This is a genomic window from Rahnella bruchi (assembly GCF_003614975.1).
Taxonomy (GTDB): Bacteria; Pseudomonadota; Gammaproteobacteria; order Enterobacterales; family Enterobacteriaceae; genus Rahnella; species Rahnella bruchi.
Genome location: NZ_QZWI01000005.1, coordinates 1 through 57,671, shown reverse-complemented (window position 1 = coordinate 57,671; position 57,671 = coordinate 1). Strand labels below are relative to the sequence as shown.

General features: G+C 52.5%; 51 protein-coding genes and 2 pseudogenes (1 of these 53 running past the window's edge). 29 read left to right on the top strand and 24 right to left on the bottom strand.

Features of this window, described 5'->3' with window-relative positions; translation table 11 throughout:
• Positions 1-132, bottom strand: the 5' end (the start) of a protein-coding gene (locus D5398_RS11485; RefSeq protein ID WP_120132855.1) for a 23S rRNA (adenine(2030)-N(6))-methyltransferase RlmJ. Its footprint begins 711 nt before the window's first position; only the first 132 of its 843 coding nucleotides appear in the window; its start codon is at positions 130-132; the stop codon falls past the left edge of the window.
• A 180-nt stretch (positions 133-312) separates the two neighbouring features.
• Here D5398_RS11485 and prlC point away from each other — a divergent pair, with 180 nt between their 5' ends.
• Together prlC and rsmJ are read left to right on the top strand one after the other, a co-directional pair.
• Positions 313-2,373, top strand: a complete 2,061-nt coding sequence (prlC, locus tag D5398_RS11480) for an oligopeptidase A (RefSeq protein WP_120507759.1) — start codon at positions 313-315, stop codon at positions 2,371-2,373.
• A gap of 9 nt (positions 2,374-2,382) precedes the next feature.
• The gene (rsmJ, locus tag D5398_RS11475; RefSeq protein ID WP_120507758.1) at positions 2,383-3,129 is read left to right on the top strand and encodes a 16S rRNA (guanine(1516)-N(2))-methyltransferase RsmJ; all 747 of its coding nucleotides are present in this window, start codon (positions 2,383-2,385) and stop codon (positions 3,127-3,129) included.
• A gap of 100 nt (positions 3,130-3,229) precedes the next feature.
• Here rsmJ and uspA read toward each other — a convergent pair whose 3' ends face one another.
• Positions 3,230-3,673 carry a universal stress protein UspA gene (gene uspA, locus D5398_RS11470; RefSeq protein WP_120507757.1) on the bottom strand — a complete coding sequence of 148 codons (444 nt, stop codon included), beginning with the start codon at positions 3,671-3,673 and terminating at the stop codon, positions 3,230-3,232.
• Positions 3,674-4,011: 338 nt separating this feature from the next.
• Here uspA and uspB point away from each other — a divergent pair, with 338 nt between their 5' ends.
• Positions 4,012-4,347: a universal stress protein UspB gene (uspB, locus tag D5398_RS11465; RefSeq protein WP_120132859.1), complete on the top strand. Its 336-nt coding sequence runs from the start codon at positions 4,012-4,014 to the stop codon at positions 4,345-4,347.
• Positions 4,348-4,443: 96 nt separating this feature from the next.
• On the opposite strand, the gene pitA is transcribed toward uspB, so the two are convergent.
• Positions 4,444-5,949 (bottom strand): inorganic phosphate transporter PitA, encoded by a 1,506-nt coding sequence (gene pitA / locus D5398_RS11460; protein WP_120507756.1) that lies wholly within the window; start codon positions 5,947-5,949, stop codon positions 4,444-4,446.
• Positions 5,950-6,270: 321 nt separating this feature from the next.
• Here pitA and D5398_RS11455 point away from each other — a divergent pair, with 321 nt between their 5' ends.
• The 3 genes from D5398_RS11455 (at position 6,271) to D5398_RS11445 (ending at position 10,221) form a co-directional block, all read left to right on the top strand.
• Positions 6,271-7,470 (top strand): BaiN/RdsA family NAD(P)/FAD-dependent oxidoreductase, encoded by a 1,200-nt coding sequence (locus tag D5398_RS11455; protein ID WP_120507755.1) that lies wholly within the window; start codon positions 6,271-6,273, stop codon positions 7,468-7,470.
• Positions 7,471-7,811: 341 nt separating this feature from the next.
• The gene (locus D5398_RS11450; protein WP_120507754.1) at positions 7,812-9,026 is read left to right on the top strand and encodes a serine hydrolase domain-containing protein; all 1,215 of its coding nucleotides are present in this window, start codon (positions 7,812-7,814) and stop codon (positions 9,024-9,026) included.
• Between the two features lie 211 nt (positions 9,027-9,237).
• Positions 9,238-10,221 carry an FKBP-type peptidyl-prolyl cis-trans isomerase N-terminal domain-containing protein gene (locus tag D5398_RS11445; RefSeq protein WP_120507753.1) on the top strand — a complete coding sequence of 328 codons (984 nt, stop codon included), beginning with the start codon at positions 9,238-9,240 and terminating at the stop codon, positions 10,219-10,221.
• Between the two features lie 51 nt (positions 10,222-10,272).
• On the opposite strand, the gene D5398_RS11440 is transcribed toward D5398_RS11445, so the two are convergent.
• The 6 genes from D5398_RS11440 to D5398_RS11415 all read right to left on the bottom strand — a co-directional run bounded on the left by D5398_RS11440 (position 10,273) and on the right by D5398_RS11415 (position 16,144).
• Complete coding sequence (locus D5398_RS11440) at positions 10,273-11,517, bottom strand: ATP-grasp domain-containing protein (RefSeq protein ID WP_120507752.1); 1,245 nt, start codon at positions 11,515-11,517, stop codon at positions 10,273-10,275.
• Entirely contained in the window at positions 11,514-12,677 is a 1,164-nt protein-coding gene (locus tag D5398_RS11435; protein ID WP_120507751.1) for an ATP-grasp domain-containing protein, read from the bottom strand. Before D5398_RS11435 ends, D5398_RS11440 begins: the two co-directional genes overlap by 4 nt.
• Positions 12,674-13,921 (bottom strand): ATP-grasp domain-containing protein, encoded by a 1,248-nt coding sequence (locus tag D5398_RS11430; RefSeq protein ID WP_120507750.1) that lies wholly within the window; start codon positions 13,919-13,921, stop codon positions 12,674-12,676. The genes D5398_RS11435 and D5398_RS11430 overlap by 4 nt, the downstream gene beginning before the upstream one ends.
• An 85-nt stretch (positions 13,922-14,006) precedes the next feature.
• A complete protein-coding gene (locus tag D5398_RS11425) occupies positions 14,007-14,741 on the bottom strand; it encodes an iron-containing redox enzyme family protein (RefSeq protein WP_120507749.1) in 735 nt (244 codons plus the stop codon).
• Between the two features lie 4 nt (positions 14,742-14,745).
• Positions 14,746-15,024, bottom strand: coding sequence for a 2Fe-2S iron-sulfur cluster-binding protein (locus tag D5398_RS11420; protein WP_120507748.1), 279 nt, complete (start codon positions 15,022-15,024; stop codon positions 14,746-14,748).
• Positions 14,996-16,144, bottom strand: coding sequence for a hypothetical protein (locus D5398_RS11415; RefSeq protein WP_120507747.1), 1,149 nt, complete (start codon positions 16,142-16,144; stop codon positions 14,996-14,998). Before D5398_RS11415 ends, D5398_RS11420 begins: the two co-directional genes overlap by 29 nt.
• Before the next feature lie 175 nt (positions 16,145-16,319).
• Here D5398_RS11415 and D5398_RS11410 point away from each other — a divergent pair, with 175 nt between their 5' ends.
• Positions 16,320-17,699 (top strand): aminotransferase-like domain-containing protein, encoded by a 1,380-nt coding sequence (locus D5398_RS11410; RefSeq protein ID WP_120507746.1) that lies wholly within the window; start codon positions 16,320-16,322, stop codon positions 17,697-17,699.
• On the opposite strand, the gene olsF is transcribed toward D5398_RS11410, so the two are convergent.
• Complete coding sequence (gene olsF, locus D5398_RS11405) at positions 17,693-19,393, bottom strand: bifunctional ornithine lipid synthase OlsF (RefSeq protein WP_120507745.1); 1,701 nt, start codon at positions 19,391-19,393, stop codon at positions 17,693-17,695. The genes D5398_RS11410 and olsF overlap by 7 nt on opposite strands.
• Positions 19,394-19,590: 197 nt before the next feature.
• On the opposite strand from olsF, the gene D5398_RS11400 reads away from it, so the two are divergent.
• Complete coding sequence (locus D5398_RS11400; RefSeq protein ID WP_120507744.1) at positions 19,591-20,817, top strand: MFS transporter; 1,227 nt, start codon at positions 19,591-19,593, stop codon at positions 20,815-20,817.
• Here the strand turns inward: D5398_RS11400 and D5398_RS11395 are convergent.
• Positions 20,814-21,323, bottom strand: a complete 510-nt coding sequence (locus tag D5398_RS11395) for a GNAT family N-acetyltransferase (protein ID WP_120507743.1) — start codon at positions 21,321-21,323, stop codon at positions 20,814-20,816. The two genes, D5398_RS11400 and D5398_RS11395, sit on opposite strands and share 4 nt — an antisense overlap.
• A gap of 466 nt (positions 21,324-21,789) precedes the next feature.
• Between D5398_RS11395 and D5398_RS11390 the strand changes: the two genes are divergently transcribed.
• The 6 genes from D5398_RS11390 to gntR all read left to right on the top strand — a co-directional run bounded on the left by D5398_RS11390 (position 21,790) and on the right by gntR (position 27,864).
• Complete coding sequence (locus tag D5398_RS11390) at positions 21,790-22,485, top strand: pirin family protein (protein ID WP_120507742.1); 696 nt, start codon at positions 21,790-21,792, stop codon at positions 22,483-22,485.
• 271 nt (positions 22,486-22,756) lie between these two features.
• Entirely contained in the window at positions 22,757-23,080 is a 324-nt protein-coding gene (locus tag D5398_RS11385; protein ID WP_120507741.1) for a PTS sugar transporter subunit IIB, read from the top strand.
• Positions 23,077-24,405: a PTS sugar transporter subunit IIC gene (locus tag D5398_RS11380; RefSeq protein ID WP_120507740.1), complete on the top strand. Its 1,329-nt coding sequence runs from the start codon at positions 23,077-23,079 to the stop codon at positions 24,403-24,405. Before D5398_RS11385 ends, D5398_RS11380 begins: the two co-directional genes overlap by 4 nt.
• 43 nt (positions 24,406-24,448) lie before the next feature.
• Complete coding sequence (locus tag D5398_RS11375; protein WP_120507739.1) at positions 24,449-25,831, top strand: glycoside hydrolase family 1 protein; 1,383 nt, start codon at positions 24,449-24,451, stop codon at positions 25,829-25,831.
• Between the two features lie 13 nt (positions 25,832-25,844).
• Entirely contained in the window at positions 25,845-26,762 is a 918-nt protein-coding gene (locus D5398_RS11370) for a LacI family DNA-binding transcriptional regulator (RefSeq protein WP_120507738.1), read from the top strand.
• A gap of 106 nt (positions 26,763-26,868) precedes the next feature.
• Complete coding sequence (gene gntR / locus D5398_RS11365; protein WP_120507936.1) at positions 26,869-27,864, top strand: gluconate operon transcriptional repressor GntR; 996 nt, start codon at positions 26,869-26,871, stop codon at positions 27,862-27,864.
• Between the two features lie 120 nt (positions 27,865-27,984).
• Here the strand turns inward: gntR and D5398_RS11360 are convergent, their stop codons facing one another.
• A complete protein-coding gene (locus D5398_RS11360) occupies positions 27,985-28,500 on the bottom strand; it encodes a gluconokinase (protein WP_120507737.1) in 516 nt (171 codons plus the stop codon).
• Between the two features lie 246 nt (positions 28,501-28,746).
• Here D5398_RS11360 and gntT point away from each other — a divergent pair, with 246 nt between their 5' ends.
• The 3 genes from gntT (at position 28,747) to nadS (ending at position 30,823) form a co-directional block, all read left to right on the top strand.
• Complete coding sequence (gene gntT, locus D5398_RS11355; RefSeq protein WP_120507736.1) at positions 28,747-30,063, top strand: gluconate transporter; 1,317 nt, start codon at positions 28,747-28,749, stop codon at positions 30,061-30,063.
• A gap of 130 nt (positions 30,064-30,193) precedes the next feature.
• On the top strand, positions 30,194-30,517 hold the full coding sequence (locus D5398_RS11350) for a type II toxin-antitoxin system RelE/ParE family toxin (protein WP_120507735.1): 324 nt from the start codon (positions 30,194-30,196) through the stop codon (positions 30,515-30,517).
• Between the two features lie 15 nt (positions 30,518-30,532).
• Complete coding sequence (gene nadS / locus D5398_RS11345) at positions 30,533-30,823, top strand: NadS family protein (protein ID WP_120507734.1); 291 nt, start codon at positions 30,533-30,535, stop codon at positions 30,821-30,823.
• Positions 30,824-30,877: 54 nt separating this feature from the next.
• On the opposite strand, the gene D5398_RS11340 is transcribed toward nadS, so the two are convergent.
• Positions 30,878-31,471, bottom strand: a complete 594-nt coding sequence (locus tag D5398_RS11340) for a YhgN family NAAT transporter (RefSeq protein WP_095923864.1) — start codon at positions 31,469-31,471, stop codon at positions 30,878-30,880.
• Positions 31,472-31,683: 212 nt separating this feature from the next.
• Between D5398_RS11340 and asd the strand changes: the two genes are divergently transcribed.
• From asd to glgP, 6 genes are all read left to right on the top strand, one after another.
• Positions 31,684-32,787, top strand: a complete 1,104-nt coding sequence (asd, locus tag D5398_RS11335; protein WP_120507733.1) for an aspartate-semialdehyde dehydrogenase — start codon at positions 31,684-31,686, stop codon at positions 32,785-32,787.
• Positions 32,788-33,199: 412 nt separating this feature from the next.
• A complete protein-coding gene (glgB, locus tag D5398_RS11330) occupies positions 33,200-35,383 on the top strand; it encodes a 1,4-alpha-glucan branching protein GlgB (protein WP_120507732.1) in 2,184 nt (727 codons plus the stop codon).
• Complete coding sequence (gene glgX / locus D5398_RS11325; protein ID WP_120507731.1) at positions 35,383-37,407, top strand: glycogen debranching protein GlgX; 2,025 nt, start codon at positions 35,383-35,385, stop codon at positions 37,405-37,407. The genes glgB and glgX overlap by 1 nt, the downstream gene beginning before the upstream one ends.
• A gap of 17 nt (positions 37,408-37,424) precedes the next feature.
• Positions 37,425-38,702, top strand: a complete 1,278-nt coding sequence (gene glgC, locus D5398_RS11320) for a glucose-1-phosphate adenylyltransferase (RefSeq protein ID WP_120507730.1) — start codon at positions 37,425-37,427, stop codon at positions 38,700-38,702.
• 72 nt (positions 38,703-38,774) lie between these two features.
• Positions 38,775-40,211 (top strand): glycogen synthase GlgA, encoded by a 1,437-nt coding sequence (glgA, locus tag D5398_RS11315; protein ID WP_120507729.1) that lies wholly within the window; start codon positions 38,775-38,777, stop codon positions 40,209-40,211.
• 39 nt (positions 40,212-40,250) lie between these two features.
• Complete coding sequence (gene glgP / locus D5398_RS11310) at positions 40,251-42,698, top strand: glycogen phosphorylase (protein WP_120507728.1); 2,448 nt, start codon at positions 40,251-40,253, stop codon at positions 42,696-42,698.
• Between the two features lie 56 nt (positions 42,699-42,754).
• Here glgP and D5398_RS25450 read toward each other — a convergent pair whose 3' ends face one another.
• From D5398_RS25450 to ulaG, 11 genes and pseudogenes are all read right to left on the bottom strand, one after another.
• The gene (locus D5398_RS25450; RefSeq protein ID WP_162940753.1) at positions 42,755-42,997 is read right to left on the bottom strand and encodes a hypothetical protein; all 243 of its coding nucleotides are present in this window, start codon (positions 42,995-42,997) and stop codon (positions 42,755-42,757) included.
• A gap of 79 nt (positions 42,998-43,076) precedes the next feature.
• Positions 43,077-43,586, bottom strand: a pseudogene (locus D5398_RS11305) (RHS repeat-associated core domain-containing protein); the annotation flags it as partial.
• 38 nt (positions 43,587-43,624) lie between these two features.
• Positions 43,625-44,236, bottom strand: coding sequence for a hypothetical protein (locus D5398_RS11300; protein WP_120507726.1), 612 nt, complete (start codon positions 44,234-44,236; stop codon positions 43,625-43,627).
• Between the two features lie 401 nt (positions 44,237-44,637).
• A pseudogene (locus tag D5398_RS25895) lies at positions 44,638-44,955 on the bottom strand (RHS repeat-associated core domain-containing protein); the annotation flags it as partial.
• 526 nt (positions 44,956-45,481) lie between these two features.
• Positions 45,482-46,993: a glycerol-3-phosphate dehydrogenase gene (gene glpD, locus D5398_RS11285; protein WP_120507725.1), complete on the bottom strand. Its 1,512-nt coding sequence runs from the start codon at positions 46,991-46,993 to the stop codon at positions 45,482-45,484.
• A 277-nt stretch (positions 46,994-47,270) separates the two neighbouring features.
• Positions 47,271-48,029 carry a DeoR/GlpR family transcriptional regulator gene (locus D5398_RS11280; RefSeq protein WP_120132894.1) on the bottom strand — a complete coding sequence of 253 codons (759 nt, stop codon included), beginning with the start codon at positions 48,027-48,029 and terminating at the stop codon, positions 47,271-47,273.
• Between the two features lie 13 nt (positions 48,030-48,042).
• Positions 48,043-48,873: a rhomboid family intramembrane serine protease GlpG gene (gene glpG / locus D5398_RS11275; protein WP_120507724.1), complete on the bottom strand. Its 831-nt coding sequence runs from the start codon at positions 48,871-48,873 to the stop codon at positions 48,043-48,045.
• Positions 48,874-49,093: 220 nt separating this feature from the next.
• Complete coding sequence (locus D5398_RS11270) at positions 49,094-50,284, bottom strand: trans-sulfuration enzyme family protein (RefSeq protein WP_120507723.1); 1,191 nt, start codon at positions 50,282-50,284, stop codon at positions 49,094-49,096.
• 143 nt (positions 50,285-50,427) lie between these two features.
• Entirely contained in the window at positions 50,428-50,748 is a 321-nt protein-coding gene (glpE, locus tag D5398_RS11265; RefSeq protein WP_120507722.1) for a thiosulfate sulfurtransferase GlpE, read from the bottom strand.
• A gap of 84 nt (positions 50,749-50,832) precedes the next feature.
• Positions 50,833-51,588 carry an HTH-type transcriptional regulator UlaR gene (ulaR, locus tag D5398_RS11260; protein WP_120507721.1) on the bottom strand — a complete coding sequence of 252 codons (756 nt, stop codon included), beginning with the start codon at positions 51,586-51,588 and terminating at the stop codon, positions 50,833-50,835.
• Between the two features lie 117 nt (positions 51,589-51,705).
• Entirely contained in the window at positions 51,706-52,770 is a 1,065-nt protein-coding gene (ulaG, locus tag D5398_RS11255; protein WP_120507720.1) for an L-ascorbate 6-phosphate lactonase, read from the bottom strand.
• 403 nt (positions 52,771-53,173) lie between these two features.
• Between ulaG and ulaA the strand changes: the two genes are divergently transcribed.
• The 6 genes from ulaA to D5398_RS11225 are packed head-to-tail and all read left to right on the top strand — an operon-like array spanning position 53,174 to position 57,634.
• Positions 53,174-54,577, top strand: a complete 1,404-nt coding sequence (gene ulaA / locus D5398_RS11250) for a PTS ascorbate transporter subunit IIC (protein WP_120507719.1) — start codon at positions 53,174-53,176, stop codon at positions 54,575-54,577.
• Positions 54,578-54,605: 28 nt separating this feature from the next.
• Positions 54,606-54,914, top strand: a complete 309-nt coding sequence (gene ulaB / locus D5398_RS11245; protein ID WP_120507718.1) for a PTS ascorbate transporter subunit IIB — start codon at positions 54,606-54,608, stop codon at positions 54,912-54,914.
• A gap of 10 nt (positions 54,915-54,924) precedes the next feature.
• Complete coding sequence (gene ulaC, locus D5398_RS11240) at positions 54,925-55,395, top strand: PTS ascorbate transporter subunit IIA (protein WP_120507717.1); 471 nt, start codon at positions 54,925-54,927, stop codon at positions 55,393-55,395.
• A gap of 25 nt (positions 55,396-55,420) precedes the next feature.
• A complete protein-coding gene (locus D5398_RS11235) occupies positions 55,421-56,077 on the top strand; it encodes a 3-keto-L-gulonate-6-phosphate decarboxylase UlaD (RefSeq protein WP_120507716.1) in 657 nt (218 codons plus the stop codon).
• A 10-nt stretch (positions 56,078-56,087) separates the two neighbouring features.
• On the top strand, positions 56,088-56,948 hold the full coding sequence (locus D5398_RS11230) for an L-ribulose-5-phosphate 3-epimerase (RefSeq protein WP_120507715.1): 861 nt from the start codon (positions 56,088-56,090) through the stop codon (positions 56,946-56,948).
• Positions 56,945-57,634 (top strand): L-ribulose-5-phosphate 4-epimerase, encoded by a 690-nt coding sequence (locus D5398_RS11225; RefSeq protein ID WP_120507714.1) that lies wholly within the window; start codon positions 56,945-56,947, stop codon positions 57,632-57,634. Before D5398_RS11230 ends, D5398_RS11225 begins: the two co-directional genes overlap by 4 nt.
• Positions 57,635-57,671 lie beyond the last annotated feature (37 nt).

Genomic DNA, 57,671 nt, shown 5'->3' with positions numbered 1-57,671 from the left:
ACCCGCGTGGGTGTCGAGATAAAGGAAGGGCTTTTCTTTTTCTTTCAGAGATTCAATGATCAGGCTCTGAACGGTGTGTTTCAGTACGTCGGCATGGTTGCCTGCGTGAAAACTGTGGCGGTAACTCAACATGTGCGGCTCTCCTGCGGCTTCGCGGCATTATCCATTAAAGACTATCCCGCCGCCACCCATTGATTTCCCCATAACTTGACCGCATGTTAGAAGTTACGTCATCTTTAAGACGACCCGAATTCACGGCGTGGTGCGCCACAGGCGCATCAGCCCCAAACGCTATTACGAAGGACTGGCCCTATGACTGAACAGCAAAACGCGTCGAATCCGCTCTTAAAACCGTTCTCCCTGCCTCCTTTCTCTGCGATCAAGCCTGAACATATTGTCCCTGCGATGAAATCCGCGATCGAAGAAAGCCGTCAGACCATTGAACGCGTCGTCGCGCAGGGGGCGCCTTACACGTGGGAAAACCTGTGTCAGAAGCTTGCCGAAAGTGACGATCGCCTGAGCCGTATCTGGTCGCCGGTCGGTCATCTCAATGCAGTGAAAAACAGCCCGGAATTGCGCGAAGCTTACGAGCAATGCCTGCCAATTCTGTCTGAATTCAGTACCTGGACTGGGCAGCACGCCGGTTTGTATCAGGCGTACCGCGATTTAAAAGACAGCGAACATTTCAGCACGCTTTCCGTGGCACAGAAAAAAGCCATTGATAATGCGCTGCGTGATTTCGAGCTTTCCGGCATTGGTTTGCCGATGGACAAGCAAAAACGCTATGGCGAAATTTCTGCGCGTCTGTCCGAACTCGGCTCGACCTACAGCAACAACGTGCTCGATGCCACGATGGGATGGAGCAAACTCATCACCGATGAGAATGACCTGAAAGGTTTGCCGGAAAGCGCTCTGGCGGCGGCGAAAGCGCTGGCGGAATCGAAAGAGCAGGAAGGCTGGCTTTTAACGCTGGATATTCCAAGCTATCTGCCGGTGATCACATACGGTGAAAACCGTGAGCTGCGCGAAGAAATGTACCGTGCGTTTGCGACACGTGCGTCCGATCAGGGCCCGAATGCCGGTAAGTGGGATAACAGCGAAGTGATGGCGGAAGAACTGGCGCTGCGCCACGAACTGGCTCAGTTATTAGGTTTTGATTCCTTCGCGGATATGTCGCTTGCCACCAAAATGGCTGAAAACCCGAAACAGGTGATCGACTTCCTGAGTGGTCTGGCAACACGTGCCCGTCCGCAGGGTGAACAGGAACTGGCGCAGCTGCGCGCCTTCGCCAAAGAACATTTCGGCGTGGATGAAATGGAAGCCTGGGATTTGCCGTTCTACGGTGAAAAACAGAAACAGCATCTGTTCTCCATCAACGACGAACAACTTCGTCCTTACTTCCCTGAACAGCGCGCGCTGGAAGGGCTGTTCGAAGTGGTGAAACGCATTTACGGTATCACTGCTAAAGAACGTAAAGACGTGGAAACCTGGCACAAAGACGTGCGTTTCTTCGATTTGTTCGATGAAACCGGTGACTTGCGCGGCAGCTTCTACCTGGATCTGTATGCCCGCGAGCACAAACGCGGTGGCGCATGGATGAACGACTGCGTCGGCAGCATGCGTAAAGCGGACGGCGAACTGCAAAAACCCGTCGCGTATCTGACCTGTAACTTCAACGGCCCGGTCGGCAACAAACCGGCGCTGTTCACGCACAACGAAGTCACCACGCTGTTCCATGAGTTCGGTCACGGTCTGCATCATATGCTGACCCGCATCGACACTCCGGGAGTTGCTGGTATTGCCGGTGTGCCGTGGGATGCCGTCGAATTACCAAGTCAGTTTATGGAAAACTGGTGCTGGGAGCCGGACGCACTGGCGTTTATCTCCGGTCATTACGAAACCGGCGAACCGCTGCCGAAAGAGATGCTGGATAAAATGCTGGCGGCGAAAAACTACCAGGCCGCGCTGTTTATTCTGCGTCAGCTGGAGTTCGGTCTGTTCGATTTCCGTATGCATGCGGAATATGACCCGGCCAAAGGCGCGCAAATCCTGCAAACGCTGGCAGAAATTAAGAAACAAGTTGCCGTGGTGCCGTCACCGTCATGGGGACGTTTCCCGCACGCCTTCAGCCACATCTTTGCAGGCGGTTATGCAGCCGGTTACTACAGCTATCTGTGGGCGGAAGTGCTGTCTGCCGATGCGTATTCACGCTTCGAGGAAGAAGGTATTTTCAACCGCGACACCGGTCAGTCATTCCTGGATAACATTCTGTCGCGCGGCGGTTCCGAAGAGCCAATGGAGTTGTTCAAACGCTTCCGCGGGCGTGAGCCGCAGCTGGATGCTATGCTGCGCCACTACGGAATCAAAGGATAACCTCTGCCTGTGAGTGTGTGTTTACTGTGTGAAGAAGGCGCCGATGAAGGCGCCTTATCTGTTCTGGCGCAGCGCTGGAGCCTGACGTCTGATCCGGATGCCGTTATGGCACTGGTGCTGACGCCTGAACGGCTGGAATTACGCAAACGCGACGAGCCAAAACTCGGCGCGATTTTTGTCGATTTTGTCGGTGGCACGATGGCGCATCGTCGCAAATTTGGTGGCGGACGTGGAGAAGCGGTCGCTAAAGCTGTCGGCATCAAAGGCAGCTATCTGCCGGATATCGTTGATGCTACCGCAGGACTGGGCCGCGATGCGTTTGTACTGGCGTCTCTGGGCTGCAAAGTGCGGATGCTGGAGCGTAATCCGGTCGTCGCGGCATTGCTCGATGACGGGCTGGCGCGTGGCTATCGGGATGCGGAGATCGGTCCGTGGCTGCGTGAGCGCATGACGCTGCTGCACGCCTCTAGCCTGACGGCGCTTTCTGAGCTTTCGCCAAAGCCGGAAGTGGTGTATCTCGACCCGATGTATCCGCACAAACAAAAAAGTGCGCTGGTGAAGAAAGAGATGCGGGTGTTTCAGGGATTGGTCGGCCCGGACGAAGATGCCGATGGCCTGCTGGAACCGGCGCGTCGTTTAGCGACCAAGCGCATTGTGGTGAAACGCCCGGACTACGCCCCGCCAATGGCCGATATCGCCGCACAGGCCGCTGTCGTGACCAAGAGTCACAGGTTTGATATTTATACGCCGCTGTAACGCGCTGCCGTTTTAGCTCGTTCCATTATCGTCATAAAAAAATGCCCGCCGGTTTCCGCCTGCGGGCATTTTTATGTCAGCGTTTACGCAATAATGCGTTTTACGCTTCTTCTTCTTCTTCATCGCGCAAAGGCACGATCAGCATGTCGATGTGAACGGTGTTGATCAGCTGACGCGCAGAGGACATCAGTTTGCTCCAGAAATCCTGATGATGACCGCAGAGCACTAAATCCACGCCGTACTTGTTAATCGCATCCACCAGCACCTGCGCTAAATCACCGCTGCCGCTCAGAGTTTCTGAAATCGGGTAACCGGCGTTTTGCGACAGTTCGTTCAACGCGTGGTGAGTTTCTTCGGAAATACGTTTCTGCATGTCGCCCAGATTGACGTCGATAAGGCCGGTATACAGGTCGGAATAGTTCACATCAACGTGGATCAGGGACACCTTGGCGTTGTAAGGACGCGCCATGGAAACCGCTTTCTCGACTAAAACTTTGCTCTCAGGTGAGAGGTCAACAGCAATAAGTATGTGTTTGTAAGCCATAAGAAAACTCCTTCCATAAGTCGGTTAATAGCAATATCAGCATCATGCGAATGTCATGACTTTAGTATAGCGCCAAAATGGTGAGAGAAATCAAGCATACAGATCCCATTTCCAAATCCGGGCATCTATAGATACAAATAATATGAACAGTTCGGGATTCGTTTCCTACACTCAATAATGCAGGCTTCTCCTGCTTTAGCAATCTTCTGTGGTACGAAAAGAGGGCGGGCGTAGTTTGCCCAAGGTGTGAAATTGCGGAAAGGCAGGGCGAAACGTCGGGTATGCATCGCTATTTTACCGGTGCATTGCGCGGTGTCAGTTCGCCTTGAGGGGGAATCATGATCAGTCCCGTTGCGCTGTTTTGGGCTTTATGTTTTGTGTGTGTAGTAAACATGCTGCGCTATTACTCTTCTTTGCGCGCATTGCTGGTGGTACTGCGTGGGTGCGATCCGCTGCTGTATCAGTACGTCGATGGCGGAGGTTTTTTCACGTCGCACGGTCAGCCCAGCAAGCAAATAAGGCTGGTGCGCTATATTTATGCTCAGCGCTATGTTGAACATCACGATCCTGAGTTTATCCGCCGTTGTGAAAGGGTCCGCGGTCAGTTTGTGCTTACGACTGCGCTGGTCGGCCTGATATTGATGAGCATGATTGCAATGCTCATCTGGTATTAAAAACTGAAACAAACATGAGGGAGGATGTGTGGAAAAGGAAACAAAAAAGGCGACCTGCTGAGCATGGTCGCCTTTTTAATGCCGGTCAGAAAGCTGTCAGATAAGTTTCAGTGCAAGCCAGTACAGCACGCCGGAAAGGACAATCGACACAGGCAGGGTTAAAATCCATGCCATTGCGATGTTTTTCACGGTCTTCGACTGCACACCGCCGCCATCCACAATCATGGTTCCTGCAACCGCAGAAGACAGCACGTGTGTGGTGGAAACAGGCATGCCGGTGTAGCTGGCAACGCCGATGGAAACGGCCGCCGTTACCTGTGCAGACAAGCCTTGTGCGTACGTCATCCCCTTCTTGCCAATCTTCTCACCGATGGTGGTGGCTACGCGTTTCCAGCCAATCATCGTACCCAGTGCCAGCGCCAGAGCGACAGCAATGATTATCCAGATTGGAGCATATTCAACGGTTTGCAGAATGTCTGTTTTCAGGTCGCCGAGGAAACGTTTGTCCGCTGCAGAAGTTTCCGGCAGCTTGGCCACTTTATCCGCGGTATCAGAAACACACATCAGCAGGCGACGCATATGGCTGCGTTCTTCCGGTGACAGGTCACTGTAAGACTGAAGATTGGTCAGCAGTGTTTGCGCGCGGCCAATAGCGTCAAGTGCGTGGCTGCTGTCGCAGTGGAACACTTTAGGCTCGTCGGTGGGGGCAATATTGACGTCCGGTGCAGGCACCAGTGGCGTCTGAGCAATCACGTGCGGCACGGCATCAACATGTTGCTGATAATACTGACCGAGGTGAGTTACAGCGTCGCGGGTACGGGTAATGTCGTAGCCCGTCGCGCTCATATTCACCACAAAACCGGCTGGCGCCACACCAATCAGAACCAGCATGATCAGGCCAATCCCTTTCTGCCCATCATTAGCGCCGTGAGAGAAACTCACGCCGATAGCCGACAAAATCAGGCCGGTACGTGTCCAGAATGGCGGCTTTTTCTTGCCGTCTTTCTTCTCACGTTCCGCCGGTGTCAGGTGGATACGGGCATGTTTCTTATTGCCACTCCAGTAACGGCGCAGCAGGAAAATCATGGTACCGGCGATAATCATCCCGACCAGCGGAGAGATAATCAGCGAAGCAAAAATACCAATCATTTTAGGGATATTTAACGCATCGACCACAGACGTGTGAGTCATTAATGCATTGGTCAGCCCTACGCCAATAATGGCGCCGATAAGGGTGTGGGAGCTGGACGCAGGCAAACCAAAATACCAGGTGCCGAGGTTCCAGATGATCGCCGCGAGTAACATAGAGAACACCATGGCAAGGCCATGTGCGGAACCTACGTTGAGCAGCAAATCGGTTGGGAGTAAATGGACAATGGCATAGGCCACGCTCAAACCACCGAGCAGGACGCCAAAGAAGTTAAATACCCCTGCCATCACGACCGCTAATTGCGAACGCATTGCCCGGGTATAGATGACGGTTGCTACTGCGTTGGCCGTATCATGGAAGCCGTTAATCGCTTCGTAGAACAGAACAAACAGTAACGCGAGAATCAATAACGAACCGGTATGAAAATCCAACCCGGCAAATAGATGCAGCATAATTGTTACGCCAGTTAGTGGTCATGAACGCCGCGCATTATCTGCGAGAACAGGGTAAGGGGAAAAGGAAAATATGACATTTTTTTGACTAAAAACAGTCCAATAATCACCCAGGTTTCAATTAATTTTCTATTTATCAAAATGTTATTCCTTCTTTACCGGCTGAAACATTTACTTACGACGTTCAGAAAGCAAGCTGTCTCGCTGGTTTAAGACGCGTCAGTCCCTTACAATTCGCGCCACTCAGGGGGCAACGCGCCCGCTCAGAAGGGGGAAACCCTATCTAAAACGTAGTCGAATTTTCGTAAAGAGAGGCCAAAAGTGGAACAGGTTGATGTGGTAGTCATTGGTGCAGGTGCGGCAGGAATGTTCTGTGCGGCACAGGCCGGACAGGGTGGCTGCCGGGTTCTGCTGCTGGATAATGGCAAAAAAACCGGACGTAAAATTTTGATGTCAGGTGGCGGACGCTGCAACTTCACTAACCTTTACGCCGAACCGGCGGCCTATCTTTGTGAAAACCCGCATTTCTGTAAATCGGCACTGGCGCGTTACACCCAGTGGGATTTCATCGATATGGTCAATCGTTACGACATCGCCTGGCACGAGAAAACCCTCGGCCAGCTTTTTTGTGATGATTCCGCGCAGCAGATTGTGGCGCTGCTGGATAAAGAGTGCGAACTGGGAAATGTCGATGTGCGTCTGAGAAGTGAAATCACTGACGTTCAGAAAACGGAAGAAGGCTTTATTATCAAAGTGAATGGCTCAATCGTGAGTACTCACTCACTTGTAGTAGCCAGCGGCGGACTTTCTATGCCGGGTCTGGGAGCCACACCGTTTGGCTACCGTCTGGCGGAGCAGTTTGGCCTGAAAGTGTTGCCGACCCGCGCCGGTCTGGTGCCGTTTACCCTGCATAAACCGCTGCTCGAGCATTTACAGACGCTTTCCGGTGTTTCGGTGCCTGCGGTGCTGACTGCTGAAGACGGTACCGTTTTTCGGGAAAGCATTCTGTTTACTCATCGCGGCATGTCAGGACCGGCCGTTTTACAGCTTTCGAGCTACTGGCAGCCTGGCGAGTTTGTGAGCGTTAACTTACTGCCTGATGTAGACCTGGCGACGTTTCTTAATACGCAGCGGCAGGATCACCCGAACCAGAGCCTGAAAAATACGCTGGCGATGCAATTGCCGAAGCGTCTGGTCGAATGTTTGCAAACTCTGGGACAACTGCCGGATGTGACGCTTAAACAGCTGAACGTCCCGCAACAGGCCGAACTGGTGGAGCAACTGCAAAACTGGCAGGTGCAGCCCAATGGCACCGAAGGTTACCGCACGGCGGAAGTCACGCTCGGCGGCGTCGATACCAATGAGTTGTCTTCTAAAACGATGGCCGCGGCGAAAGTCCCCGGTTTGTATTTCATCGGCGAAGTGGTGGACGTGACCGGCTGGCTCGGCGGCTACAATTTCCAGTGGGCCTGGAGTTCTGCCTGGGCGTGTGCGCAGGATCTGGTGGCTGCCCGTAGATAATCCGTAGATAAAAAGCGTTGTTGGTCGCCACGCATCGTCTTGCGCTTTTACAGCTGGCGGATCGCATCATCGTCATGGATAACGGGCCTATTTCCCCCGATGGCAGCCAAGATGAAATCCTGAGTAAGCATTTCAGGCCGAAAGGTCAGACATCCGGCAGTTGTCATTGATATTTACTGCACTATAGAATGCGCTCATCTTATTGAGCTGCACATGATTTCGCTGGGGCATTCCCCGTCAATATTCCTGATGTGTAAGCATTATTTTTAAAATGGCCTTGAGTATAAAACGGTGACTCATCCGTTTTTCTCCAGCCAAAAGCGGAAAAAATAAAAAGCATCATGAGCAAGCCTCACCGCTTTATCGTCCTTCTCCCTCTGTTTCTTAGTGCGTGCGGAACGTTATCCGACATGCATGTTGATGAAAATCCTCAGGATGTGAAAGAACTCGCCTGTACCGGTGACATTAACGGCATGGTCAATGATGTCGTGGAGAAGTATCAGCGCAGGGAAAAGGCCAGTGGTTTGGCGATTGGCATCATCAGAAATGACGGCGTCGCCCGCACCTGGGGCTTCGGCTATACCAACGCAGTGAACGGCTACAAAATTGACGGCCAAACCTTGTTTGCGCTGGGATCGGTCAGCAAAGGCGTGACCGGTGAAGTGGTGGCCGGACTGGTGGAAAAAGGGCAGCTGAAGTGGGATGACAAACTGTCCGATTTGCTGCCGGAAAATATTGTGCTGAGTGAGGATGCAAAAAATATCACGCTGCTCCAGCTGGCGACGCATACCTCCGGCCTGCCGCGTCAGAACATGACTAAAGATATGCTGGAGAGTTTCCTGAAATATCTTTATACCGGCGATAATTTCTATCATGAGCTGGACAGCGACGACGTTCTCAACGATCTGTCTTCATTTAAAAAACCGCAGGTTCTGGTGCCGCAGTATTCCAATCTGGGTTACGCCTTGCTGGGGTATATTCTTAAATTAAAAACCGGCGAAGATATCCAGCAGCTGGCTTATGACTTCATTTTCGATTCATTAAAAATGGGGAACACCAGTTTTTACGGCTCAAAACTTAAAGCTTATCCGTACCGCGCCATTGGTCACGCGGGTGATCAGCCCAAGTTTATACGTCGCGGAGAAGTGGTGCCGGACTGGTCTTTCAATAAGAATATGGTGGCTGCCGCCAGTCTCTACAGCAATGTCGATGACTTACTGAAGTACCTCCGGGCACATATTGATGACTCACAGGCAGGTGATCTCAGTGCTGCAATCCAGGTAACGGAAAAGGTGTATTTTCAGCGGAAAATCGAAGCGGCCAATATAGCCTGGGTGACGGATACCAAAAATAATCAAAAGATTACCTATCAGGTCGGCTATATCGGCGGTTATTCCAGTTATATTGGTTTTGATAAGAAACATAAAAATGCGGTCGTCGTTTTACAAAATACTTTCAACTGGAGCAACTACATTGGTCATGATCTGCTGCTGAAAATGGCGTTGGCTGATGATTATCAGGGGAAATGCGCTGGAAGAGAAAATTCCTATAAATAAAGTCTCAATACTATTAGTTAAAGATATTTTTATAGATGAATCATAAAGTTGATATATAGTTCAAAAATAAACAATAAACTCTTCACCTTTGCAGTGCAGGATATAAAATCTCACCTCATAATTATGACACATCTGATCCAGATGATTTTTGCATAACGAATAACATGCAACATCATCAGGGTAATAATACTTAACTCTTTCAAGGAATAAGATGCCTATCTCCCGCAAAAACGGAATTTACCTGTTTGGTGCCCTGATGATGTCAGGGATGACACTTTCCGCCAGCGCAGCTGAACCTGCCGCGGCGCCTGTTATTCCATCTGCGACGGCACCGGTTGCGGCTTCCGCTGCCCCCGTTCCAGCGCCCGCACCGGCAATGACGGCAGAAAAAACACCGGAAGCAGTACCGGCAGAAACGCCAGTAAAAGCACCGGTTGCGGCTCCTGCACCAGAACAGACGCCTGTGGCACCGGCAAAGCAGGAACCGGCAAAAAATGTTATCCCGGAAGACGTCACCGACGAAAGTATTAAGGCCGCCGGAATAGCCCCTGCACCGGCGCAGATGCTGGACAGTGAAGAGCAGAAACGCGCGTATGCCAGCGGTGTCATGCTGGCGCACTTTATCGAAGAGCAGCTCGCTAACCAGAAAAGCCTGCACATCACCCTGAACAAGAACATCCTGCTGGCGGGGATTGCCGATACGTTCGCCCATCAGGTGAAAATGAGCGACGAAGATATCAGGGTGACGATGTCCACGTTTGATGAGCAGGTCAAAGTGCTGACGCAGGCGCAGAACGAGAAGAAACAGGCGCAAGAAAAAGCGTATGTCGATGCGTTTGCCAAACGTGAGGGCGTCAAAAAAACCAAGCAGGGTCTGCTCTATTTTATTGATAATAAAGGGGATGGCCCGGCGCTGAAGGACACCGATATGGTTCAGGTGAATTATAAAGGCACGCTGGTTGACGGCACCGTCGTGGATGCGCCAAAAATCGATAATGCCAATGAGATTTTCCGCGTGGCCAATATGCCGCCGGTGCTGCGCGACAGCGTGAAACTTATCCGCAAAGGCGGTCAGATTACCGTGGTGATCCCTCCGGCGACGCTGGAAAAAGCCAAAGACGCTAAGGGGGAATCGCCCCTGAATACCGTCGTGATTTATACCATCTCAGTGGTTGATGTGAATCAGCCGCAGTAATATTTCGTTCAACAAGCAACGGGGCCGGATGGCCCCGTTTCTGTTTCCGTTCTACTCAATTTCAGCGGCATTTTCGATAGCGGTCGCCAGCGCGTTCAGGGAATTCAAAAGCTGAGCGTGGTCGGTATCACGAAGAATGATCTGCCCGATGAAATCCGCATTACTTTTGATTTCATCATTCAGCGTGTCGCCCGGTTTTGCCGAAAATTTCACCTGATGCGCACTGATCCCCAGTTCTTCCGCCAGCCTTTGCCCGTCGGGTAATGACAGCAGCGTGCCGCACTGACGCGCACGCAGCATGCGAATACCGGCGTAATGCGTCTGACGTAACGGCTCTGATGCGACGGTGCCTTGCGCCGCCCAGCTCAGCCACAGCTGCCAGGGATTGAAGTTCTCAAAGCTCAGCATCGCCAGATCCCAGATATGCATCCCGGCCGGTCGCATATTGGTTTCCACTGCCGCCGTCGCTCCCGGTAACAGGAAAATCTCGTTATGCCACGCGCCATTTTGCGGCGAAACCAGATGGCGCATATGCTCACCCGCATGACGCAGCAATGATTCATCTTCCGGTGACAAACAGGCCGGAACCACCTGCTGATATTCGGCGCGGTAATGCCCTTCAGTGGTGTGTTTTTCGGTGATCCACTGTTTTCCTGCGACGTAATCCCAGCTGAATTCGCTGGCACTTTCAATCAGCGTTTCCACCAGTACGCCTGCCTCGTGATAAGGCGTGAGAGAAAGCCAGACTGCCTGACAATCTTCCATACTTTCAATGACCTGACAGCCACGGCTGTTGCCTTCTTTCGCCGGTTTGATAAAGGCTTTGCCGCCGAGTTCTTTCACCCGGCTGAGCAGCTCCTCCAGCGAGCTCACCTGCTGACTGGTGACGGTGCGGTATCCGGCAGGATGCGAGACGGACTGCGCGTCGAGCTGACGAAAAATCTGTTTATCCAGCCCCGCGAGAGCCTGTTGTGGTGTTGCCCCGTGAAGTGAAAAGCATTCTGCCAGCAGCGCACCCAGCGGCACGCCTCGGTCAGAAAAAGGCAAGATCCCGACAGGCAACAGGCCGCTTTTGGCCAGCGCATCGCTCACCGAACACAATGACTGGTGGAGCCGCTCAGAGTCGAACGACGCTTCCACCACCAGATCAGCAAACTCGTCGTCGGTGGTCCCTTTTTTCTCGGTGATCAGCACCATTTTGGCATCGAAATTTTTTAAGGCTTCTTTACGCATTTTCTCAACGTCATAAATGCGGACATTGTTATAACCCACCACCACAAAACACGGAGTACTCATGATATTTCCACCACTGTGCATACATTGAAAATCGACTCAATGGTCTGAGAAATCTGCTCCTGACCGCCGAAAACCACGCCGCTCAGCGGAGAGCGATCCGGGGAATACGAAATGACGCCTTTGGAACAGATGCCTGCATTGCATTGATAATGAAGTAAATTCTCACTCCAGTTTGCAGGCGAGAAGGAGAGGGTGTAATCGGAATGCAAACGGTGGGCAGGATAGATAAACCAGCCGTAAAATACGCCATTGAGCAGTGGGACACAGACCGGTGGCATGCCGTAAATCTGATAACGCAAATCGGCATGGTATAAGTTCAGGCCGGTGCGCAGATGGAAGGTTTCAGCCACGCCGGCACCGCCCACGCGGGCCGCCGTTTCCAGAAACCAGAACTGACCGCTGGTATCTTTTATGGCTTCAAAATGGAAGCTGCCATTCTCGTAACCCAGTGCCGCCAGAGTCCGGGTCACCAGTGAGACGTGCGCTGCTTCAGTGCTCACCTGAACCGAGCCCAGCGGCGTACCGCCCGAAAAACTCAGGCAGTCGCGAATGTAGTGGCTGCTGACGAACGCCAGCGGTTCGCCTTTATTCAGCCAGCCGTCGAAGTGATAAATCACGCCATCGATAAACTCTTCCACCATCATGGTTTCATAGTCTTTCAGCGCAAAAATAGCCTGTTTGATGGCGGCATAATCCCCCACCTGAATGCCGTTACTGGAGGCTTCGGCGCGCGGTTTGAGCAGGAATTTTCCTTCGCGCTGAGGGCTCTGAATAAATTCCAGCGGATGCCAGAAATCAGGCTGCGGGATCTCCTGCTGTTTGCAGCGATAACGCATGGTCCATTTATTTCTCAGCGGTAAGATCTCAGTGGTGATATCGCCTGGGATCACAAAAAATTCGCGGATCTTCGCGGCTTCAATCAGATCGTACTCCGAACGAGAGATCACCCGGTCGGCATCCACCAGCAACGCGGTATAACGCTCGATCAGTTCTGAAGCGAGGAAGGTGTCGTTATTAACAATAATCACGTTAGCGTCGTCGGGCAGGTCGCTGCTGTGGCCTGGCAGACAGAAGTAATACACCTCGTTCAGACGGTGATCGATAATCTGGTCGTAGCGAATTTTTTCAAACGGGATGCGGTGCAGGACGATGATTTTCATGGCAGATACTCCGTTTTCAAATAATCGTTGGTCTGGTTGAAAAAGTCGGGCTGCTGGCTGGCGGCCATTTCGGTGATATCCCACAGCGCCATGCCGAGGAAAATCTCGCGCTCCACGCGGGGCAGGCGGTCGCCGGGTTTGTAGAGCACCTTGTCCAGCAGCACCTGTGGTTCAGTGACGTTGCGTTCAATGCGTTGCAGGGTACGACCGGACTGACCGAAAAAGACCCGGAAGAAGGTGGTGCGTTCGTGCCGGCATTGACGCTGAGCGGATTTGCCGGTGATCAGCCGCAGCCAGGTTTCCAGCAGGCAGGCGCCGGAGTGGATCCGGGTGCTGTCCACGATGTAAGCACCGCCAATACGCGGATTGATTTCGATGATTTCCCAGCGGTTTCTGGCGTCGCATTTCATCTCGACGTGGTAAACGCCGGTGTGTACGCCGAGTGTCCGCATCACTTTGCCGAGAAAAGTCTTACCGGCTTCGGTTTGTTCAGCATTAAGCGAGCGGGGCGGACAGATACAGGCGCCTTCCAGCACGGACCAGGTATCCTGTACGACATCGAGTTTTTCATGGACAGCCAGCACATCGGATTGCCCGTCACTGACGCTGACTTCAAAACTGCATTCGGTGCCGCTGATAAAGCCTTCGATGATGAAGCCGTTATCCGCTGAAAAAACGCCATCGTAATTGCGGTCAGCGGCGGCGCTGGTCCACAACGCATCAAGCTGGGAATAGGCCGTCAGGGATTTCGCAGGAAAGGTGCCCATTGACGCCAGGCCGGTACGTGGCTTGATAAAGTAGTTTTCCGGTGTGGTGATACTTTGATAAATATCTTCGTTCAGTAACTGGCAGGAAACCGCTGACAGACCGGCTTCCCGAAGTCTTGTGCGCATGGCAAGCTTATCGCGTAAACGTCCGACGACATCTTCGCTGATATCGTTAGCCCCCAGCTTCTGATTGGCGTACGCCATTAATTCGCGGTAGCCGTCCCAGACGCTGATACATCCGGCGAATTCTATTCCCTGACCGTAATCTGTCAGGAACTGATCAATATCCGCATGAGTCAGATGCAGCGAATTTGTCACATGAACAAAGTGTTTATCAAAAGACCACTGTGGTTTCTCAATTCTTTCTGAGGCGGAAGAAAGAATGAAACTGATATAACCTGATTTTTCTGCAATGTGTTTAATCGGTTCCACCATCGAAAGTAACTGATGGGATAAAATAAGAATTGCTTTTGCCATTTCGCCTGCTCCGCCATATTGACCCGGTTATTCAGGTTGCAAAAACTCTGCAACCTGAATTGCATCATTACTGAGTCTTAATGAATTATTCTTTAATATATTTGTTATGCATATCCACGAAGAACATTTTCAGCAGTTCCTGAATTTCTGCTAAATAACGTTTTACATCCTGAATATCTTCTTCGCTTTCGATGAGTTTGCTCAGAATATCCCACATGTCCTGCGTGTGATCTTCCACCAGGTCAGTATTGAGGTGCGCAGCCTGACCGCTGATTTTGTCTTTACCGATGGATTCTGACAGCGCCTTAATTTGTTTTGGCGTGATTTTCTGCGTGGTGTATTCCACCAGATAGCTATAACACACCACACCAACCGGCTTTTCATGTTCGGCGATGAAATACAGGAAGCCGCTCAGCAGACGGGTATAGAAGCTTGGCTCAGTGTTGAAAATGGTTTCTTTAGCAATGCCTAAGCTTTCGGCATCCTGCATGAACAGGGTGTCGTGCAGCATTTCTTCATCCTGATAGGCGGCATAAAGTTGCGCGGCTTCGGCATTAGTCTGGGAGATTTTGTGCAGCGCATTGCACTGTACGGTGCGCATCAGACGGATACGCCAGCTGTGTTCGATCAGGGTTTGCTTGTAGTAATCCTGGTTGATCTCTTTATTTTCGAGATGTTTAGCCGAAGGCACGGTATTGTTCCATTCGATAATTTTTGTATCGAGGAAGTCATCAATTTCACGCTTAACCTGCTGGCTTTTTTCGAGATTCAGAAACGGTGCGCGACGGACAATAGCGGTATCTTTAATACGATTGCTCATGAACTTACTCCAGAAAATTTTCAATTAAGGTGACATCACCGGTTATTTTGCACTGGCAGGCCAGTCGTATATCAGGATCTTCGATTTCAAGAACTTTAAACAGGCGTCTTTCTTTAGTGGTGATGGAGGTGATGTTTTCTATGCCGGATAAAACTTTCACCCGGCATAATCCACAATTACCCGTTTTACATCCAAACTTCATATTGTCCCGACATTCCAGCAGATTAATTACATCTCTGAACGTAAATTCCGTTTCACTTTTCGTAAACGTCACTGAGGGCATCAGCACTTTCCTCATGTTTTGTTTTAAGCGGATATTTGTATTGCCATAGCCAGATAAATAATGCGGCGATGGAAATAACTGAAAGGATTTCAGTGTTGACCGATACCGGGAAAAAACGCATGACTAAAACGGTTAATCCGGCACCTAAGCTGACCGACAATTCTTTAATCAGTAATGCATTGTCCTGTGCGGCGCAATAATCGATATAGCTCAGCCCGCATTCGGCAATCGAAAGGAACGCCAGCCACACAAACGCACCTGCAAAAGTATGTACCTGAAATAATCCCGGCACGGCCAGAACAATTAATCCGGATAATATAATGGCCATTGATAACAACATAGCCCGGGAGCCGCTGCGCTCAATCAGTTTCATTACCGGAATTTGTAGCAGTGCGACAATCGCGCTGTTGAGAATAATCATCACGCCGTACCAGCCTGGCAATTGTGGCCGGTGAGCGAGAATTTCCTGCGGCAGTATGGAGAAGACGGCGAATAATTTAATGCCCGTCACCACACCCGCCAGTACCCATTTAAATTTGCCGGGTTTACGGGCATTGGATTTAATCATACTTTGCGTGGTGACTTCACCCGACAGGCTGAACCGGCGCGCCGCAGGAAGGCAGAGCAGCAGGAGCAGACCCATAATCAGATAAAATTCGACCGGCATCCAGTGAGGGTAAAGTAATAATAATCCGGCACATAAGCTGCCCAGATTGAGCATTATTTTGTTGTTTGCCGCTCCGGCAGGGGTTTTTGCTGCATCATTTTTGACAATAAAACCCAATACCGCCACGCCATAACTGAACAGAATCACGGCCAGCCAGTTGAAGATGTTCATAATATTGAGCGACAACAAGATAAGGCCCAGCAAAGAGGCGAATACTGTCGCAATTAACGCGCGTTTTCCGAACAACGCCAGGGTCAGCGGGGTCAGGATCAACAGAAAACGGTACCCGAAGGCCAGCAGCGCATTGCTGGTGGCATCCAGCCAGACATTGGCCTGCCCCAGTAAGGAAAACAGGGCGATGGCGGAGATCATCCGCAACAACAAAAGTTGTGCATTACCTGATTTCAACAGGCTGTTTTTTAACGGTTTATCAGAATCTTTACAGCGGTTCATCGGGTTATCTTATGTCTGGCTAAGTCTGTGCCCGAAAACATAAGGTATTATTTCGTTACTGGTCATAGAATGCTGAACGAAACATTGGCTGTCCTTACTGGTCAAAACACCGGTAAAGTGAATACCCGTCTCAAGCAGAGGAAACACCATTTTTAGCTTATCCCAATTCCACTTAGTGGAAGGAACGCCTAAAGTACGTCAGCTCGTTGATTTTATTAGCGAGGCTGTAGCCGATGGCCGCTTATTACCCGGCAGCCGTCTCCCTTCTTTGCGTGTTTTTTGCGAGCAACTTTCGATCAGCAAATACACGATGGTGGAGGCCTTAGAGCGTTTACGTGCCAGCGGATTGGTGACTTCTATTCAGGGACGGGGTTATTTTGTCAGCCGCACGCGGGCTAATCCAGATAATGAATTAGATAAACCGGTATCAATCGTTAATTCCGATTTACACTCCCGTCTGAAACGGGCATTTATCAAAAATACCGACGTGCTCAGACCCGGTTGCGGTTTCTTTCCGGAGAACTGGTTAGACACGGAGTTATTTCGCAAAGCCTTACGCCAGACAATTCGCAAACCACATCTGAAGTTCTCAGAATATGGTAATCCGATGGGGTATCTGCCGCTTCGAAAAACACTGCAAATGAAAATGAGCGAGGCGGGAATAAGCGTTCCGGTTGACCAGATTATTCTGACCAACAGCACCATGAACGCCATTGATATGTTATTTCGCGTGCTGTTAAAGCCGGGAGATACGGTATTACTGGACGACGCCTGTTATTTCAATTTTCACGCCAGTCTCCGGCAACATCATGCCAATGTGATTTTCGCGCCACGCGGCCATCAGGGCGTCAGTAAAGAGGCGCTGGCAAAACTTCTGGAAACGCACCGTCCGCGCGTGTATCTCACCTCCGGACTGATGCACAATCCGACTGGTCACAGCTACACGCTGGAAGAGATGTTTTCCCTGATTACTTTGTTAAATCAGTACGATTGTCATCTGATTGAAGATGACCTTTATCATGATTTGATGGAGCCCGCGCCGAAGCCGATGGCGGCCTTAGCCGGACTGGTGAACGCCAGTTATATTTCCGGATTTTCCAAGCTGCTGAGCGCCAATATGCGGGTGGCGTATATCGCGACCAGCCCTAAACTGGCCGAACAGCTGGCGCAGCTAAAGTCGCTGACCGGCGGCGTGACCTGTGAATTTACCGAGCAGACGCTGTACCAGTTTTTCCGTGATGGCAGCTACAATCGCCATCAGCGGCGACTGGCGAGTAATCTGAGTGATGCGTCTTCGCGTGTGAAACGCTGGTTGCAGGCAGCGGGATGCCGTTTTCCGGTGGAAAATTCCAGCGGGCTGTTTTTGTGGGTGGAACTCCCTGAGCATATCGACAGCGAAACCCTGGCAGATCAGGCTCTGAAACAGGGCATGGCGCTGGCTCCCGGCACTCTGTTTTGTCAGGGGCCGGAAGGCCTGCGTTTCATGCGTTTTAACATCGCACACAGCGACAACGACGCGGTAAAAAATCTGGTGGTAAGCCTGCTCAGTCAGTGATGCACGGCAATATACCGTTCAAATTTCGCCGGTTTCAGCTGGCTGAGATCGACCAGTACTAATCCGTCGATGCAGTTGCTGAACTCCGGGTCACTCCCGAAATCAATGAACTGCACACCGCCGGTTTCGCAAAGCTCTGAATACTGCTTATAGAGTGCCGGAATGCTGCATCCGAGATTGGCCAGTAAGCGTTTCAGGCGCTGCAAATCTTCCTGATAATCGTCGCCGCAAAACTGCGCTAACACGTCCGGCAGCGAGGCCGGATACGGACGGTGCGAGGTCGCCAGCGGCAACACCGGAGCGAAATAGAGGCGGTAAAATGCCACCAGCAAATCGCGGGCAGGCAGCGGCATTCCGCCGGAAATCGACACCGGACCAAACAGATAACGCGTCTGCGGATATTTCGCCAGATACGCGCCAATGCCCAGCCACAGATAATCCAGTCCGCGTTTGCCCCAGTAAGCGGGCTGAATAAAGCTGCGTCCCAGTTCAATGCCCTGCGCCAGAATCGGGTCCATCTGATGGCCGTACTGGAACAGACTCTGGCTGTAAATCCCGTTCAGCCCTTTGCTGGCGACCTGTTCAGCGGTCGGAATAAACCGGTAAGCGCCGACGATTTCCAGCGCCTGCGGATCCCATAAAACCAGGTGATAATAATCATCGTCGTAGCCGTCGAGATCCCGGCGGCGGCCACTGCCTTCTCCGACGGCACGGAACGCGATTTCGCGCAGACGCCCCAGTTCGCGCAGTACGGGAACGTAATCTTCTCCGTGGCGACGATAAAGATAAATCATTTTGCCATCCGGCGTTTTACCGAGCACTTCGCTGGCTTCCAGCGCGTGCTTGAGTACGGCGCGATCTTCGGCGCGGGCAATCGACGTTTCGGTGTGGAACAGTCCCGGTTTCCCTGCGCCGAGACGGTAAAGATGTTTACGAAAACGTGCCGCCAGATCACCCGCCTGCATTTGTCCGTCGTGCCAGCTGGAATAGGGAATGCGCGCGCCGATTTTCAACGTCAGGCTGTTGCCGCGCTGGCCGAACATTTCATGTACCAGCAGAAGGGTGCTGAGCGGGCGGTAAATCATCGAGCTGAGATAAAATAACGCGCTGTTACTGCCGCTGATATGCACCGGTACCACCGGCGCGCGGGCTTTGGCAGCGAGGCGGATAAAACCGGTATGCCATTTGCCGTCGCGCACGCCTTTGGAACTCATCCGGGAGACTTCGCCCGCTGGGAACACAATCAGCACGCCCTGATTCTCCAGATGTTCCTGCATCTGCGTCACCTGATTGCGCCGCGTGCGATTGCCCATATTATCCACCGGGATCATCAGGCTGCCGAGCGAGGACACCAGCGACAGCAGCTGATTGGCCACCACTTTGACGTCCGGACGCACAGACGCCACCGCGTGCAGCAGCGCCAGACCGTCGAGCGTACCAATCGGATGGTTAGCCACAATCACTACCGGACCATAGCTCGGGATCTGCTCCCGGTCGCGTTCCGTCAGTTCACAACGAATATTAAAATGTTCCAGTACCTGCTCAGCCATATCAATCCCTTTCAGGTGCTGATACTGGCCGGCAAAGCGGTGGAATTCTTTTTCGCGGAATAAGATTTTTAACAGACGGCGTTGCCAGGAAGGGGTTTTGTGCTGCGGGTCGAGATCCTGAAACAGGGTATCCATGCTGAACATAGGATGTCCTCCGGTTGAAGTATCCCGACCATAAGCAGGGCAGATGACAGTGATGTGTCACTTTGATGGCAGTAACGGGAAGGCTGAGTAAAACAACGGTTCAATTTGTTGCGAAAGTAATCAATTGCTAATAAAGTCAAAGACTCATTTACGGCTTCGTAACACGCCTGAACCTTTTTCGTGAGACACGAATTTCCATGCCTGAACCTGCTCCGCCCGACATTGCTGCTGTCAGCCCGTCAAAGACCACGCTGCGAATTCTCTCCATTCTGGTATTCAACTTTGCCAACTATCTGACCATCGGCCTGCCGCTGGCGATTTTACCGGGCTATGTACATGAGCATCTCGGCTACAGCGCGTTCTGGGCGGGACTGGTGATCAGTTTGCAATATTTCGCCACGCTGCTCAGCCGTCCGTATGCCGGTCGTTATGCCGATAAAATCGGGCCGAAAAGGGTGGTGATGTTCGGGCTCAGTGGCTGCCTGCTCAGCGGCGTTTTCTATCTGCTGGCGCTGTCGTTCGATGCATCACCGGCGCTGAGCCTCGGGCTGTTGTGTGCCGGACGCCTTCTGCTGGGCGCCGGACAAAGTTTTGCCGGAACCGGCTCGACGCTGTGGGGCATCAGCGTGGTGGGGTCCCTGCATATCGGCAAAGTGATTTCGTGGAGCGGTGTGGTGACTTACGGCGCAATGGCGATTGGCGCACCGCTGGGCGTGCTGATTTTCAGTGTCGGCGGCCTGATGCTGTTGTCGGCGAGCATCATTCTGGTGGCGCTGGCGGCGTTAATCACCGCATGGCGCAAACCGCCGGTCACCGGCACCGCATCCACGCAAATTCCGTTCCGTCAGGTGCTGGGTAAAATACTTCCTTACGGCATGATGCTGGCGCTGGCTTCCACCGGATTTGGCGTGATTGCCACGTTTATTACGCTGTTTTATGCCGCCAAAGGCTGGTCGGGTGCGGCGTTCTCCCTGACCTTTTTCAGCGTAGCGTTTGTCGGCATGCGGCTGTTACTGCCCAACAGCATTAACCGTTTTGGCGGATTGCGCGTGGCGCTGGCCTGTTTTGTGGTGGAAATCGCCGGGCTGATTATGGTGTTTTTTGCCCCGAATGCGTGGGCTGCCATGGCCGGTGCGTTTGTTACCGGCGTGGGATTCTCGCTGGTGTATCCGGCGCTGGGTGTGGTGGCGGTGAAGAAATTGCCGCAGGAAAATCAGGGCAGCGCGCTGGCGACCTATTCGGCGTTTCTGGATTTATCACTGGGGATCACCGGACCGCTGGCAGGAGTGCTGATGGCGCAGGCGGGAATTGATGCGATTTATCTCGGTTCGGCATTGCTGGTGGTGATCGCGATGGCGCTGGTTCTGCGGTTGCTGGTTCGTCAGCCCTCGCAGGAAACCAGCGCCTCTGTCAGTATCGATTAAACGGCCTGGCGAACGCCACGGATACGGCCCATATGCAGCGTATCCACCAGTTCGCCATCGCGCAATGCGTAGCAAGGGCTGAGGCCTTCAACACTGAAACCGAACTTTTTGTACAGCCCGATAGCGGCCTCGTTATCGGCATAAACCGTCAGCTCGACGCGTGTCACGTGCAGCCATTTATCGCACAGCTCAAGGGCAGCGGCAATCAGCTTACTGCCAACGCCTCTTCCCTGAAATTGCGTGTCCACACCAATCCCGAACGTAGCCACATGGCGGCGTCGCCAAGGCTGTTCGACCATTAAGGTCAGATTGCCCACCAGCCTGCCGTCGATACACGCCACCAGCGCGAATCTGCCGGGCGCGGCGTTAGCAAGGCGGTCTTCCCATAGCGTGGCAGGAGGATAAGGGAGTTGTAGGGTGTCGCTGTAAACAGGAACCTGAGCGTATAGGTGCTGAAGCGCCTGTGCATCTGCTGCTTCAGCGTGACGTATGACTATTTCGCTCATGGCGACACTCCTCTTTTTGTGGTTACTGTTTGAATATCCTCTACATTTATCAGGAATAGGAAAACTGTCAATCGATTGTTTGGTGAAAAATAATGCTTTACAAGTGCGAATGATAATGATTATTATTGTCATGCGTTCCGGGGATGGCCTCACACCAAGGTCAAACGGGTCCCCATGAATGCACGACATTGCTCACATTGCTTCCAGTATTACTTAGCCAGCCGGGTGCTGGCTTTTTTTTCTTCATTTTTTGAGCCGTGGGTGCGTTGGCTGCGCTTGCTTGCCGCCTTCCTGCCACTCAAACTATGTCGAATAACGCCTTTCTAAATACCCCAAATCTCCTGCAATTCCTTTGAATTTAGTCATCTGCATTTGTTCATATTTTTTGAACAGAGGGGTGAAGTTTTTACGCTTTCTTATTCTCAGCCGTTGACTAGACTAGAGAAAACATTGAGGAGAGTTGAACATGATTTACTTACGCAAAGCACAAGAACGCGGTCACGCAAGTCACGGCTGGCTGGAAAGCTGGCATACCTTCTCTTTTGCCGATTATTACGATGCTAACTTTATGGGTTTCTCCGCACTGCGGGTAATCAACGAAGATTTCATCGATGCGGGGCAGGGTTTTGGTAAGCATCCGCATAAAGACATGGAAATTCTGACCTACGTGCTGGAAGGCACCGTGGAACATCAGGACAGCATGGGCAACAAAGAACAGATCCAGGCCGGTGAGTTTCAGATTATGAGCGCCGGTACCGGTGTGACTCACTCTGAGTACAACGGCAACAGCGACCGTAAACTGCACCTGTATCAGATCTGGATTATCCCGAATCAGAAAGGGCTGGAACCGCGTTATGAACAACGCATGTTCGATGCGCCACAGGGCCGTCAGCTGGTGCTTTCTCCGGATGCCCGTGAAGGTTCGCTGAAAGTGTTCCAGGATATGGAGTTGTCCCGCTGGGCGCTGAAAAAAGACGAACAGTCTGTTTATCAGATCCAGGCTGAACGCCGTGTGTGGATCCAGGTGGTTAAAGGCACGGTTTCCATCAACGGTCAGAAAGCCGGGGCGAGCGACGCGCTGGCTATCTGGGATGAAACGGCGCTGTCCGTTCATGCAGACGAAGACAGTGAAATCCTGCTGTTCGATCTGCCACCGATCTGATTATTCAGGCTTCTTAAGACTTATTAAGGCGACTCCGGTCGCCTTTTTCTTTTGTTTTATCGTCATATCCCCATAGTCCTTTTCCCCGCGTTTGCATTGTTTAATTTTTCCGCTTCGTGACGCCATTCACACCTGTAACAAATCCCCGGCCAAAATTTTGAGCCTGTTCGCACATCGCTGCCTAAGCGATGGAAACCGGTTTCCAAAATGTCTCAAATACCCTCAGCAGGAAGAAACGGGCAGAACATAAATCATCTGGGAGTGAAGCAAAATGAAAAGAATCATGCTTTGTTGTTCGGCGGGGATGTCGACCAGTTTGTTAGTGCGCAAGATGAAAGACGTGGCGGCAGAGCGCGGCGAAGAGGTGCAGATCGACGCATTCGGAGCCAGCGAGTTTGACGAAAAATTCCGTGATTATCAGGTCGTGCTGCTCGGGCCGCAGGTGCGTTACATGCAGGCCGATCTCTCCAAAAGAGCAGCCGAATTTAATATTCCGGTCGAAACCATCAACATGATGGATTACGGCATGCAGCGTGGCGACAACGTGCTGGACTTCGCCTTTGGCCTGATCGCACAGGAAGGAAGCCGCGTATGAGTGGCCTCTATGAGTCGATGGTTAACGTCATCGAAAAACACATCACACCACTGGCGGGCAGCGTCGGCCAGCAGAGGCATGTGATCGCCATTCGTGACGGGTTTATCGCGGCACTGCCTTTTATGATTATCGGCTCGTTCATGCTGGTCTTTATTTTTCCACCCTTCTCGCCGGACACCACCTGGGGTTTCGCGCGCGGCTGGCTGGATCTCTCGCTGAAATACCGCGAACAGCTGATGCTGCCGTGGTATCTGAGCATGGGCGTGATGACGTTCTTCATTTCGGTAGGCATCGGCGCGAGTCTCGGTAAACACTACAAACTCGACCCGATCATGACCGGTTTGCTGGCGTTTATGGCGTTCCTGCTGGTGGCTGCGCCGTATCATGACAAGCAAATCTCGACACAATACTTTTCCGGCGAAGGCATTTTCACTGCGATCCTGACGGCGATTTATGCCGCTGAAGTGTATGCGTTGCTCAAACGCCGCAACATCACTATCCGCCTGCCGAAAGAAGTCCCGACTGGCGTGGCGCGTTCCTTTGAAATCCTGATCCCGGTGGTGGTGATTGTCGCGACGCTGCATCCGCTGAACCTGTTTATTCAGTCCACCACCGGCATGATCATTCCTGAAGCCATCATGCACCTGCTGGCGCCGCTGGTTTCAGCTTCGGATTCCCTGCCGGCGATTCTTATTTCGGTGTTTATCTGCCAGGTGCTGTGGTTTGCGGGTATTCACGGTGCGCTGATTGTCACCGGCATCATGAACCCGTTCTGGATGACCAATCTGGCACTCAACCAGACGGCGTTGCAGGCGGGTGAGCCGCTGCCGCACATTTATTTGCAGGGATTCTGGGATCACTATCTGCTGATAGGTGGCGTTGGTTCGACGTTGCCGCTGGCAATTCTGTTGCTGTGCAGCAAGGCCGTGCATCTGCGGACGATCGGGCGGATGGGCGTGGTGCCGAGCTTCTTTAACATCAACGAACCGATCCTGTTTGGTACGCCGATAATTATGAATCCGGTGTTCTTCCTGCCGTTCACTCTGGTGCCGATGCTGAACGCAATTTTTGCGTATACCGCCACCAAACTCGGCTGGGTCGCGCAAGTGGTCTCGCTCACACCCTGGACAACACCTGCGCCAATTGGTGCGTCATGGGCAGCAAACTGGGCGTTTAGCCCGGTAATTATGTGCCTGTTCTGTATGGTGTTATCAGCCGTAATGTACTACCCGTTCCTGAAAGCCTATGAACGTACGTTGCTGAAACAGGAAGCGGAAAAAGCCACGGCACAAACGGCGGGCAATGCCGTGCCGGCAAACAGTTGAACAACAGTTAAAAACGTAAAGCTAACGGACAGCGAGGATGACAATGAAATACGCATTTCCAAAAGAATTCTGGTGGGGCAGTGCCAGCTCTGCGCCGCAGACGGAAGGTGAAACCCTGAGCCATGGCAAAAGCGCGACGGTGTGGGATCACTGGTATTCACAGCAACCGACGCGTTTCCATAACGACGTCGGTCCGCAGGATACCTCGACGTTTTATAAAAACTGGCGTGAAGACATCGCGCTGCTGAAACAGCTGAACCACAACACCTTCCGCACGTCGATTTCCTGGGCGCGTCTGATCCCCAACGGACGCGGTGACGTGAATCCGGAAGCGGTCACCTTCTATAATCAGGTGATTGACGAAATGCTGGCTCAGGGCGTGCAGCCGTTTATCAATCTGTTCCATTTTGATATGCCGATGGCGATGCAGGAAATCGGCGGCTGGGAAAATCGCGAAGTGGTGCAGGCTTACGAAAAATATGCCGATACCTGTTTTGAATTGTTCGGTGACCGCGTGAAGCACTGGTTCACCTTCAACGAGCCAGTCGTGCCGGTCGAAGGTGGCTATCTGTATGACTTCCACTACCCGAATGTGGTGGATTTCAAACGTGCAGCCACCGTGGCCTATCACACCATGCTGGCGCATTCGCTGGCGGTAAAAGCCTACCGTGCGCGCAATCTCGGCGGTGAAATCGGCATTATCCTCAATCTGACCCCGTCTTATCCGCGCTCGCAGAATCCGGCTGATCTGAAAGCGGCGAATATTGCCGATCTGATGTTTAACCGCAGTTTCCTTGATCCCGCCTTGCGCGGTGAATATCCCCAGGAACTGGTGGAATTGCTGAAAAAACACGAGCAGCTTCCGGCCTGTCAGCAGGGCGATAAAGAACTGCTGCAACAAGGCGTGGTGGATTTACTCGGCATCAACTATTACCAGCCGCGCCGCATTCAGTGCCGCGACAGTATGGTCAATCCTGAAAGTCCGTTTATGCCGGAATGGTTCTTCGATAACTACGTCATGCCGGGGCGCAAAATGAACCCGCACCGTGGCTGGGAAATCTACGAACAAGGCATTTACGACATCCTGACCAATCTGCGTGAAAACTACGGCAATCCGCGCTGTTTCATTTCTGAAAACGGTATGGGTGTGGAGCATGAACTGCGCTTTGAAAAGGACGGACGGATTGATGATGATTACCGCATTGAGTTTGTCAGCGGGCATCTGAAATGGTTGCACCGCGCGTTGCAGGAAGGCAGCGGCTGTCTCGGCTACCATATGTGGACATTTATTGATTGCTGGTCATGGATGAATGCCTATAAAAACCGGTATGGTTTCATCCAGCTGGATCTGGAAACCCAGAAACGTACGGTGAAGAAAAGCGGCGAGTGGTTCGCGGCGGTTTCTAAAAATAACGGTTTCGATTAACACAAGGAAAGACATGGCAAACATTAACGACGTTTCGCGGCTGGCGAAGGTGTCGAAAGCGACGGTGTCCCGTGTCCTGAGTGGCAGCCGCGGTGTCAAAGAGGAAAGCCGCCTGGCTGTGATGCAGGCGGTGGAAACGCTGCAATACAAACCGAGCGTGATCGCGCAGTCGCTGTCCACGCAATCCACCGGGTGTATCGGCGTGATTTGTGCGACGGAAAATATTAACCAGTCCACCGGTTATCTGCATGCGCTGGAAAAAGAACTGCGGCTTAATCAAAAGTATTTGCTGCTGCGGTTCGCGACCGATGCAGCGAGCCTCACGCATTCCGTGGCCGAAATTGGCCATGGCTTGTGCGATGCGATGATTGTGATTGGTGCGCGTTTTCCATTGCCTGCTTTGCCTGAAAACGTCATCACCATTGATTGTCTGGATGCGGATTCAGCGCGCAGCATTCACTTTGACCGCTGTTTTGCTGCCGAAACCGCCTGCCAGTATGTGCTGAAACAAGGACGCAGACAGATTGCGCTGATTAACGCGGAAAACAGCGAAACCGCCGGGCAAATCTTGCAGGGATATCATCTCGCATTGGAAAAATTCCTGCTGCCTTATGACCGTCGGCTGGTATACAGCGGCGCACAGGCATTGTCACAACTGCTGGCGCAGAACGTGTCGTTTAACGCGCTGCTGGTGCCGGATGATGCCACCGCGCAGGACGCACTGCATCAGCTCGCGCTGCACGGGCGCAGCGTGCCGCAAAGCGTGATGGTTTTCAGCCTCGACAGCACGCTGCCTCCGGGCGTTTCGGCGATACCGGCGATTGCCTATCCGCTGGAAACACTGGCACAGCGCGCGATGGCGCTGCTGACCGGCCAGTTCTCAGCGAACCTCAGCGCCCCGGTTCGCGGTCAGCTTTCTCTGCCTTCCTGACAAACTTCTCATGTCGCGCAGCAACGGATATCCGCCTGCGCGATTGTTTGCTAACATCACTCTCTGATCCCTTAACCTTTTCAGCGGCACCATCTCATTGATGAATATCAAGAAAAAAAGGCCCGTACTCCAGGATGTTGCCGACAAGGTGGGCGTCACAAAAATGACGGTCAGCCGTTTTTTGCGCAATCCTGAACAGGTTTCCGGTGCGTTGCAGGAAAAGATTTCTGCGGCGCTTGATGAGCTGGGTTATATCCCCAACCGCGCACCGGATATTCTTTCCAATGCGAAAAGCCGTGCCATCGGCGTGCTGCTGCCGTCCCTGACCAACCAGGTGTTCGCCGAAGTGCTGCGCGGCATCGAAAGCGTGACCGATATTCACGGCTACCAGACTATGCTTGCGCATTACGGCTACAGCCAGGAGCGCGAAGAACAGCGTCTGACGTCGCTGCTTTCCTACAATATCGACGGGCTGATTTTGTCCGAACGCCATCACACGGCGCGAACGCTGAAAATGATTGAAGTGGCCGGTATTCCGGTGGTGGAAATGATGGACTGCGTGTCACCGTGCGTGGATCTGGCGGTCGGGTTCAACAACTTTGAAGCTGCCCGCCAGATGACGCAGCAAATTATCGCGCGCGGGCATCGCCATGTGGTGTATTTCGGCGCACGTCAGGACGAACGTACCCTCATCAAACAACAGGGTTACGAGCAGGCAATGCGTGAATCCGGGCTCGAGCCTTACAGCGTGATGACCAGCCGGTCATCGAGCTACAGTGCGGGCGCGGAACTGCTGCGTCAGGCGCAAATAGACTGGCCGAAAATCGACAGTATCTTTTGCACTAACGATGATCTCGCGGCGGGCGCATTCTTTGAATGCCAGCGTCAGGGGCTGAAAATTCCGTCACAAATGGCGATTGCCGGTTTCCACGGTCACAACATGGGGCAGGCGATGGAACCCCCGCTCGCCAGTGTGCTCACACCGCGCGAAAGAATGGGGCAGATCTCCGCCGAACGCTTGCTGGCGAGACTTCGCGGCGAAGAAGTCGTGCCGAGAATGGTCGATGTAGGGTTTACGATTTCTGCGGGCGGAAGTATTTGATCTTTTACTCCTTCCCCTCTCATGAGGGGAAGGCTGGGATGGGGTGTTGGTTTTGCGGATGACAGTGCTGCCATTAAAACCCCCTCCCGACCTCCCCCTTCGCAGGGGGAGGAGAAAGTCTTACTTCTGTACTGTCTTCAGTGCTGCAATACAACGATCCACCACACCTTCAAACTTGTGATCGATATTCACGCGCAACACATCCGGCTCGTCTTCGCCAGGTTCTTCGAGGGCATCGAACTGGCTGCGCAGTAAATCGGTCGGCATAAAATGTCCGGCGCGCGCTTTCAGGCGATCGGCAATCACGTCAAAACTGCCTTTCATGTAGATGAATACCATGCCTTCATTGTCTTTACGCAGCGCATCGCGGTAGCGGCGTTTCAGTGCGGAACAGACAATAATACCCGTTTCATTTTTATGGCGCAGGCTGTAGGCCGCGTCGTTCAGACGCAATAACCAGGGCGCCCGATCGTCGTCGTTCAGTGGCGTACCGCTGGCCATCTTTTGAATATTGGCGCGGGGATGAAGATCATCACCGTCGATGAATTTCGCGTTAAGTTCACGGGCCAGTGCCGCGCCGACGGTGGATTTACCGCTGCCTGACACGCCCATCAGAATGATGCTTTGTCCTGCCATAAGTATGATCTCTATCCCAAAATGAACATTTTGACTGCGTAGTGAGTCCTAATATTAGCATGTTACCGGTATCATGATACCGGTAACAAATGGAGATGTGACTAATATCACAAAGGAATGCACTGCTGTTTTAGCGGTCGCGGTCTGTACCCGTTGCACTGTTAATTCCTACAACATCATGAAAATTAAAAACAATGCGTCACCGGGTCGAAAGCTAAACCACAGTGACCGCATGAGGGGAAGAATATGCCATTAGTTATTGTAGCGGTGGGCGTCGCACTGCTGTTGTTACTTATGATCCGATTTAAGCTTAATGGCTTCATTGCACTGATCCTGGTCGCGCTGGCGGTAGGTATCATGCAGGGAATGCCGGTCGACAAAGTCATCACGTCGATCAAAAACGGGGTAGGCGGCACGCTCGGTAGTCTGGCTCTGATCATGGGCTTTGGCGCTATGCTGGGCAAGTTGCTGGCTGATTGCGGTGGCGCACAGCGTATCGCGACCACGCTTATCGAAAAGTTTGGCCGTGAACACATTCAGTGGGCGATCGTGCTGACCGGTTTTATCGTCGGTTTCGCGTTGTTCTATGAAGTCGGCTTCGTGCTGATGCTGCCGCTGGTCTTCACCGTGGCGGCGGCGGCACGTTTGCCACTGTTGTATGTCGGAGTGCCGATGGCGGCTGCGTTATCCGTCACGCACGGTTTCCTGCCTCCGCACCCTGGCCCGACGGCGATTGCGACTATTTTCCACGCAGATATGGGCAAAACCCTGCTGTATGGTTCATTGCTGGCGGTGCCGACCGTCATTCTGGCCGGTCCGGTCTATGCACGTTTCCTGAAAGGGATCGACAAACCGGTTCCTGAAGGGCTGTTCAACCCGAAAACCTTCACAGAAGAAGAAATGCCGGGCTTTGGTGTCAGCGTCGCGACGTCACTGGTGCCGGTCATTCTGATGGCGTTCCGCGCCGTTTGCGAAATGATCTTACCGAAAGGCCACCCGGTGCTGTCTTACGCTGAATTCTTCGGCGACCCGGTCATGGCAACGCTGATTGCGGTACTGATCGCTATCTTCACCTTCGGCCTGAACCGTGGCCGTAAGATGGATGAAGTGATGGGGACCGTGAGTGATTCCATCAAAATCATCGCGATGATGCTGTTAATCATCGGCGGTGGCGGCGCGTTCAAACAGGTACTGGTAGACAGTGGTATTGAAAAATACATCGCCGCCCTGATGAATGGCAGCAATCTGTCGCCAATCCTGCTGGCGTGGTCGATCGCGGCTGTGCTGCGTATCGCACTGGGTTCTGCCACCGTTGCAGCGATTACCGCAGGCGGTATTGCTGCGCCACTGATTGCGACCACCGGCGTCAGCCCTGAGCTGATGGTGATCGCCGTCGGTTCCGGCAGCGTGATTTTCTCTCACGTGAACGATCCGGGTTTCTGGTTATTTAAGGAGTACTTCAACCTGACCATCGTTGAAACGTTCAAATCATGGTCGGTGCTGGAAACCATCATTTCCCTTTGCGGTCTGGCCGGATGCCTGCTGCTGTCGATGGTCGTCTGACGACAAATTGTTAGCATAAGAAAGGCGAGCCAGATGGCTCGCCTTTTTGTTTCTGACGAGAAAAACCTCGCGTTGAACTCTTACCCCGTGAGAGTATTATCCCGCCATCTTGAGTCATGGAATGAGTCACATGGAATATCTGGAGTTTATCAAAACCCCGACGTTTAGCCGTAAATGCAAAGAACTGCTTACTGAGGACGAGTATCGCCAGTTTCAGGAATACCTGACGCATTATCCTGATGCAGGAGCTTTGATTGTCGGAACGGGCGGATGCAGAAAAATTCGCTGGGGTTATCAACGGCGTGGGAAAAGCGCAGGTGTGCGGGCGATTTATTATTATCTGTGCGCTGAGGGTCAGATTTTCATGCTGCTGGTTTATCCGAAGAGTGAGAAAGATTCCCTGACGGATACCGAAAAATCGATTTTAAAAAATATCGTACAAAGTCTGTCGTGACACAGGAGATGGACCGTGAATAAAGAATTATTCGATGAATTGCGGCAATCGGCCGAAGAAATGATCGCCATTCGCAAAGGCGAGATGGCACCTGCGCACATCACGCGTGTTGCGATGCCTGAAGTAAAACAAATCCGCACCAAGGCGGGTATTAAGCAGGATGAATTTGCGCGGTTGCTTGGCGTTTCACCTTCGCTTGTTCAGGCGTGGGAGCAACAAAAGCGTTTGCCAAATGGTGCAGCCCTGAAGCTGTTGAAAATGCTGGAGCTGAACCCGCAGATTATCCAGACGCTGAAAACTATTTAAACAGATGTAAAAAAGGCGAGACACATCGCTCGCCTTTTTCGTTTGTAAAACCCGCTAAATCTTCAGATACGCCCTGATCCCATCGAGGAACATCTGGGTGGAGAGCATGACCAGAATCAGGCCCATCAGGCGTTCGAGGGCGCTGACGCCTTTGTCGCCAAGCAGTCGCAGGAACAAATTCGACAGGAGCAGGATCGCCATCGACAGGCCCCAGGCGATAAACAGCGCCAGCGTTAAGTGGCTCATCTGATTCGGATACTGATGTGAAAGCAGCATCAGCGTGGCGAGAATCGACGGGCCGGCGACCAGCGGGATCGCCATCGGGACGAGAAACGGCTCTTCACCGGCAGGCAAACCGCTGCTGCTTTTCTCTTCCGACGGGAAAATCATTTTGATGGCAATCAGGAACAGAATAATACCGCCGGAAATCGACACGGTTTCTGTACGCAGATTCAGGAACGACAGGATTTTTTCCCCGGCAAACAGGAATATCAGCATCAGGATGAGTGCGATCAGCATTTCGCGGATCAACACCACCCGGCGACGTTTCGGGTCGAGATGTTTTAAGACCGACATGAAAATCGGTAAGTTGCCCAGCGGATCCATAATTAAAAACAGCAAAATAGTTGCTGAAATCATTTCGGTCATAACTACCTCAGAAAAAAAAAGCCTGTTATAAGTTGCGCTGCTATTAAAGCCTGCACTATTGATTAAATTAACTTGCCACTTCTGGTGCATTTTGTAAGGTGGTAGACCCGCGCGTTTACGGGGCACAGTGCATCAAAACAGGCACTCACTTAGTGCAAACGCGCGTTTAAGCCGTTTTAAGCAGTTATCACCCTCAGGGCAGGACAGATATTATGAAAAATGTAGGTTTCGTAGGCTGGCGTGGAATGGTCGGTTCTGTACTCATGCAACGCATGATTGAAGAACGCGATTTCGACGCTATCCGTCCGGTATTCTTCTCCACCTCTCAGCACGGTCAGGCCGCGCCTTCTTTCACGGGTCAGTCTGGTACCTTGCAAGATGCCTATGATCTGGACGCACTGAGTGCGCTGGACATTATCATCACCTGTCAGGGCGGCGATTATACCAATGAAATCTATCCTAAGCTGCGCGAAATCGGTTGGTCCGGCTACTGGATTGACGCAGCTTCTTCTTTGAGAATGGAAGATGACGCGATAATCATCCTCGACCCGGTGAACAGCGCAGTGATCCATCAGGGTATCGACAAAGGCATCAAAACCTTTGTGGGCGGTAATTGCACCGTCAGCCTGATGCTGATGTCGCTCGGCGGCCTGTTCGCCAACGACCTGATCGAATGGGCGTCTGTCGCCACCTATCAGGCAGCGTCCGGTGGCGGTGCGCGTCACATGCGCGAGCTGCTGACCCAGATGGGCATGCTGCATAACAGCGTGGCGAAAGAGCTGGAAAGTCCGGCATCCGCCATTCTGGATATCGAACGTAAAGTGACGGCACTGACCCGCAGCGGTACGTTGCCAACCGATAACTTCGGTGTTCCGCTGGCTGGCGGTCTGATCCCGTGGATCGACAAACAGCTCGATAACGGCCAGACCAAAGAAGAATGGAAAGGTCAGGCGGAAACCAACAAAATTCTTGGCACGTCCAGCATTATTCCGGTGGATGGCCTGTGTGTCCGTATCGGCGCATTGCGCTGCCACAGCCAGGCGTTCACGCTGAAGCTGAAAAAAGATGTGTCGATCCCTGAAATCGAACAGATGCTGGCTTCGCACAACGACTGGGTTCGTGTGATCCCGAATGACCGTGAACTGTCGATGCGTGAACTGACCCCAGCCGCGGTGACCGGCACGATGAATACGCCGGTTGGCCGTCTGCGCAAACTGAATATGGGCCCGCAATATCTGTCTGCGTTTACCGTCGGTGACCAGCTGCTATGGGGTGCGGCAGAGCCTTTACGCCGTATGCTGCGCATCCTTTTGTAAGTTGAAAACTGCCCTGTTTTCTTTGTAAATGTTTCCCCCGCGGGACACCAGCACGGTGTCCCGTTTTTATTTCATCCTTCAATTACTTCCGCCGTATCTCTCCCTGCCTGCAGCGCTTTTTACTGTATTTATCTTTTTCAAAAATTTGTCCATTTTTGAACTCCTTAACGCCCTGCCTTTTTTAATCTTTGTCTATGCTTAGTAGAAGAGCTCTGCCTTTTTGAGAAGCGGAATTAGAGACTTATTTAGAAATTGTGAACAAAGGCGCACTGGCGCATTTTTTGGCAAAAGCGAAGTACCGCCGGATCACAATGCAACGACAAAAAGGGGAGCACACTTAATTTACACGTCGTATTGAATACCTGAATGATTTTATTGGATTTATTGATTTAATTAATCATAGGACGAATACATGTCTGTACTTCCCGATCAGCACGTCATTAATCAAATTATATCTGGCCACTACGCTGATCCTTTTTCTCTTTTGGGAATGCACTCTGTGGCCGCCGGGCTCGAAGTGCGTGCCCTGTTGCCAGATGCTGATCAGGTCTGGGTTATTGATGTAGAAAAAGGCAAACAGGTGGCGGAACTGCGTCGTTATGACGACCGCGGTTTTTTTGTCGGCCTGATACCACGTCGTAAAAATGCATTTCGCTACAAGCTGGAAGTCCGCTGGGGCGAGAATCTCCATGTGATCGACGACCCTTACCGTTTCGGCACGCTGTTGCAGGAGCTGGATATCTGGCTCCTGGCGGAGGGGACACACCTGCGGCCGTATGAAAAACTCGGTGCGCATCTGCAAACGCTGGACGACGTCGAAGGCGTCAGCTTTGCCGTCTGGGCACCGAATGCCACGCGGATTTCCGTGGTCGGTGAATTCAACTTTTGGGATGGCCGCCGTCACCCGATGCGTCAGCGTCGTGAGAATGGGATCTGGGAACTGTTTATCCCTGCCGTCCGCGAAGGTCAGCTGTATAAATTCGAAATTATCGACTGCCGCGGAAATGTCACCCTGCGTGCCGATCCTTATGCTTTCGAGGCGCAGATGCGTCCGGATACCGCTTCGTGCGTGCGTAAATTGCCGGACGTTGTGCCACATTCAGAAGCACGAAAGAAAGCCAACGCGCTGAATCAGCCGGTTTCCGTTTATGAAGTGCATCTGGGTTCCTGGCGTCGTCATACCGATGACAATTTCTGGCTCAGTTACGGCGAGCTGGCCGAACAATTAGTTTCGTACGCCAAATGGATGGGCTTTACGCATATCGAACTGATGCCGGTTAACGAGCATCCGTTCGACGGCAGCTGGGGTTATCAGCCGCTGGGCATGTACGCGCCGACCCGCCGTTTCGGAACGCCGATGGAGTTCAAAGCTTTTGTCGATGCCGCGCATAACGCCGGTCTGAATGTGATCCTCGACTGGGTGCCGGGGCATTTCCCGAGCGATGCCTACGGGCTGGCGCAGTTCGACGGCACCTCGCTGTATGAATATGCCGATCCGCGCGAAGGTTATCATCAGGACTGGAACACGCTGATTTATAACTATGGCCGCCATGAAGTCCGTAACTATCTGGCAGGCAATGGTTTTTACTGGATTGAACGCTTCGGCATTGATGGCCTGCGGGTAGACGCGGTGGCGTCCATGATTTACCGCGATTACAGCCGTAAAGCGGGCGAGTGGATCCCTAACTATTACGGTGGTCGCGAGAACCTCGAAGCCATTTCTTTCCTGAAATACACCAACCATACGATTGGCAAGGAACTCGGCGGCGCAGTGACGCTTGCGGAAGAATCGACCGATTATCCGGGTGTTACCATGCCGCCGGATGCCAACGGGCTGGGCTTCCATTACAAATGGAACATGGGCTGGATGCACGATTCCCTGTCGTATATGCAGCTGGATCCGGTTCACCGCAAATACCACCACAATCTCATGACGTTCGGCGTACTTTACGCCTACAGCGAGAACTTCATTCTGCCGCTGTCGCACGACGAAGTGGTTCACGGTAAAAAATCCCTGCTGGATAAAATGCCCGGCGACGTCTGGCAGAAGTTTGCCAACCTGCGCGCTTATTACGGTTTTATGTGGGCGCATCCGGGTAAAAAACTGCTGTTTATGGGTAATGAATTTGCGCAAGGGCGCGAGTGGAATTTTGACGCCAGCCTCGACTGGCATCTGCTGGACGACGCCTCCGGCTGGCACAGCGGCGTGCAGCATCTGGTGCGCGACCTGAACCTGACGTATCAGGCCAACGCGCCATTATATGAACTCGATTACAACCCGCGCGGCTTCGAGTGGCTGGTGGTTGATGACCATGAGAATTCGATTTTCGCCTTTGCGCGTCGTGACGAAAACGGCGGCGAAGTCATCGTCATCAGTAACTTCACGCCGGTGCCGCGTGAGCACTACCGCATCGGCATTGGCCGCCCTGGCTGTTACCGCGAAATCCTTAATACCGATTCGCATTTCTACCGGGGCAGCAATGTCGGCAACGGCGGCGACGTTTACAGTGAAAACATCGGTCATCATCAGCGCGAACATTCGATCAGCGTGGCTATTCCGCCGCTGGCGACGGTTTATTTGCGAAGGGAGGCGTAATGAAACAACTCGCGACCGGTCAGCCCGCACCTTTTGGTGCGCATCTCAGAGATAACGGCGTCAATTTTTGCCTGTACTCCGCGCATGCGGAAAAAGTGGAATTATGTCTTTTTGATGAGACCGGCAGCGAGCAGCATCTGCCTTTACCGGGGCGTACCGGCAATCTCTGGCACGGTTTTCTGCCCGATGCCAAAGCCGGACAACGCTACGGTTACCGCGTTTACGGGCCGTTCGACCCGAAAAATGGCCATCGTTTTAACCCGAAAAAAGTGCTGATCGACCCCAGTGCGCGGGCTGTTGACGGGGTGCTGCATGAGAATGCGCGCTTTACCGGCGGCACAGAGGCGCCGGACGACAAAGACAGCGCCGTGGTGGCGCCGAAATCTGTCGTCGTCGCCGGAAATTTCGACTGGGGCGATGATAAACCTCCCGCCAGGCCGTGGGGCGAAACGGTGATTTACGAGGCACATGTGCGTGGTCTGACTCGCCAGCATCCTCGTATTCCGGCAGCTATCCGCGGCACTTATGCCGGACTGGCGCATCCCGTTATGCTGGAATATTTGCAGCACTTAGGCGTGACAGCGATTGAGCTTCTGCCGGTGCAGCATCATGCCGATGAGCCGCGTTTGCAAAAACTGGGTCTGAGCAATTACTGGGGCTACAACGTGCTGGCACCGTGCGCCGTTGAACCGCGTTATGCCAGCGGGCAGGGCGGTGTGTCGGCGCTGAATGAGTTTAAATCGGCGGTCAAAGCGTTGCATCAGGCGGGTATCGAAGTGATCCTCGATGTGGTGTTCAATCACAGCGCTGAGCTGGATATCGAGGGTCCGTTTATCTCGTTTCGCGGTATCGACAATTCAAGCTGGTACTGGCTCAACGAGGATGGATCCGATAACAACATGACTGGTTGCGGCAATACGCTGCGTCTGATTGACGACGAAGTTATCGCCTGGACTCTCGACTGCCTGCATTACTGGGTGCGCGAATGTCACGTTGATGGCTTCCGTTTTGATTTAGCCACCGTTCTCGGCAGAACCCCGGAGTTCAGTGCGCAATCGCCGCTGTTTAACGCTATTAAGGCGGATACGATTCTCTCGCAGGTCAAACTGATCGCAGAACCCTGGGATATCGGCACCGGCGGCTATCAGCTCGGCCATTTCCCGGCACCCTTTGCAGAATGGAGCGATGTCTGGCGCGACGATATGCGCCAGTTTTGGCTGCACGGCGATATTTCTCTTGGCCATTTTGCCGGACGTTTCGCGGCCTCTGCCGATAAATTCAGTCCCGCTCAACGTGAACCTTACGCCAGCGTGAATATGCTGACGGCACACGACGGTTTCACGTTGCGCGATCTCGTCAGTTTTAACCAGAAACATAACCAGGCCAATGGCGAAGAAAACCGCGATGGCCACAACGAGAATTTCAGCCAAAACCACGGCGAAGAAGGGCTGGAGGCGTCTGCAGAAGTACAGCAGCAGCGCCGTCTCAGTCAGCGTGCTTTGCTGGCGACGCTGTTTTTGTCACAAGGCACGCCGATGTTGCTGGCCGGTGATGAGCAGGGTAACAGCCAGTCGGGCAACAATAATGCCTACTGTCAGGATAATCCGCTGACCTGGCTCGACTGGGAAAATGCCGATGAAAGCCTGATGGCCTATACCGCCGCGCTGATTGCGCTGCGCCGGAAAATTCCGGCACTGACGCAAAACCACTGGTGGCAGGAAGGCAGCGATGACGTGCAATGGCTGAATCAACAGGGGCAACCGATGAGCCCCGGCGACTGGGAACAGGGACCGCAGCAGTGGCTGCAAATTTGTCTGTCTCAGCGCTGGTTACTTATCGTCAATGCTTCGCTGCACGAAGTGGATTTGCAATTGCCGCCGGGAAACTGGCAGGCGGTTGCACCGTTCAACAGCGTGCTTTTTGATGAGGAACCCCGGCGTGTCATGGAAGGCTCGCAATGGCGGGCAGCAGCAAAAACCCTCTGTGTCCTACAAGATTTCACTCCACAGAGCCGGTCATTATAAAAACGAAGGAGTCAGATATGGCGACATTAGACAACCGGGACCCGGTCATGCTGGCACGACAGTTGCCGCTGAAATCCGTGGCATTGATCCTTGCCGGGGGACGTGGTTCGAGGCTGAAAGATTTAACCGCAACCCGTGCCAAGCCAGCCGTTCACTTTGGCGGGAAGTTCCGCATCATTGATTTCGCCCTGTCGAATTGCCTGAACTCCGGCATTCGCCGCATCGGTGTGATCACGCAATATCAGTCCCATACACTGGTTCAACATATCCAGCGCGGCTGGTCTTTCCTCAACGAAGAAATGAACGAGTTCGTGGATTTACTTCCGGCGCAGCAGCGCCACAGCACCGAGCACTGGTACAAAGGCACCGCCGATGCGGTCTATCAGAATCTGGATATCATCCGCCGTTACGATGCCGAATTTGTAGTGATCCTGGCGGGTGACCATATTTACAAAATGGACTACTCGCGGATGCTGATCGACCACGTGCAGAAGGGCGGTGAATGTACCGTCGCCTGCCTGGAAGTGCCGCGCGCTGAGGCCAGTGAGTTTGGGGTTATCGGTGTGACTGAGGATTACCACATCACCAGTTTTGTCGAAAAACCGAAAGACCCGCCGCCGATGCCCGGCAATCCCGATATGGCGCTGGCGAGCATGGGCATCTACATTTTTAATGCGGACTATCTGTTTCGTATGCTCGAAGAAGACATGGCGAGTGAGGAATCCAGTCATGATTTCGGCAAAGACCTGATCCCGAAACTGACCCGGCAGGGCGTTGCCCGCGCGCATCCGTTCGGACTTTCCTGCGTGACGCAAAACGATGATGCGCCGCCGTATTGGCGTGATGTCGGTACGCTCGACGCCTACTGGCGCGCGAATCTGGATCTGGCGTCGGTCACGCCGGAGCTGGATATGTACGACCGCGACTGGCCGATCCGCACGCACATGGAGCCATTGCCACCGGCCAAATTTGTGCAGGATCGCTCGGGGAGCCACGGCATGACCATGAACTCGCTGGTGGCGGGCGGCGTTATCGTCTCCGGTTCCGTGGTGGTGCATTCCGTCTTGTTCCCGCGGGTACGCGTTAACTCTTTCTGCAACATTGATTCGACGATTATTTTGCCGGATGTGAACGTGGGGCGTTCATGCCGCTTACGTAAATGCGTCATCGACCGCGCCTGTCAGATCCCCGAAGGCATGGTGATTGGCGAGAATGCGGATGAAGACAGCCGCCGGTTCTACCGTTCCGAAGGGGGCGTGGTGCTGGTCACGCGCGCGATGCTGGCGAAACTATAAACAGATGTTAGAAAGCACGACTTTTCGTCATCCCGGTTATTGCCGGGATGACCGGGATAATCAGGAGCGCGAATGCAGGTTTTACATGTTTGTTCCGAGCTGTTTCCGCTGTTAAAAACGGGCGGCCTTGCTGACGTCGCCGGCGCATTACCCGCCGCTCAGATTGCGGAGGGCGCGGACGTCCGCGTACTCATTCCGGCTTTCCCTGATGTCAAAAAAGGACTGGGGGAAACGCAGGTGATTGGTACGCTGGCGACCTTTGCGGGGCATGTCACCCTTTCACTGGGCTACTTTGATGGTGTGGGCATTTATCTTATTGATGTGCCCGGTTTATATGACCGCCCCGGCAGCCCATATCATGACCAATCGTCTTTTGCCTATCCGGATAACCATCTGCGCTTTGCCTTGCTGAGCTGGATGGCCTGCGAACTGGCGCTGAATTTCGATCCGCACTGGAAACCCGATATTGTCCATTCTCATGACTGGCACGCCGGGTTGTGTTCAGCCTATATCCGCGCCCGTAACGCGCCGGTTCGTACCGTTTTCACGGTACATAATCTGGCGTTCCAGGGGCTGTTTGGCGCGCATCATCTCGATGAGCTTTATATCCCGCGCGAGTTTTTCCAGATGCACGGACTGGAATTCTACGGCCAGATATCTTTCCTGAAAGCCGGTCTGTTCTACTCTGATCACGTCACCACGGTCAGCCCGACATACGCCAAAGAAATCACCCGTCCGGAGTTTGGTTACGGCATGGAATCGCTGCTGCTGGAGCGGGAAATGCAGGGGCGGCTGACCGGTATTCTTAACGGCGTCGATGAAGCTATCTGGCAGCCACGCGATGACGTGCTGCTTTCGGCGCGTTATGACGCCGATGATTTACGCTCGAAAGCCGTCAACAAGGCCTATCTGCAACGTGCGATGGGGCTGGATGTGGATGACTCTCGTCTGGTTTTTGCGGTCGTCAGCCGCCTGACCAGCCAGAAAGGGCTGGATCTGGTGCTTGAAGCGTTACCTGATTTACTCGAGCGCGGCGGCCAGCTGGCTTTACTGGGCGCAGGTGATGCCGTGCTGCAACAGGCCTTCCTGGCGGCAGCGGCAGACAATCCGGGGCAGGTCGGCGTGCAGCTCGGTTATCACGAAGCGTTTTCCCACCGCATTATCGGCGGTGCGGACGTCATCATGGTGCCGAGCCGTTTCGAACCGTGCGGATTAACCCAGCTTTACGGACTGAAATACGGCACGTTACCGCTGGTGCGTCGTACTGGCGGACTGGCCGACACGGTGGTCGATTGTGCGCTGGAAAATCTGGCCGACGGCACTGCCAGTGGTTTTGTCTTTGAAGAAGCAACGGGGAAATCGCTGGGTAATGCGATCCGTCGCGCCTTTGTTTTGTGGAGCCGTCCTAAGCACTGGCGACACGTACAACAACACGCCATGGGTATTGATTTTGGCTGGAAGGTGGCTGCACAGGAATATCTCACCCTGTATAACCGCCTGATGTCCTGACCCCCTGAACGTAGCTAACTTGATCGGGAATGTAACGTTATGACTTCACCGTTTAATTACAACTCACCGACAGTCAGTGTCGAAGCGCTAAAGCATTCTATTGCTTATAAGCTGATGTTTATTATCGGCAAAGATCCGTCCATTGCGACACAACATGACTGGCTGAACGCCACCTTGTTTGCGGTGCGCGATCGTATGGTGGAACGCTGGCTGCGATCCAACCGTGCGCAGACCTCACAGGACGTGCGGCAGGTTTATTATTTGTCGATGGAATTTCTGATTGGCCGGACGCTTTCCAATGCGCTACTGGCGATGGGCATTTACGACGACCTGAAAAGCGCGCTCGATGAGATGGGCTTTGATCTCGAAGAACTGATCGGCGAAGAAAATGACCCCGGTTTAGGCAATGGCGGCCTCGGAAGGCTGGCGGCGTGTTTCCTCGATTCACTGGCTACGCTGGCGTTGCCCGGACGCGGTTACGGGATCCGTTACGAATACGGCATGTTCGCGCAAAGCATCATCAATGGTGAACAAAAAGAAGCGCCGGATTACTGGCTGGAATACGGTAATCCGTGGGAATTCCAGCGCTACAACACCCGTTATAAAGTGCGTTTTGGCGGTCGTGTGCAGCATGAAGGCCTTAAAACCCGCTGGCTGGAGACCGAAGAAGTTATCGCCTGCGCCTATGACCAGGTGATCCCCGGCTACGACACTGACGCCACCAACACGCTGCGCTTGTGGGGCGCGCAGGCCAGTAATGAAATCAATTTGGGTAAATTTAATCAGGGCGATTACTTCGCGGCGGTGGAAGATAAAAACCATTCCGAAAACGTGTCGCGCGTTCTGTATCCCGATGATTCAACTTACTCAGGCCGTGAGCTGCGCCTGCGTCAGGAGTATTTCCTGGTGTCGGCGACCGTGCAGGACATCCTCAACCGCCATTACACAACGCACCATACCTACGACAATCTGGCCGACAAGATTGCGATTCACCTTAACGATACGCACCCGGTGTTGTCGATTCCTGAGCTGATGCGTCTGCTTATCGACGAGCATAAATTCGAATGGAAAGATGCGTGGGAAACCGTTTGTCGGGTGTTCTCTTATACCAACCATACCCTGATGAGTGAGGCGCTGGAAACCTGGCCGGTGGATATGATCGGCAAAATTCTGCCACGTCATCTGGAGATTATTTTCCAGATAAACGATCACTTCCTCAAAGAAGTGGCGGAGATAATCCCCAACGATAACGGCCTGCTGTCGCGTGTTTCGATCATCGATGAAGGGAATGGCCGCAAGGTACGCATGGCATGGCTTGCGGTCATCGCCAGCCATAAAGTCAACGGCGTCTCCGAGCTGCATTCCGAACTGATGGTGCAGTCGCTGTTTGCCGATTTTGCCCGCATTTATCCGGACCGTTTCTGCAATAAAACCAACGGCGTAACGCCGCGTCGCTGGCTGGCGCTGGCCAACAAACCGTTATCGGCAGTGATTGACGATGCAATCGGCCAGACCTGGCGTTCAGACCTCAGCCAGCTGGCGGAACTGAAACAGAATCTGGATTACCTGAGTTTCCTGCAGGCAATCCGAAAGGCAAAACTGGACAACAAAAAGCGGCTGGCGCTGTATATCGCCCAGAAGCTCAACATTGTGGTGGATCCGAAAAGCCTGTTCGACGTGCAGATTAAGCGCATCCACGAATACAAACGTCAGCTGATGAACGTACTGCACGTCATCACCCGATATAACCGTATTCTGGAAGAACCGGACGCCGAGTGGGTACCCCGTACGGTGATTTTCGCCGGTAAAGCCGCATCGGCATATTACGCCGCCAAGCAAATTATCCGGCTGATCAACGACGTGGCGACGGTGATCAACAGTGATCCGCGTATCGGCAACAAACTGAAGATCGTCTTCATTCCAAACTACAGCGTCAGTCTGGCGCAGCTGATCATTCCGGCGGCCGATCTTTCTGAGCAGATCTCCCTGGCGGGTACCGAAGCTTCCGGCACCAGTAACATGAAATTTGCCCTGAATGGTGCGCTGACTATCGGCACGCTGGACGGTGCAAACGTCGAAATGCTCGAGCACGTCGGTGAGGAAAATATTTTTATCTTCGGCAACACCACGCCGCAGGTCGAAGAATTGCGCCGGAAAGGTTACAACCCTCATACCTACTTCGATCAGGACGCCGAGCTGCATCAGGTGCTGACGCAAATCGCTACGGGCGTCTTCAGCCCGACCGAGCCGAAGCGTTATACCAACCTGTTCGATACGCTGGTCAATCTCGGCGATCATTATCAGGTGCTGGCGGATTACCGCAGTTATGTCGATACGCAGGATAAAGTCGATGAGCTGTATAAACTGCCGGAAGAGTGGACGCGCCGCACATTGCATAACATCGCCAACATGGGCTATTTCTCCTCGGATCGTACCATTCAGGAATACGCCGATGAGATCTGGAACATTAAGCCGGTGAAGTTGTAGTGGTATTGTGAAGGATATAATGACTATTATCCCCGGCCAGTTGCTGGGGATAATAGTCATTCGGTGCAATATTTTAACCAGTTTTCCCGCAGTATTTGAGCATCACCTTTTTCTGAATAGGAAACTGATGTCATATAGTATGTGTTATTATCTTTTCCTTTTCCTGTAATGAAAATATACTCTTCGGGCCCTTGCTCAGGGATCTTATCTAATTTGCACCATGCTAAATTTGCGTCAAAATATTTACTCTTTAGTAAATTAAGACCTTCACTATTTACTCTTGTCTTTAATCCATTCATAAATTTTCGCGAGTCATTTTCTTTAAGATAGAAAGATATGTAGAAAGTGTTTAATTCCACGTTTATAAAAAAAATTATATCATTGGCCTCCGGCGGAAAATTTACCTAGTCCTGGTCTTTTCATATCATTATAAGTCTCATTCAATATGGCATAAGATCCTGCATTGATATACCAAGACTCTAAAATCTGCTGTTGTGCAGCATTTGCAGCGTCTTTCACGCCAGCTTGATTTGTCATACTCCCCATTGACGACCAACTCAATCCGAGGGGATCAACCTGTTTTACTGGATTATCGGTATATTGATACCCATTCCAACCCCCTCTCAACCCAATCGGATCCTGAGTAATATACCGCCCCTGCGCCGGGTCATAATAGCGGTGCCGGTTGTAATGCAGCCCCGACTCTTCATCGTATTGCTGGCCCTGCATGCGGATGGCCTGGCGGAGTTTGTGCGGGTTATCGCAGCTTTGTACGTTCCCCCAGACGTCGATGTCCGCGCTCCATTCTATCTTGCCATTTTTGTGATTAATCAGCCCGATTGGCGTCCCCAGATGGTCGCAGTAGAACTGATCCAGTGCTGGAACTGGTGCCTGTGTCATAAACTAAGTAGAGAATAAGAGCGATATCAATTTATTTTAACTTTATCAATATAGTGCCCGGAGGGATCAATCTTTTCGTATTCAGCTGTACATTCCTCTTTTTCATACCCTGAAAATTCCGATTGGGATGAACGATGGTTATTTATATTCACATCTATGCTGAAGCTGTATTTTTCGAAAACTTCTGCCATTCTATTAGTTGGCTTGAGATCGTGAATATTAATAATAATTTTCATTCCCTGAACTAAAAAAATTCTTTCGTGTCCATATTCAGAATGGTTTTTACACCCTCCAATAATCGACGACATATTAAAACGAGCACGCGTTACAGATGATCGCCAACTTCTATCGGGGCCTAGTATATCAGCACCCAAATGGCCATTTTTTAGGATTTCAAAGAGTTTGCATTGATAAAAACCTGAAAAATTACCGTAAGTTTCTTCATTGTAATAATCGCCATCCTGACAAACAAATTTGTATGCTTTAACTCTTTCTTTAGATGATAGGTAAAATTCAAGAGAAGTGTTTTCTGACGTTATTTCAGCATGTTTGTGAATGGGTATGATGCCAGTATAATTTGCTGCTGCAGGTAAAGTTAAAAAAAATAACAAATACCAGATTGCTGAATATGCTTTCATTTTGTACCTTCCGGACAATCCATGCCCTCAGGGACTATTATGTCAACATCTTGTATGCCTAAATCACCTGACGCACCTGGCAATTCCAAAATTAGCTTTCCAGGATATTTATCCATCAGTTTTTTTTGTGGGTTTATACCCTTTTTGCGCAAATTAAGATCATCAACAATGTCACGCACACAACTAAATGTCGTACCATTAGCTATTTTCCCACTGATGTTATTGATGACTTTTCGGCTTTCTTTTTTGTTTTTCAATCCCCATTGTGAGGGAATAATTGCGACCGAGTCTATGGTTACGTTGTAAAGGTCTGGATTAGTGGGTTCCGTATTGTAACCCCCTCCTTTGCCAATTAATCTTGAGTTTCCGAGTAAAACGCGAGCGCTGCCTGAGCAAGTTTTGAGTCCTGTAGGATCTGTTGTGAGAATGGGATCTAACGCATAAGCATACCCATTCCATCCCCCTCTCAACCCAATCGGATCCTGCGTAATATACCGCCCCTGCGCCGGGTCATAATAGCGGTGCCGGTTGTAATGCAGCCCCGACTCTTCATCGTATTGCTGGCCCTGCATGCGGATGGCCTGGCGGAGTTTGTGCGGGTTATCGCAGCTTTGTACGTTCCCCCAGACGTCGATGTCCGCGCTCCATTCTATCTTGCCATTTTTGTGATTAATCAGCCCGACTGGCGTCCCCAGATGGTCGCAGTAGAACAGGTGCAGGGCCATTTCGGCGCTTTCCGGCAGCAGGTCGACCCACAGCGCGATGTTTTCTGCCTTCAGGCTGACGGAGGCCAGCCACAGTTTTTCGCTGTTGCTAAAGGCAATCTGGCCGGGCGGGAGAAGATGAAAATGCAGGCTGCGCCCGCCCTTGTCATTCAGAATCAGCTCATCAGTCCGAATTTGCAGGCGGATGTCCGCCGCCGCCAATCATTACGCCGAGCGAGCCCTGAACAATCGGGCCGCCAGTGGCGGTCATATCCTTCTGCCGTGCTGCCGGAAATCCGGTCATGAGTTAAATCCTTTTAGTGAAGCGTCCGTGGAATGATTGATTTGAAAGAAGTGTATTTACTGTCATATAAACCAAACAAATACAACAAAATCAAAAAGATGGGCGATATTAGGCGCAGACATCAACGTTTGATGTGACGGATGTCGCAAACGGAAGGAAAGCAGAAAAAGTGAAGTGGGATAAATAAAAAAATCCCCGACGGGAAAGGTCAGGGATTTAGACAGGAATTGAGAGAATTTAAGACGCCAGCGACAAATGTTTCTTCTGCTGTTTGTGTGTTTCCAGCCACTCGGCGACACGTTGTTGCTGGGTTTTGTCCAACCACATGCCGAGTTTGGTGCGGCGCCAGATGGCATCATCGAGTTGTGAAACCCACTCTTTTTCCACCAGATAACGCAGTTCAGCCTCATAAAATCCATGACCGAAATCTTCGCCCAGCGATTCCAGGCTGGTCGCGTCATTCAGGAACAATTCCGTCTGACTGCCGTAAGTGCGCGCATAACGACGTGCCAGCGATTCCGGTAACCATTTGAAGCGGGTGCGCAGATTGGCGCTGTAAGTATCGCGGTCGCCATTCAGTTTACCGCCAGGCAGCACGGCAGTTTTGGTCCACGCAGGACCGGCTTTCGGGTAGTACTTCACCAGCTTTTCCAGCGCGTGTTCCGCCAGTTTACGATAGGTAGTCAGCTTGCCGCCAAATACGGAAAGCAGCGGCGCTTTGCCGTCCTGATCATGAACGTCGAGCGTGTAGTCACGGGTCACAGCCTGCGGTGAATCCGATTCGTCATCACACAGCGGACGTACGCCGGAATAAGTCCAGACGATGTCTTCGTTGGTCAGCTGTTTCTTAAAGTGGTCATTGTAGACCTTCAGCAGATAACCGATTTCTTTATCATCAATTTTCACGTCTTTCGGATCACCGTGATATTCCACGTCGGTGGTGCCGATGATCGAGAATTCATCCATCCACGGGATCACAAACACAATACGGTGATCTTCGTTTTGCAGAATGTAGGCCTGTGGCTGATTGTGTGCACGTGGCACCACAATATGGCTGCCTTTGATCAGACGAATACCGTATGGCGATTTCAGCTTCAGGCCGTCATCGAAGAAATGTTTCACCCACGGGCCGGTAGCGTTCACCAGACCTTTAGCCCGCCAGGTGTAGGTTTTGCCGGTGTCGATATCTTCGGCTTCGACCATCCACAGGCCGTCTTCGCGCCATGCCCGAGTTACGCGGGTGCGGGTACGGACTTCGCCGCCGCGCTCTTCCACTTCCTGTGCGTTGACGACCACTAAACGCGCATCATCAACCCAGCAGTCAGAGTATTCAAAACCTTTGGTCAGCTCGGATTTCAGTACGGATTCACTGCCGAATTTCAGGCTTTTACTGGCCGGCAGGCTGGTGCGTTTGCCCAGATGGTCGTACAGGAAAAGACCGGCGCGGATCATCCAGGCCGGGCGCAAATGCGGCTGATGTGGTAAACGGAAACGCATCGGGAAAGCAATATGCGGTGCCATTTTCAACAGCACTTCGCGTTCAGCCAGCGCTTCGCTAACCAGACGGAATTCGTAGTGTTCCAGATAGCGCAGGCCACCGTGGATCAGTTTCGAACTGGCCGAAGAGGTCGCGCAGGCCAAGTCTTGCGCTTCAAGCAGCAGAACAGACAGCCCGCGGCCAGCTGCATCTACTGCGATGCCGGTACCATTAATACCGCCACCAATTACGATCAAGTCTTTGGTTTCCACGTCATCTTCCTCCAGATGTTCGCAATAGCTCTTTTATGTTCGTTTTCGCTCACGATTGTAATCGAGAATCGACAAACAAGCCAAGCGTTAACCAAATAAAAACAATTATGCGTGATGAAGGTAACATTTCTGTGTCGGTTTCGAGCAAAACGGCAAAGAGGGAACGAAACCGAACGCGATGAAGCGTGGAATTTTTCGAAATTGTTCGTTTTAAGGAGAGGGCGAAGGGGGGAGGAAAAGCAGGAGCGCGGATTTCGCGCTCCTCAAAAAGGCAAAATCAGCAAAGCTCGAGATGAACGTCGTATTTTTCGATGATACGTTTTACGCTGTCCGGCGGCTGTTTGTCGGTAAACATATAGTGGATTAAATCCATTTTACCGAGGTTCACCATAGCATTACGGCCAAATTTTGAATGGTCGGTGACCAGCATGACGCAGCGAGAATTTTCGATAATCGCGCGTTTGGTTCGCGCTTCGTGATAATCGAATTCGAGCAAAGAGCCATCCATATCAATGCCGCTGATGCCGAGAATGCCGTAATCGAGGCGGAACTGGGAGATGAAATCGAGCGTTGCTTCGCCCATGATCCCGCCATCCCGCGCGCGGACTTCACCCCCTGCGAGGAACAGACGGCAATCGTCTTTGGCGCTGTAGAGCGTGGCTACATTCAGATTATTGGTGACGATGCGCAGGTCTTTATGATTAAGCAACGCATGTGCCACCGCTTCAGGTGTCGTGCCAATATCGATAAATAAGGTCGAACCGTCGGGGATCTGGCTGGCAACGCGCGCGGCAATCCGCGCTTTCGCTTCTGACCACATCACTTTACGGTCATTGTATGCCGCATTCACTGAGCTCGAAGGTAGTGCCGCACCGCCGTGGTGGCGGTGAATTTTATTCTGTTCGGCCAGGTCGTTGAGATCACGGCGAATAGTTTGCGGGCTGACTGCAAAATGTTCCACCAGCTCTTCAGTACTGACATAACCTTGCTGGCGAACTAAATCGATAATCGCATCATGGCGTTGTGTTTGTTTCACCCGAATCCCCTGCTTACTTGCGTTTTTTGCGCGGTGAGCGCGTATCAACAAATGCCATCACCAGACCCAGACCCAGGCCAAAGGCGTGTGCGGCATTAGCCACGGCTGCGCCACCTGTGGCATAACCGATGAACATAAAGATCAGAGAAATGACCAGCAACCCGCCGGGAACATACAAACGACTTTCTGGTTTCAGCTGCCCGGTCAGCCAGGCGTAACCCATCAGCGCGTACACCACGCCCGACAATCCGCCAAACCAGACGCCGCTGACCATCGACTGGCCCCAGCCGCTGATTAACGCAGAAATTAATGTGACGGTGAATAGTTTTCCGCTGCCCAGATGCATTTCAATCTGGCTGGCCAGATACCACCACCAGGCCAGGTTGATCAGGAGCGCGACAAACGAGAAATTCATCAGGGCAGGTGTGAACCAGCGCCAGACCTGGAAGACGCGCGAACTGTCCGGCCACGCCAGCCAGCTCATGACTAATTCGTCACCGACCATTTGTTGCAGGATAAACACCGCCAGGCATAACACGATCATGCCGATGGTCAGCGGGCCCGCGCGGCTGCGCAGACTTTTCAGAAATGGGGTATGCGACATTTTTAAATGCGGCTGCGTTTTTCCGGTTTTCCAGCTGGCTTCCTGATAACGCGGGTGCAGCGGGTCGCGGACAAACAGCGCGACCTGTTTTTCGGCTTCTTCCAGACGGGATTCGTCCTCCAGCCAGAGCTGAACTTCCTGACTTTCAAGTTTTATGGTCAGTGTAAAACCCAGCGTTGCCATGTAATCGACAAACGCCTGAGCGAGACGGGGATTGTTCAGATTTAGAATGCGCACCATAGCGTTAAACGGTTTCCCTAATTGTTTGATTTGCTGCCGTCATTTTAGGGCAACACCTTATCTGCCAGCGTGAAGGAAGTCGATTATAACGTCAGACGGGGCGGGAAGGGGAAATTACGAATGCGGTGTCATGACCGGAAACAGAAAAATTGTAGTGATGTGATAGGGATCGAAGTCTTTTGCAACACCGCCGGATGACGGTGCTGAAAATCTTGAGAACTTACAGCCCTTCCAGCGCCTGTTGCAGGTCCGCTATCAGGTCGTCGGTGTCTTCGATACCAATACTGATACGCACCAGTCCGTCAGTGATACCGCTCTGACGGCGGATTTCCGGCGCGACGGCGCTGTGCGTGGTCGATGCCGGATGGCACGCCAGCGAATCGGTGTCGCCGAGCGAAACTGCCTGCGTGATGATGCTCAGTTTATCGAGGAAAGTCCGCGCGGCATTCAGTCCGCCCTTCAGCTCAATCGCCATAATCCCGCCAAACAGCTTCATTTGTTTGGCTGCGGTGTCGTGACCGGGATGCTGTTTCAGACCCGGATAAAATACGGTTTCCACCGCGCTGTGTCCGTCGAGGAATTCCGCCACCGCCTGAGCACTCAGCGAGCTGGCTTCTACGCGTAAAGGCAGGGTCTTCAGGCCGCGGATCAGCAGGCTGGCTTCGAACGGACTCAGATTACCGCCGAACTGCTTCAGACCCAACGTGCGGATTGGCGTGATTAATGCCGCAGAACCGGCCACTACGCCACCGGTCGCATCGCCATGACCGCTGATATATTTGGTTGCGGAGTGCAAAACGATATCTATACCCAGTTCCAACGGACGTGTCAGATACGGCGTGGCAAAGGTGTTATCCGCCACACTGACCGCATTGGATGCTTTGGACAGACGGGCGATTTCAGCCAGATCGGCGATATCCAGCCCTGGATTGGCTGGCGTTTCTACCAGTACTACTTTGGTGTTTTTGGTGAATGCGGCTTCCAGCTCATTCACATTCGCGACGTGAACCGGTTTGATTCCGTAACGCGGCAGAAGGTTGCGCACCACGCCTTCAGTGCCGCCATACAGCGTACCGATATGAATAATTTCATCGCCGGGGGCCAGCAGGGCAAACAGGGTGGCGCTGATTGCAGCCATGCCACTGGCACTCGCCACTGCTGTTTCTGCGCCTTCGAGCGCCGCCATTTTTTGTTCGAAAACGGTCACGGTCGGATTGGCGAAACGGCTGTACATATAGCCCGGTTCTTCACCGCTGAAACGACGTGCGCCGCTGTCAAAATCCGGGTAGGAGAATGCCGACGTGGCGGTGATTGGCGTAGCAATCGCGCCGGTCACGGTATCGGGCTGTTGTCCGCCATGAACGGCGAGCGTACGCATACCTAAAGAACGTGAAGTGTTCAGATGTTTCATCTTGAAATCCTGTCGATAGTAGGCGGAAATTATATCAACACTGGAGAAAGGTAGCTTTTTCAACTTAAGAACATTTTCGGCGCAAACTTGTTAGCCTGGTTATAAAGACTATAGCTTGCGCCGTAAGCAAATAAAGGGAGGGATCAGGCTTCGATATCTTGCGGGAAGGTTTTTGACCAGGCTTCGAAACCGCCGTCAACGCTGTACACCGATTCGAAACCCTGAGAGATCAGAAATTGCGCGGCGCCACGACTGCTGATGCCGTGGTAGCACATCACCAATACCGGCGTTTTGGCGTCAGCCTGCTGGATGAAGGCGGGCAGGCTGTCATTACTCAGGTGATAAGCGCCCGGTGCATGCGCTGCGCCAAAGCTTTGCGGGTCACGGATATCGACCATCACGGCTTCGCCTGATGTCAGGCGGGAATGCGCTTGTTCTACGCTGATTGCTTCAAATTGTTCCATTCTGGTCTTGCCTCATAAAAGGATATGCCGTCATTCTACCCAATAATCGCACGACGAAGACCAGAGGAAATGAAGGGGTAATGCTTAAACCAGAATGACTTTCACGCCTTTCTGACGTAATTGTTCGATAATTTCACTGTCTGCTTCTTTACCGGTGATCAGCACATCGATCTGCTCAGTGCGGCTGAACAGCATGCCCGCGCGCTGGCCGATTTTGCTGCTGTCGACCAGTGCCGCCAGATTTCCGACATAATTCAGCATCTTCTGTTCAGCCATTGCCGTCAGCATGTCGGTTTTATACAGGCCGTCAGTCGTTAGTCCTGCGCCGCTGGTGAACATCCAGTGTCCGGCATACAGGCTGGCGTCGCCGTCCTGGGGTGCCAGCGTAATAGACTGACTTTTATTGTACTGACCGCCCATGATCACCACGCTGTCATGCTCCTGCTCAATCAGATAATTGGCCAGTGGCAGATAATTAGTGATGACCTGAATATCTTTCCCGCACATTTCGCGGCCTAACAAAAATGCCGTTGAACCGCAGTTAATCACCACGCTTTCACCCGGCTGGCAAAGTGCGGCAGCCGCTTTGGCGATACGCATTTTCTCGTTGAGATTGTGTGTCTGATGGATGTTCAGCGGCGTCCAGTTCTGGCGCGGCTGATTTACGGCTTCAGCGCCGTTGCGTACTTTACGCAATTTTCCCAGTTCGTTGAGCTTGGTGATGTCACGACGCGCCGTGGCCGGTGAGATATCAAATTGATCAATCACATCTGCGACCGAAATCTGCCCCTGACGTTGCAGGAGATCGAGAATGGCATTGTGGCGTTGTGGCTCAGTCATGGTGGCTCCGCGCAAAATCGTTAAATGATTATTCCATGATTATAAACGAGCATAATTGCAAAATGCATTGTTTATGAACAAGCGGAGCATCTCGCCTCCGCTTGTTCGGAGGATGTCTTAGAGGAAGGATTTAAAAGGCAGATCCGTTTCTGTCGTAAAGCAATCCTCGAATCCGCGCGGATAATGATATTCGAAATTATCCTTATCATCCGGATACGTGAATTTGCCGCCAACCTGCCAGATAAAGGGTTTGAAGCCGTATTTCAGGCGATCCTTTTTCATCTCCCACAGCACGCGGATTTCCTGCGGATCGGCCTGGAAATTCGACCAGATATCGTGGTGGAACGGAATCACGACTTTGGTGTTCAGCGATTCCGCCATGCGCAGCATATCCACACTGGTCATTTTATCGGTCACACCGCGCGGGTTCTCGCCATAAGAGCCGAGCGCCACATCAATCTGATACTCGTTGCCGTGTTTGGCATAGTAGTTGGAATAGTGTGAATCGCCGCTGTGATACAGGTTTCCGCCCGGCGTTTTGAACAGATAATTCACCGCGCGTTGATCCATCATATCCGGCAATACGCCTGCGGCTTTCTGGCCGGCGGGCAGGGTGATCAGCACCGTGCGGTCGAAGGAATCCAGTGCGTGAATTTCCACATCTTTAATCCGCACCACTTTGCCCGGCGTCATCACGATGCAGCGGCTGGCAGGTACGCCCCAGCTCATCCATAAATCCACACAGGTTTGCGGGCCGATAAACGGCACGTCAGCTGCGCAGTTTTGCATGACGGCAGCGGCGACATTCACATCGATATGGTCGTTATGATCGTGGGTGGATAATACTGCGTCGATCTCCCGGATAGCAAAGGGATCGAGCACAAACGGCGTGGTGCGCAGATTTGGCTGAAGCTTCTTCACGCCAGCCATGCGTTGCATCTGGTGGCCGGTTTTCATCAGCGGGCTGCTGTGATTTTGCTTGCCGACGCCGCACCATAAATCGACGCAGATATTCGCACCGCCCTCAGATTTCAGCCAGATCCCCGTACAGCCCAGCCACCACATGGCAAACGTGCCCGGCGCGACTTTTTCCTGCTCGATTTCTTCGTTTAACCAGGTACCCCATTCCGGAAAAGTACTGAGGATCCAGGATTCGCGGCTGATCGTTTCTACTTTGCTCATAGTATTCCCTCATCTGAGTTAGCTTTGAATGGTAGTGTCATAATAAATCATTAAATGATTGTATGTGATTATTTTATGAGAAAGCTATCATCGAAAACTCAGCGTGACAATGATTTTCATGACAGGATGTTTGACTTAACCGGGAGGGAGGTAATCAGTCTGAGAAAAACTGAGTATGAAATTAATGACTGGAATGATAATCATATGTTTGAAATATATAATTAATATTATTTTATAAGCTATAAAGAAATTAATCACCGGACGATATCTTGCGAGACTGCTCACAAATAATCATTGTGAATCTTTATCTGATTCAATGTGAGCATTAGAGTGCATCTGTCCCTCACTTTCTTACGCATTGTGCAGCGTCAGGAAGATCAAACAAGGTCAGACGGAGAGTCTTATGGAATTCCTCTACACCATCTTCACCGTATTTTTTAATCAGGTAATGACCAATGCGCCGTTACTGCTGGGTATTGTGACCATGCTCGGTTACATCCTGCTCAGGAAGAGCGCGACGGTGATCATCAAGGGCACGATCAAAACCATTATCGGCTTTATGTTGCTTCAGGCCGGGTCCGGCATTCTGACCGGCACCTTCAAACCGGTGGTGGCAAAACTTTCAGAGGTTTATCACATCAACGGAGCGATATCAGATACTTACGCATCGATGATGGCGACGGTCGAACGCATGGGTGACGCCTACAGCTGGGTCGGTTATGCGGTACTCATCGCGCTCGGACTGAATATCCTGATGGTGGTCTTCCGCCGTATTACCGGCATTCGCACCATCATGCTCACCGGCCACATCATGTTCCAGCAGGCGGGGCTGATTGCGGTGTTCTTCTTTATCATGGGTTATCCGATGTGGACCACTATCTGGTGCACGGCAATTCTGGTGTCGCTGTACTGGGGCATTACGTCGAACATGATGTACAAACCGACGCAGGCCGTGACTGAAAACAGCGGGTTCTCGATTGGTCATCAGCAGCAGTTTGCTTCGTGGATTGCCTACAAAATCGCGCCGTATCTGGGCAAGAAAGAAGAGAGCGTGGAAGACCTGAAACTTCCGGGCTGGCTGAATATTTTCCACGACAATATCGTGTCTACCGCCATCGTGATGACCGTGTTCTTCGGCATTATTCTCTGCTCCTTCGGCCTCGACACCCTGCAACAAATGGCCGGAAAAACGCACTGGACGATTTACATCCTGCAAACCGGTCTGATGTTTGCGGTGGCGATTTTTATCATCATTCAGGGCGTGCGCATGTTCGTCGCTGAACTGACTGAAGCCTTTAACGGCATCTCCCAGCGTTTAATTCCCGGTGCCGTTCTGGCGATCGACTGCGCGGCTATTTACAGCTTTGCGCCGAACGCCGTGGTATGGGGCTTTATGTGGGGCACCATCGGCCAGCTGATCGCCGTCGCCATACTGTTTGGCATGGGCTCATCCATCATGATCATTCCCGGTTTCATCCCGATGTTCTTCTCCAACGCCACCATCGGTGTGTTTGCCAACCACTTCGGCGGCTGGCGCGCGGCACTGAAAATCTGTCTGGTGATGGGGATGATTGAAATCTTCGGCTGCGTCTGGGCCATCAAACTCACCGGCCTGAGCGCCTGGATGGGGATGGCTGACTGGTCGATTCTGGCACCGCCAATGATGCAGGGCTTCTTCAGCCTCGGCATGGCCTTTATGGGCGTTATCGCGGTGATCGCATTGCTATATATGTTCTTCGCTGGCCGTACTTTACGGGCCGAAGAAGATGCAGAAAAACAGTTAGTTAATCAGTCCACTTCTCACTAATGGCTTCTCACAAACCAACGAGGTTCCCATGACAGTACGAATTCTGGCGGTATGCGGTTGCGGGCAGGGCAGTTCGATGATCATGAAGATGAAAATCGGTCAGTTTCTGACGCAGGAAGGGGTGGATCACACCATGAACAGTTGCGCGGTGGGGGAATACAAATCAGAACTGAACGGCGCCGACATTATTGTCGCCTCCACGCACGTGGCAGATGAAATCACCGTCAGCGGCAATAAATACGTTGTCGGCGTGCGCAACATGCTGTCGGCAGCCGATTTCGGCCCGAAAGTGATGGAAGTGATCAACGCACACTTTCCATCGTCGCTGAAAAAATAGGGAATGTTTTATGAAACTGCGAGATTCACTGGCTGAAAACAACTCGATTCGCCTCAACGCAGAAGCAGAAACCTGGCAGGACGCCGTAAAAATTGGCGTCGATATGCTGGTGGAGGCCGGTGTGGTTGAGCCGCGTTATTACCAGGCGATCCTGGATGGCGTGCAACAGTTCGGGCCGTATTTCGTCATCGCGCCGGGTCTGGCGATGCCGCATGGTCGTCCGGAAGAAGGAGTGCTGAAGACCGGTTTTGCGCTGGTGACGCTGAAAACGCCGCTGGTGTTTAACCATGAGGATAACGATCCGGTAGATATCCTCATCACGCTGGCCGCGGTGGATTCCAACGCGCACCAGGAAATCGGCATCATGCAGGTGGTGAATCTGTTTGATGACGAAGCCAATTTTGACCGCCTGCGCGCCTGTACCACCGCGCAGCAGGTGCTGGATTTGATCGACCAGACTTCCGCCATGGCGGTTCACTAATTCGTTAGCAGAGAAGGAATTCATTATGTCTCAGTCATTACCGATGTTGCAGGTGGCGCTGGATAACCAGTCAATGGCAGACGCCTATAAAACCACGCGCCTGATCGCCAGCGAAGTCGACATTATCGAAGTCGGCACGATTTTATGTGTCGCAGAAGGCGTGCGGGCGGTACGTGATCTGAAAGCGCTGTATCCGGATAAAATCGTGCTGGCCGATGCGAAAATCGCTGATGCCGGAAAAATCCTCTCGCGTATGTGTTTTGAAGCCAGCGCCGACTGGGTGACGGTGATTTGCTGCGCCGACATCAACACCACCAAAGGTGCGCTGGATGTGGCGAAAGAATTCAACGGCGACGTGCAGATTGAGCTGACCGGTTTCTGGACCTGGGAACAGGCGCTGGAATGGCATGATGCGGGCATCCGGCAGGTGGTTTATCACCGCAGCCGCGACGCGCAGGCCGCCGGTGTGGCGTGGAGCGATGCTGATATCACGGCGATTAAACGCCTTTCCGGCATGGGCTTCAAGGTGACCATCACCGGCGGTCTGGCGCTGGAAGATTTGCCGCTGTTTAAAGACATTCCGGTGCACGTTTTCATTGCCGGACGCAGTATCCGTGATGCCAAAGATCCGGTTGATGCGGCGCGTCAGTTCAAAAAATCTATCCGCCAGCTCTGGGGCTAAGGAACTTCGCATGATGCATAAAGCCGTTCCGCTCGGGATCTACGAAAAGGCGCTGCCTGCCGGTGAAGACTGGCTGAAGCGTCTGATTATGGCGAAAGAACTGGGCTTCGATTTCGTTGAGATGTCGGTGGATGAAACCGATAACCGGCTGGCGCGGCTTGACTGGTCACGCGAGCAGCGACTGGACATCGTGGACGCGATTTCGCGCACCGGCATCCGTATTCCGTCGATGTGCCTGAGCGCACACCGGCGGTTTCCGCTGGGTGCAGAAGACGATGAAACCCGTAATCACGGGCTGGAAATCATGCGCAAAGCCATCGTACTGGCGCAGGATTTGGGTATCCGCGTGATCCAGCTCGCCGGCTATGACGTCTGGTACCAGCAGGCCAACGACCATACCCGCGAGCGTTTTCGCGACGGTTTGCAGGAATCGGTCGAAATGGCCAGCCGTGCGCAGGTAACGCTGGCGATGGAAATCATGGATTACCCGCTGATGAATTCGATCAGTAAAGCGCTCGGTTACACGCACTACCTGAATAATCCGTGGTTCCAGCTATATCCTGACATCGGCAATTTGTCGGCGTGGGACAATGACGTCCAGATGGAACTGGCGAGTGGCGCGGGACATATCGTCGCTGTACACATTAAAGATACGCAACCCGGCGTGTTTAAAAACGTACCATTCGGCAGCGGCGTCGTGGAGTTTGAGCGTTGTTTTGCCACGCTGCAAAAAAGCGGTTATCGCGGGCCGTATCTGATTGAAATGTGGAGCGAAACCGCTGCTGATCCGATGCAGGAAGTGCGTAATGCGCGTGCCTGGGTGGTCGATAAAATGCAAAAAGCCGGGCTGAATATGGAGGAAACAGCATGACGGACGCGCTGAAACAATCTGTTTTTGCGGCCAATATGGCGCTGCCCGCGTTTGGTCTGGTGACCTTTACGTGGGGTAATGTCAGCGGCATCGACCGCGAGCGCGGGCTGGTGGTCATCAAGCCGAGCGGGGTGGAATACGAAAGAATGCAGGCCAGCGATATGGTGGTGGTGAACCTGCAAGGTGAAGTCGTGGAAGGGCATTACAAACCGTCCTCCGACACCGCCACGCATCTTGAGCTTTACGCCCGTTTCCCGCAGCTTGGCGGTATCGTGCATACCCATTCTACTTACGCGACATCGTGGGCGCAGGCTGGTATTGCCATCCCGCCGCTCGGCACCACGCACGCCGATTATTTTGCCGGCGCCATCCCTTGTACGCGACCATTGTCGCAACACGAAGTGAACGGGGAATATGAACTGGAAACCGGCAAAGTGATTGTCGGGGCGCTGTGCGGCACCGACCCGCTGCATATGCCGGGTATTCTCGTCGCCCAGCACGGCCCGTTCTGCTGGGGAACCACGCCTGAGCAGGCGGTTCACAACGCCGTAGTGCTGGAAGAAGTCGCCAAAATGGCATGGATCACCGGCTCAATCCGGCGCAGCCAAACCCCGATGGATGATTACCTGCTGCAAAAACATTTCAGCCGCAAACACGGTCCGGATGCGTATTACGGACAGAAATAATCGCTATTGAGATGCCATTAAACCCCCACCCAACCCT

Excerpts from the sequence above, each read along its gene's own strand:
- prlC (WP_120507759.1), top strand. The coding sequence starts at position 313 with ATGACTGAACAGCAAAACGCGTCGAATCCGCTCTTAAAACCGTTCTCC.
- uspA (WP_120507757.1), bottom strand. The coding sequence starts at position 3,673 with ATGGCTTACAAACACATACTTATTGCTGTTGACCTCTCACCTGAGAGC.
- uspB (WP_120132859.1), top strand. The coding sequence starts at position 4,012 with ATGATCAGTCCCGTTGCGCTGTTTTGGGCTTTATGTTTTGTGTGTGTA.
- pitA (WP_120507756.1), bottom strand. The coding sequence starts at position 5,949 with ATGCTGCATCTATTTGCCGGGTTGGATTTTCATACCGGTTCGTTATTG.
- D5398_RS11450 (WP_120507754.1), top strand. The coding sequence starts at position 7,812 with ATGAGCAAGCCTCACCGCTTTATCGTCCTTCTCCCTCTGTTTCTTAGT.
- D5398_RS11445 (WP_120507753.1), top strand. The coding sequence starts at position 9,238 with ATGCCTATCTCCCGCAAAAACGGAATTTACCTGTTTGGTGCCCTGATG.
- D5398_RS11440 (WP_120507752.1), bottom strand. The coding sequence starts at position 11,517 with ATGAGTACTCCGTGTTTTGTGGTGGTGGGTTATAACAATGTCCGCATT.
- D5398_RS11435 (WP_120507751.1), bottom strand. The coding sequence starts at position 12,677 with ATGAAAATCATCGTCCTGCACCGCATCCCGTTTGAAAAAATTCGCTAC.
- D5398_RS11430 (WP_120507750.1), bottom strand. The coding sequence starts at position 13,921 with ATGGCAAAAGCAATTCTTATTTTATCCCATCAGTTACTTTCGATGGTG.
- D5398_RS11425 (WP_120507749.1), bottom strand. The coding sequence starts at position 14,741 with ATGAGCAATCGTATTAAAGATACCGCTATTGTCCGTCGCGCACCGTTT.
- D5398_RS11420 (WP_120507748.1), bottom strand. The coding sequence starts at position 15,024 with ATGCCCTCAGTGACGTTTACGAAAAGTGAAACGGAATTTACGTTCAGA.
- D5398_RS11415 (WP_120507747.1), bottom strand. The coding sequence starts at position 16,144 with ATGAACCGCTGTAAAGATTCTGATAAACCGTTAAAAAACAGCCTGTTG.
- olsF (WP_120507745.1), bottom strand. The coding sequence starts at position 19,393 with ATGTTCAGCATGGATACCCTGTTTCAGGATCTCGACCCGCAGCACAAA.
- D5398_RS11400 (WP_120507744.1), top strand. The coding sequence starts at position 19,591 with ATGCCTGAACCTGCTCCGCCCGACATTGCTGCTGTCAGCCCGTCAAAG.
- D5398_RS11395 (WP_120507743.1), bottom strand. The coding sequence starts at position 21,323 with ATGAGCGAAATAGTCATACGTCACGCTGAAGCAGCAGATGCACAGGCG.
- D5398_RS11390 (WP_120507742.1), top strand. The coding sequence starts at position 21,790 with ATGATTTACTTACGCAAAGCACAAGAACGCGGTCACGCAAGTCACGGC.
- D5398_RS11385 (WP_120507741.1), top strand. The coding sequence starts at position 22,757 with ATGAAAAGAATCATGCTTTGTTGTTCGGCGGGGATGTCGACCAGTTTG.
- D5398_RS11380 (WP_120507740.1), top strand. The coding sequence starts at position 23,077 with ATGAGTGGCCTCTATGAGTCGATGGTTAACGTCATCGAAAAACACATC.
- D5398_RS11375 (WP_120507739.1), top strand. The coding sequence starts at position 24,449 with ATGAAATACGCATTTCCAAAAGAATTCTGGTGGGGCAGTGCCAGCTCT.
- D5398_RS11370 (WP_120507738.1), top strand. The coding sequence starts at position 25,845 with ATGGCAAACATTAACGACGTTTCGCGGCTGGCGAAGGTGTCGAAAGCG.
- D5398_RS11360 (WP_120507737.1), bottom strand. The coding sequence starts at position 28,500 with ATGGCAGGACAAAGCATCATTCTGATGGGCGTGTCAGGCAGCGGTAAA.
- gntT (WP_120507736.1), top strand. The coding sequence starts at position 28,747 with ATGCCATTAGTTATTGTAGCGGTGGGCGTCGCACTGCTGTTGTTACTT.
- D5398_RS11350 (WP_120507735.1), top strand. The coding sequence starts at position 30,194 with ATGGAATATCTGGAGTTTATCAAAACCCCGACGTTTAGCCGTAAATGC.
- D5398_RS11340 (WP_095923864.1), bottom strand. The coding sequence starts at position 31,471 with ATGACCGAAATGATTTCAGCAACTATTTTGCTGTTTTTAATTATGGAT.
- asd (WP_120507733.1), top strand. The coding sequence starts at position 31,684 with ATGAAAAATGTAGGTTTCGTAGGCTGGCGTGGAATGGTCGGTTCTGTA.
- glgB (WP_120507732.1), top strand. The coding sequence starts at position 33,200 with ATGTCTGTACTTCCCGATCAGCACGTCATTAATCAAATTATATCTGGC.
- glgX (WP_120507731.1), top strand. The coding sequence starts at position 35,383 with ATGAAACAACTCGCGACCGGTCAGCCCGCACCTTTTGGTGCGCATCTC.
- glgC (WP_120507730.1), top strand. The coding sequence starts at position 37,425 with ATGGCGACATTAGACAACCGGGACCCGGTCATGCTGGCACGACAGTTG.
- glgA (WP_120507729.1), top strand. The coding sequence starts at position 38,775 with ATGCAGGTTTTACATGTTTGTTCCGAGCTGTTTCCGCTGTTAAAAACG.
- glgP (WP_120507728.1), top strand. The coding sequence starts at position 40,251 with ATGACTTCACCGTTTAATTACAACTCACCGACAGTCAGTGTCGAAGCG.
- D5398_RS25450 (WP_162940753.1), bottom strand. The coding sequence starts at position 42,997 with ATGAATGGATTAAAGACAAGAGTAAATAGTGAAGGTCTTAATTTACTA.
- D5398_RS11300 (WP_120507726.1), bottom strand. The coding sequence starts at position 44,236 with ATGAAAGCATATTCAGCAATCTGGTATTTGTTATTTTTTTTAACTTTA.
- glpG (WP_120507724.1), bottom strand. The coding sequence starts at position 48,873 with ATGGTGCGCATTCTAAATCTGAACAATCCCCGTCTCGCTCAGGCGTTT.
- D5398_RS11270 (WP_120507723.1), bottom strand. The coding sequence starts at position 50,284 with ATGAAACATCTGAACACTTCACGTTCTTTAGGTATGCGTACGCTCGCC.
- glpE (WP_120507722.1), bottom strand. The coding sequence starts at position 50,748 with ATGGAACAATTTGAAGCAATCAGCGTAGAACAAGCGCATTCCCGCCTG.
- ulaR (WP_120507721.1), bottom strand. The coding sequence starts at position 51,588 with ATGACTGAGCCACAACGCCACAATGCCATTCTCGATCTCCTGCAACGT.
- ulaG (WP_120507720.1), bottom strand. The coding sequence starts at position 52,770 with ATGAGCAAAGTAGAAACGATCAGCCGCGAATCCTGGATCCTCAGTACT.
- ulaA (WP_120507719.1), top strand. The coding sequence starts at position 53,174 with ATGGAATTCCTCTACACCATCTTCACCGTATTTTTTAATCAGGTAATG.
- ulaB (WP_120507718.1), top strand. The coding sequence starts at position 54,606 with ATGACAGTACGAATTCTGGCGGTATGCGGTTGCGGGCAGGGCAGTTCG.
- ulaC (WP_120507717.1), top strand. The coding sequence starts at position 54,925 with ATGAAACTGCGAGATTCACTGGCTGAAAACAACTCGATTCGCCTCAAC.
- D5398_RS11235 (WP_120507716.1), top strand. The coding sequence starts at position 55,421 with ATGTCTCAGTCATTACCGATGTTGCAGGTGGCGCTGGATAACCAGTCA.
- D5398_RS11230 (WP_120507715.1), top strand. The coding sequence starts at position 56,088 with ATGATGCATAAAGCCGTTCCGCTCGGGATCTACGAAAAGGCGCTGCCT.
- D5398_RS11225 (WP_120507714.1), top strand. The coding sequence starts at position 56,945 with ATGACGGACGCGCTGAAACAATCTGTTTTTGCGGCCAATATGGCGCTG.